49 protein-coding genes and 1 riboswitch (1 of these 50 cut by a window edge) are annotated in these 57,671 nt (G+C 52.3%); of the genes, 15 read left to right on the plus strand and 34 right to left on the minus strand.

The window, feature by feature from the left end; genetic code table 11:
- Positions 1-256: 256 nt before the first annotated feature.
- Both SGBXF1_RS12540 and SGBXF1_RS12545 read left to right on the plus strand, forming a co-directional pair.
- Positions 257-901 (plus strand): TetR/AcrR family transcriptional regulator, encoded by a 645-nt coding sequence (locus SGBXF1_RS12540; RefSeq protein ID WP_037415971.1) that lies wholly within the window; start codon positions 257-259, stop codon positions 899-901.
- Between the two features lie 22 nt (positions 902-923).
- A complete protein-coding gene (locus SGBXF1_RS12545) occupies positions 924-1,757 on the plus strand; it encodes an IclR family transcriptional regulator domain-containing protein (RefSeq protein ID WP_186426915.1) in 834 nt (277 codons plus the stop codon).
- Here the strand turns inward: SGBXF1_RS12545 and SGBXF1_RS12550 are convergent.
- The 5 genes from SGBXF1_RS12550 to SGBXF1_RS12570 form a co-directional block, all read right to left on the minus strand.
- Entirely contained in the window at positions 1,754-3,091 is a 1,338-nt protein-coding gene (locus SGBXF1_RS12550) for a D-serine ammonia-lyase (RefSeq protein ID WP_186426916.1), read from the minus strand. The genes SGBXF1_RS12545 and SGBXF1_RS12550 overlap by 4 nt on opposite strands.
- 210 nt (positions 3,092-3,301) lie before the next feature.
- Complete coding sequence (locus SGBXF1_RS12555) at positions 3,302-3,772, minus strand: VOC family protein (protein WP_037415421.1); 471 nt, start codon at positions 3,770-3,772, stop codon at positions 3,302-3,304.
- A 13-nt stretch (positions 3,773-3,785) separates the two neighbouring features.
- A complete protein-coding gene (locus SGBXF1_RS12560; RefSeq protein ID WP_037415424.1) occupies positions 3,786-4,139 on the minus strand; it encodes a DUF1428 domain-containing protein in 354 nt (117 codons plus the stop codon).
- A 115-nt stretch (positions 4,140-4,254) separates the two neighbouring features.
- Positions 4,255-5,697, minus strand: coding sequence for a GGDEF domain-containing protein (locus SGBXF1_RS12565; protein WP_186426917.1), 1,443 nt, complete (start codon positions 5,695-5,697; stop codon positions 4,255-4,257).
- Between the two features lie 299 nt (positions 5,698-5,996).
- Positions 5,997-6,458, minus strand: a complete 462-nt coding sequence (locus tag SGBXF1_RS12570) for a GNAT family N-acetyltransferase (protein ID WP_186426918.1) — start codon at positions 6,456-6,458, stop codon at positions 5,997-5,999.
- A 203-nt stretch (positions 6,459-6,661) separates the two neighbouring features.
- On the opposite strand from SGBXF1_RS12570, the gene SGBXF1_RS12575 reads away from it, so the two are divergent.
- A complete protein-coding gene (locus SGBXF1_RS12575) occupies positions 6,662-8,794 on the plus strand; it encodes a TonB-dependent siderophore receptor (protein WP_186426919.1) in 2,133 nt (710 codons plus the stop codon).
- A 106-nt stretch (positions 8,795-8,900) separates the two neighbouring features.
- Here the strand turns inward: SGBXF1_RS12575 and SGBXF1_RS12580 are convergent, their stop codons facing one another.
- The 9 genes from SGBXF1_RS12580 to SGBXF1_RS12615 form a co-directional block, all read right to left on the minus strand.
- Complete coding sequence (locus SGBXF1_RS12580) at positions 8,901-9,779, minus strand: ATP-grasp fold amidoligase family protein (protein WP_186426920.1); 879 nt, start codon at positions 9,777-9,779, stop codon at positions 8,901-8,903.
- Between the two features lie 21 nt (positions 9,780-9,800).
- On the minus strand, positions 9,801-9,860 hold the full coding sequence (locus tag SGBXF1_RS24045; protein ID WP_370452812.1) for a hypothetical protein: 60 nt from the start codon (positions 9,858-9,860) through the stop codon (positions 9,801-9,803).
- Positions 9,857-11,134: a lysine N(6)-hydroxylase/L-ornithine N(5)-oxygenase family protein gene (locus SGBXF1_RS12585; RefSeq protein ID WP_186426921.1), complete on the minus strand. Its 1,278-nt coding sequence runs from the start codon at positions 11,132-11,134 to the stop codon at positions 9,857-9,859. Before SGBXF1_RS12585 ends, SGBXF1_RS24045 begins: the two co-directional genes overlap by 4 nt.
- Before the next feature lie 1,130 nt (positions 11,135-12,264).
- A complete protein-coding gene (locus SGBXF1_RS12590; RefSeq protein ID WP_186426922.1) occupies positions 12,265-13,959 on the minus strand; it encodes a glycoside hydrolase family 13 protein in 1,695 nt (564 codons plus the stop codon).
- A 19-nt stretch (positions 13,960-13,978) separates the two neighbouring features.
- Positions 13,979-15,094: an ABC transporter ATP-binding protein gene (locus SGBXF1_RS12595; protein ID WP_186426923.1), complete on the minus strand. Its 1,116-nt coding sequence runs from the start codon at positions 15,092-15,094 to the stop codon at positions 13,979-13,981.
- A gap of 64 nt (positions 15,095-15,158) precedes the next feature.
- A complete protein-coding gene (locus SGBXF1_RS12600; RefSeq protein ID WP_186426924.1) occupies positions 15,159-16,520 on the minus strand; it encodes a family 4 glycosyl hydrolase in 1,362 nt (453 codons plus the stop codon).
- A gap of 32 nt (positions 16,521-16,552) precedes the next feature.
- Positions 16,553-17,398 (minus strand): carbohydrate ABC transporter permease, encoded by an 846-nt coding sequence (locus SGBXF1_RS12605; protein WP_037415445.1) that lies wholly within the window; start codon positions 17,396-17,398, stop codon positions 16,553-16,555.
- Entirely contained in the window at positions 17,395-18,387 is a 993-nt protein-coding gene (locus SGBXF1_RS12610) for a carbohydrate ABC transporter permease (protein WP_186426925.1), read from the minus strand. Before SGBXF1_RS12610 ends, SGBXF1_RS12605 begins: the two co-directional genes overlap by 4 nt.
- 39 nt (positions 18,388-18,426) lie before the next feature.
- Complete coding sequence (locus SGBXF1_RS12615) at positions 18,427-19,692, minus strand: ABC transporter substrate-binding protein (protein WP_186426926.1); 1,266 nt, start codon at positions 19,690-19,692, stop codon at positions 18,427-18,429.
- A gap of 123 nt (positions 19,693-19,815) precedes the next feature.
- Here SGBXF1_RS12615 and SGBXF1_RS12620 point away from each other — a divergent pair, with 123 nt between their 5' ends.
- Positions 19,816-20,751: a LysR family transcriptional regulator gene (locus SGBXF1_RS12620; RefSeq protein WP_186426927.1), complete on the plus strand. Its 936-nt coding sequence runs from the start codon at positions 19,816-19,818 to the stop codon at positions 20,749-20,751.
- Here SGBXF1_RS12620 and SGBXF1_RS12625 read toward each other — a convergent pair whose 3' ends face one another.
- Positions 20,752-21,021 (minus strand): PTS sugar transporter subunit IIB, encoded by a 270-nt coding sequence (locus SGBXF1_RS12625; protein ID WP_186426928.1) that lies wholly within the window; start codon positions 21,019-21,021, stop codon positions 20,752-20,754.
- Positions 21,022-21,195: 174 nt separating this feature from the next.
- Between SGBXF1_RS12625 and SGBXF1_RS12630 the strand changes: the two genes are divergently transcribed.
- The gene (locus SGBXF1_RS12630) at positions 21,196-21,369 is read left to right on the plus strand and encodes a hypothetical protein (protein WP_165392866.1); all 174 of its coding nucleotides are present in this window, start codon (positions 21,196-21,198) and stop codon (positions 21,367-21,369) included.
- A gap of 47 nt (positions 21,370-21,416) precedes the next feature.
- Here the strand turns inward: SGBXF1_RS12630 and SGBXF1_RS12635 are convergent, their stop codons facing one another.
- On the minus strand, positions 21,417-23,843 hold the full coding sequence (locus SGBXF1_RS12635) for a DUF3772 domain-containing protein (RefSeq protein ID WP_172479783.1): 2,427 nt from the start codon (positions 23,841-23,843) through the stop codon (positions 21,417-21,419).
- A 500-nt stretch (positions 23,844-24,343) separates the two neighbouring features.
- On the opposite strand from SGBXF1_RS12635, the gene SGBXF1_RS12640 reads away from it, so the two are divergent.
- Together SGBXF1_RS12640 and SGBXF1_RS12645 are read left to right on the plus strand one after the other, a co-directional pair.
- Complete coding sequence (locus tag SGBXF1_RS12640; RefSeq protein WP_186426929.1) at positions 24,344-26,071, plus strand: ABC-F family ATP-binding cassette domain-containing protein; 1,728 nt, start codon at positions 24,344-24,346, stop codon at positions 26,069-26,071.
- Between the two features lie 46 nt (positions 26,072-26,117).
- Positions 26,118-26,570 carry a GNAT family N-acetyltransferase gene (locus SGBXF1_RS12645; RefSeq protein WP_186426930.1) on the plus strand — a complete coding sequence of 151 codons (453 nt, stop codon included), beginning with the start codon at positions 26,118-26,120 and terminating at the stop codon, positions 26,568-26,570.
- On the opposite strand, the gene SGBXF1_RS12650 is transcribed toward SGBXF1_RS12645, so the two are convergent.
- The 11 genes from SGBXF1_RS12650 to SGBXF1_RS12700 form a co-directional block, all read right to left on the minus strand.
- A complete protein-coding gene (locus SGBXF1_RS12650) occupies positions 26,531-27,178 on the minus strand; it encodes a TetR/AcrR family transcriptional regulator (RefSeq protein WP_037415468.1) in 648 nt (215 codons plus the stop codon). The genes SGBXF1_RS12645 and SGBXF1_RS12650 overlap by 40 nt on opposite strands.
- 40 nt (positions 27,179-27,218) lie before the next feature.
- A complete protein-coding gene (locus SGBXF1_RS12655; RefSeq protein ID WP_186426931.1) occupies positions 27,219-30,323 on the minus strand; it encodes an efflux RND transporter permease subunit in 3,105 nt (1,034 codons plus the stop codon).
- Between the two features lie 307 nt (positions 30,324-30,630).
- Positions 30,631-32,013 (minus strand): cation diffusion facilitator family transporter, encoded by a 1,383-nt coding sequence (locus SGBXF1_RS12660; protein WP_037415473.1) that lies wholly within the window; start codon positions 32,011-32,013, stop codon positions 30,631-30,633.
- Positions 32,014-32,039: 26 nt separating this feature from the next.
- Positions 32,040-32,219: a hypothetical protein gene (locus SGBXF1_RS12665; protein ID WP_037415475.1), complete on the minus strand. Its 180-nt coding sequence runs from the start codon at positions 32,217-32,219 to the stop codon at positions 32,040-32,042.
- A gap of 110 nt (positions 32,220-32,329) precedes the next feature.
- Positions 32,330-32,422: a protein MgtS gene (gene mgtS / locus SGBXF1_RS12670; protein ID WP_147284273.1), complete on the minus strand. Its 93-nt coding sequence runs from the start codon at positions 32,420-32,422 to the stop codon at positions 32,330-32,332.
- Between the two features lie 142 nt (positions 32,423-32,564).
- Complete coding sequence (mgtE, locus tag SGBXF1_RS12675) at positions 32,565-33,629, minus strand: magnesium transporter (protein ID WP_186426932.1); 1,065 nt, start codon at positions 33,627-33,629, stop codon at positions 32,565-32,567.
- Between the two features lie 30 nt (positions 33,630-33,659).
- Positions 33,660-33,833, minus strand: a riboswitch (M-box (ykoK) riboswitch).
- Between the two features lie 147 nt (positions 33,834-33,980).
- Positions 33,981-35,603, minus strand: a complete 1,623-nt coding sequence (locus tag SGBXF1_RS12680) for an ABC transporter substrate-binding protein (RefSeq protein WP_238320965.1) — start codon at positions 35,601-35,603, stop codon at positions 33,981-33,983.
- 161 nt (positions 35,604-35,764) lie between these two features.
- Entirely contained in the window at positions 35,765-36,160 is a 396-nt protein-coding gene (locus SGBXF1_RS12685) for a VOC family protein (RefSeq protein WP_186426933.1), read from the minus strand.
- 190 nt (positions 36,161-36,350) lie between these two features.
- Positions 36,351-37,676: an ATP-binding protein gene (locus SGBXF1_RS12690; protein ID WP_186426934.1), complete on the minus strand. Its 1,326-nt coding sequence runs from the start codon at positions 37,674-37,676 to the stop codon at positions 36,351-36,353.
- Positions 37,652-38,320, minus strand: coding sequence for a response regulator (locus tag SGBXF1_RS12695; RefSeq protein WP_037415483.1), 669 nt, complete (start codon positions 38,318-38,320; stop codon positions 37,652-37,654). Before SGBXF1_RS12695 ends, SGBXF1_RS12690 begins: the two co-directional genes overlap by 25 nt.
- 22 nt (positions 38,321-38,342) lie before the next feature.
- Positions 38,343-39,113, minus strand: coding sequence for a COG4705 family protein (locus SGBXF1_RS12700; RefSeq protein WP_051922519.1), 771 nt, complete (start codon positions 39,111-39,113; stop codon positions 38,343-38,345).
- Positions 39,114-39,475: 362 nt separating this feature from the next.
- On the opposite strand from SGBXF1_RS12700, the gene SGBXF1_RS12705 reads away from it, so the two are divergent.
- The 4 genes from SGBXF1_RS12705 (at position 39,476) to fusA (ending at position 45,474) form a co-directional block, all read left to right on the plus strand.
- A complete protein-coding gene (locus tag SGBXF1_RS12705; RefSeq protein WP_037415484.1) occupies positions 39,476-40,492 on the plus strand; it encodes an iron ABC transporter substrate-binding protein in 1,017 nt (338 codons plus the stop codon).
- A 33-nt stretch (positions 40,493-40,525) separates the two neighbouring features.
- A complete protein-coding gene (locus SGBXF1_RS12710) occupies positions 40,526-42,109 on the plus strand; it encodes an ABC transporter permease (protein WP_186426935.1) in 1,584 nt (527 codons plus the stop codon).
- Complete coding sequence (locus tag SGBXF1_RS12715; RefSeq protein ID WP_037415488.1) at positions 42,106-43,143, plus strand: ABC transporter ATP-binding protein; 1,038 nt, start codon at positions 42,106-42,108, stop codon at positions 43,141-43,143. The genes SGBXF1_RS12710 and SGBXF1_RS12715 overlap by 4 nt, the downstream gene beginning before the upstream one ends.
- 225 nt (positions 43,144-43,368) lie before the next feature.
- A complete protein-coding gene (gene fusA / locus SGBXF1_RS12720; protein WP_186426936.1) occupies positions 43,369-45,474 on the plus strand; it encodes an elongation factor G in 2,106 nt (701 codons plus the stop codon).
- Positions 45,475-45,506: 32 nt separating this feature from the next.
- Here the strand turns inward: fusA and SGBXF1_RS12725 are convergent, their stop codons facing one another.
- Together SGBXF1_RS12725 and SGBXF1_RS12730 are read right to left on the minus strand one after the other, a co-directional pair.
- Positions 45,507-46,472 carry a DMT family transporter gene (locus tag SGBXF1_RS12725; protein ID WP_186426937.1) on the minus strand — a complete coding sequence of 322 codons (966 nt, stop codon included), beginning with the start codon at positions 46,470-46,472 and terminating at the stop codon, positions 45,507-45,509.
- A 102-nt stretch (positions 46,473-46,574) separates the two neighbouring features.
- The gene (locus tag SGBXF1_RS12730; protein ID WP_061806314.1) at positions 46,575-47,402 is read right to left on the minus strand and encodes an AraC family transcriptional regulator; all 828 of its coding nucleotides are present in this window, start codon (positions 47,400-47,402) and stop codon (positions 46,575-46,577) included.
- 213 nt (positions 47,403-47,615) lie between these two features.
- Between SGBXF1_RS12730 and SGBXF1_RS12735 the strand changes: the two genes are divergently transcribed.
- Positions 47,616-49,049 carry an NAD-dependent succinate-semialdehyde dehydrogenase gene (locus SGBXF1_RS12735; protein WP_186426938.1) on the plus strand — a complete coding sequence of 478 codons (1,434 nt, stop codon included), beginning with the start codon at positions 47,616-47,618 and terminating at the stop codon, positions 49,047-49,049.
- Between the two features lie 47 nt (positions 49,050-49,096).
- Here SGBXF1_RS12735 and SGBXF1_RS12740 read toward each other — a convergent pair whose 3' ends face one another.
- From SGBXF1_RS12740 to SGBXF1_RS12750, 3 genes are read right to left on the minus strand one after another with little or no spacing between them, the layout of a single operon-like run.
- A complete protein-coding gene (locus SGBXF1_RS12740) occupies positions 49,097-50,005 on the minus strand; it encodes an alpha/beta hydrolase (protein WP_061806316.1) in 909 nt (302 codons plus the stop codon).
- Complete coding sequence (locus SGBXF1_RS12745; protein ID WP_061806317.1) at positions 49,995-50,891, minus strand: alpha/beta fold hydrolase; 897 nt, start codon at positions 50,889-50,891, stop codon at positions 49,995-49,997. Before SGBXF1_RS12745 ends, SGBXF1_RS12740 begins: the two co-directional genes overlap by 11 nt.
- Positions 50,892-50,920: 29 nt before the next feature.
- A complete protein-coding gene (locus tag SGBXF1_RS12750) occupies positions 50,921-51,976 on the minus strand; it encodes a sugar phosphate isomerase/epimerase family protein (protein WP_037415504.1) in 1,056 nt (351 codons plus the stop codon).
- A 141-nt stretch (positions 51,977-52,117) separates the two neighbouring features.
- On the opposite strand from SGBXF1_RS12750, the gene SGBXF1_RS12755 reads away from it, so the two are divergent.
- Complete coding sequence (locus SGBXF1_RS12755; protein ID WP_037415507.1) at positions 52,118-52,711, plus strand: TetR/AcrR family transcriptional regulator; 594 nt, start codon at positions 52,118-52,120, stop codon at positions 52,709-52,711.
- Here SGBXF1_RS12755 and SGBXF1_RS12760 read toward each other — a convergent pair whose 3' ends face one another.
- Together SGBXF1_RS12760 and SGBXF1_RS12765 are read right to left on the minus strand one after the other, a co-directional pair.
- Positions 52,712-53,014 (minus strand): cupin domain-containing protein, encoded by a 303-nt coding sequence (locus SGBXF1_RS12760; RefSeq protein ID WP_186426939.1) that lies wholly within the window; start codon positions 53,012-53,014, stop codon positions 52,712-52,714.
- 101 nt (positions 53,015-53,115) lie between these two features.
- Positions 53,116-54,996 (minus strand): potassium transporter Kup, encoded by a 1,881-nt coding sequence (locus tag SGBXF1_RS12765; protein WP_186426940.1) that lies wholly within the window; start codon positions 54,994-54,996, stop codon positions 53,116-53,118.
- Positions 54,997-55,250: 254 nt separating this feature from the next.
- On the opposite strand from SGBXF1_RS12765, the gene SGBXF1_RS12770 reads away from it, so the two are divergent.
- Positions 55,251-56,990 carry an ABC transporter permease gene (locus SGBXF1_RS12770; protein WP_186426941.1) on the plus strand — a complete coding sequence of 580 codons (1,740 nt, stop codon included), beginning with the start codon at positions 55,251-55,253 and terminating at the stop codon, positions 56,988-56,990.
- Between the two features lie 12 nt (positions 56,991-57,002).
- Positions 57,003-57,671: the 5' portion of an ABC transporter ATP-binding protein gene (locus SGBXF1_RS12775; protein WP_186426942.1), read on the plus strand. Its footprint extends 648 nt past the window's final position; 669 of the gene's 1,317 nt are visible here — the first part of the coding sequence; it begins with the start codon at positions 57,003-57,005; the stop codon falls past the right edge of the window.

The raw sequence follows: 57,671 nt of genomic DNA on the forward strand, positions 1-57,671 counted from the left end.
ATGTCACCCCATCACCACCAGTCAGGACATTACGCTGCAAGCTTATCCCTTACCTGGTCTTACCCTCCGCAAAACTTGCAGTTATAAGGCGAAAAATAATCTTGTTTAATGGCTTTAACGACGACTATTATTGCCACGAAATTTACATTCTCGTAACATGATGCCGTTCACAAAAGCGCAAATGCGGCGGATTGTATTGCCGGGTCACCCCGGTTACTCTTAACCGGTGTCCCCACAAAGATAAGTGACTGATGTTTTGAAGAATGATGAGATCCCCGCAACCAAGCGCAAAAACGACCCCGTCGGCCTGAAGCAACGCATTTTCACTGCGGCACTGACTGAGTTTGCCGAAGCGGGCCTAAAAGGTGCTCGCATGGAAAACATTGCCGAGCATGCTGCGACCACCAAACGTATGGTGGTTTATCACTTCAAAAACAAAGAATCGCTCTACCTGGAGGTACTTGAACACGTATATCAGCATATACGTGCACACGAAACGGGGTTGGATCTACAGGCACTGCCCCCCGTAGAGGCCATGACCCGACTGGTAGAAGAAAGCTTTAATTACCATGCAGAGCACCCTGATTTCATCCGCGTAATCTGCATGGAAAACATGATGCGCGGCCAGTATATCCGTCAGTCACCGCGGATTAAGGCCTTGAACCAGAGTGCATTGACACTGCTGGAGGAGATATTGCAGCGCGGCAAGCAAGACAGGCAGTTTACTCCAGACGCCAGCGCCGCAGACGTGCATCGATTAATCAGTAGTCTGTGTTTCCACTATGTCGCCAACCAGTATACTTTTAATACATTGTTTGAAAGCCATGAACCGCCTGAAGATCAGGTGATCCATAACCGTCAGTTAGCGGTTGTGGCAACCCTGCGCTATCTGGCGTTGTAGGCACTGTCCCTGGGAGACTGTGATGACCAAGATCTCTGCTGGTGAAGAGATTGCCGCGCCTGATAGTTCACTATCCGCCTCCCGTGGCGATCCCTTCCGGGGTGACCCCAATTTTATGGCGTCACTGGCGCGGGGCCTTGAGGTTATCCAGGCTTTTACTCCGCAGCGCCGTCTGATGTCCATTTCACAAATCAGCCAGAAAACAGGCATTCCGCGTGCTGCGGTACGCCGTTGCCTGTATACGCTGAACAAGTTGGGGTTCGTTTACGCACAGGACGGAAAAAATTTTGAGCTGCGTCCACGTATTCTGGCATTGTCTCATGCTTATCTCGGTGCCACACCACTGGCTACAGCCACCCAGCCAGTGCTCAAGCACATCAGCCAATTGCTGAATGAATCTTGCTCTATCGCCACGCTGGACGGTGACAACATTCTGTATATCGCGCGTGCTTCTGCCGAACGCATTATGACTATCGACTTGAACATTGGCAGTCGTCTGCCCGCGTTCGCCACCTCGATGGGACGTGTGTTACTGAGCCATCTCCCGGCAGACAAGTGCGAGGATTATCTGCAACGCATTACTCTTATGCGCTATACGCAATACACCATTGGCACGATCGATAAACTGCGCGACGAACTGGATAAAGTTCGTGCGCAGGGTTATGCAATTAACGATCAGGAACTGGAAATCGGCCTGCGCTCCATCGCAGTGCCGATTATGTCGATCAACGGCGGTGTTACCGCCGCGCTAAACGTGGGAGTGCAGGCTGGTCATGTACCCTTGGAAGCACTGACCGAACGTATCCTGCCGATCCTGGTGGAGGGGGCACAAGAGCTTTCGCTGCTGTCACACTAAACAACCTGTTGTGCGTTAGCCAAATACTTGGCCATTTCCACTTCGGGCACCATACCGCCGCCTGTGGCCCATACCAGATGGGTTGCATTCTTCATCTGTTCTTCATTCAGTCCCTGACTTGCCAGCCACTCGGTATCTGCCGTGACGCACCATGGCCCAGGCATGCCGGCCAGGGCTGAAGGCTCAAGCTGAATGTGCTCATGACGATCCAACAGTCCCAGGAGTGCAAACATCTCGTCATCGCTGAGCGTGTAAAAACCGGAAAGCAGACGCTCCATCGCACGACCAACAAAACCGGATGCTCGCCCAACCGCCAGTCCGTCTGCCGCGGTGTGGTTATCAATGCCCAAATCCTGTACGGCAATGCCATCGTGCAGTCCGGTATGTACACCAAGCAGCATACAAGGTGAGTGTGTCGGCTCGGCAAAAATGCAGTGCACATGGTCACCAAAGGCCAGTTTCAATCCAAAAGCGACCCCGCCTGGGCCACCACCGACACCACACGGCAAATAAACGAACAGCGGATGTTGGGCATCAACCTGAATACCACTTTCGGCAAACTGACGCTTCAAGCGCCCGCCGGCAACGGAATACCCCAGGAACAGCGTCTGTGAGTTTTCATCATCAATAAAGAAGCAGTGTGGATCCTTCGCGGCCTGCAAACGCCCCTGTTCCACAGCAACGCCATAATCTTGCGCGTACTCAACCACGTTGACGCCATTATCACGCAGCTTCTGCTTTTTCCATTCACGGGCATCCGCCGACATGTGCACACTGACGCTGAAACCCAGTCTGGCACTGATAATGCCGATCGACATACCCAGGTTACCCGTCGAACCCACAGCAATGCGGTAGTTGCTGAAAAATTCGCGGAACTCCGCTGAGAACAACGTGGCGTAGTCGTCCGTCAATTGCAGTCGCCCTGCTTCCAGAGCCAGTTTTTCTGCATGTGCCAGCACCTCGTAAATCCCCCCGCGGGCTTTGATCGACCCGGAGATTGGCAAGTGACTGTCTTTTTTAAGCAATAAACGCCCACCCAGCGGCTGGCCATAGCGCTGATCGAGCGCCGTTTGCATCGCAGGAATAGCCACGACATCAGATTCAATCACCCCGTTGGTGATGCGTGTTTCGGGGAAAGCAGCGCTCAGATAAGGGGCAAAACGCATTAACCGTTGCTCCGCATCAGTCACGTCGGCAACACCGAGGCCGACAAACGGCAGTCCAGCCTTCAACGTGGTTGCTCGTGGGTTGAACCAGGTCACCGGTTTAAGGTCGATCAGTGCCTGCACCAGCGGGAATTGGGTAACCAATTGCTGAATCTGTGTCTTTTCCATTTTTGTTCTCTACGCTGCATAAAGGTTAGCTCTAGGGTGCAGCGATTCGTCGACGCTGACAAATGATAAAAATTCAGCCCTGCATGAGCAGGCTTGATGCAAAAAGGTGATTTGCGTCAATTTACAACCCACAATGACGCCTTGCATTACATTGAATCACCTAAATACCCCGCAACCGACATGGCTGCGGGGCTTCATGCGGTGTGATTGTTACCCACGAGCCGCCGCTTCTAACGCCGCAACATCCAGTTTAACCATCTGTAACATCGCCTCGGTTACCCTTCTCACCTTCATGGCGTCAGGGTCGCTCATAAGTTCTGTCAGTCGCTTGGGAACAATCTGCCAACTCAACCCCCAGCGATCGCGCAGCCAACCGCATTGCTCAACACGACCACCGTCACTCAGCGCATCCCACAGGCGATCAACCTCCGCCTGATCTGCGCATTCGACCATAATGGAAAAACTGTGGTTGAACGGATCCAACGGGCCGGCCTCTATCGCCGCATACCGCTGATCACCCAGCGTAAAAGCCGCCAGCTTTACGCTGCCTGCAGGGCCACTGGGAGTATCGGCGGGCAATGTGGAGTGCCAGGTCAGGGAAGAACCGGGGATAAGATCAATGTAACAACGTAGCGCTGCTTCCATGTCTTTCTCAAACCACAAGTGTTGGGTTATTTTCACAATATCCCCTCCGCTACTGGTCCAGGATAGATTCGAAGCCGCCGAAGATCATTCGCTTACCGTCAAACGGCATTTTATCGCCAAATGCCTTCATCCGCGGATCGGTCATCATCTTCTGATTCGCCTCATCACGTACGGCCTTAGACGGGTATTCGATCCAACTGAACACCACGACCTCGTCAGCTTCAGCCTTAACCGCACCGCGAAAATCAGTGAGTTTGCCATCGGGGACATCATTACCCCAACATTCGACGATCCGCGTAGCACCGAACTCTTTAAACAGGGGTGCCGTTGCGGCGGCCAGTTTTTGGTACGCCTCCTTATTGGCGGCTGGCACCGCCACCACAAAGCCTTCAACATATTTCATCGGAGATTCCTCTTGTCTGTTCGACAGTCGGTGTGGCGCAGGCGGAGTTGCCCACGCCCTCTTCCATTTTAGACGCCATTGGCGGGAGCAACCATTGACACCGTCGGGAGAAGACTCAGAGGTCGGGGGAGTTTCGAGGGAGTAACTCTGGCGTAGCGACCCGGTTTCGGCCACTGTTTTTGGCTTTGTATACCGCTAAATCTGCGATTTTCAGCAGGTTGTCCAGATTCTGTTCGGAACCGCCAATACAGGTGACCATGCCGATACTGACCGTGATTTGCAAATGGTTACCGGCTGGCATGGTAATAGCTTCAATTTCAATTCGTCGGCGCAAGCGTTCAGCCAGCGACATCGCATCCTGCGGTTGTTCGATCGGTGCGACGATCGCGAACTCCTCCCCGCCCATGCGGCCAAACAGATCCTGATCGCGCAGATCGCCCATAATGGCGCGGGTAAAGGACAATAACGCCACATCGCCGCCAGCATGACCAAAACGGTCATTGATCGATTTAAAATAGTCGATATCCAGCATCATAATGCAAACCCGTTCCCCTTTTTGACTGACCAGGCGAGTGCCTCGCTGCATAAAGGCGCTACGGGTTAATACGTGGGTCAGTGCATCGTGGTTCGCCACGTGCTCTAATCTGCGTAACAGGGCATTTCTGGCAAAGTTCATGCTGGCGACAGCGATTGGCCCCAGCGCCAAGAGCGCCACACCCAACCGCATCGACACCGTGTTTTGCAATAACGTCATGTCGAGATTAATCGTGATCAGGCCCAGATCAATCGCCAAATGGCACCACAGCACATAAGCCAACACGGCAATCATCGTACTGAACAGTGAGAACGTCATCGCCAGCCACAACAGGATTGGCATAGGGAAAATCACTGCACCTGGCCCCCCGATCAAGATGCTACAGATGCAGGCCAACGTCAGCAGGATTAACACTGCCACTTTTGTACAGGTGTTGTACCACTGACTGCGCAAGGTCACTGCCTGCGTAATGCCGCGTAAGTACCCTTTCCAGTCCACCGGGAAAGCCAGAATAAACGGCATCAAAGTGATGTAATTGGTGAACTCAGAAGACAACCACAACGCCAGTGAAGGCAGATATTGACGACCAAACAGCAACACTGAAGCGCCTGCCCCCAGCAACCCTGTAGCGGTCGCGCTCGCCAGGCAGATAGCGAACAGGTAAATGCTGGATGAGGTACGTTCCAGGGCTCGTATTTGCGGCGACAAACGCATAAACAGATAAAATCCGACCGCCACACCCGCAATATTGGCGCCATTGAGCAATATGGCTTTGCCCAGCGTACTGCCGGTGATCAGATCCGCTGCCAAATAACCCAGTATCGCCATCAACCAACCCACAGGGCTGGCGAGTTTAGGGTAACGCACCAGAACGGCCAGCAACACGGCATTGGTCGGCCAGAATGTCGCCAAAAGGCCGGTAGGCCGGCTTTCAATGCCAAAGATACAGGTAGCGAACACCAGCAAAAAAACGATCACTGCATGCTGCAATTTTGTCGCGCCAGATAACTCGGTGGTGTGCATCTTGCTTCCAGAAGCTTGCGAAGAGTACGGATAAAATCCTGCCTGCACAATGGCAGCGGATAGCCCGTCCATCATGCCCGGCGGTGCACGTAAAGTGAGCAGCCAGACTCACATTATTGCCACTTTTAGCGGACTGAGCACCCGTTAATTGACGGTTTCAAAATACTATTATGTATCAATCTGTAGCGTCATGGCGTGGCCTGATTCGTACACCCTTCGTCTGAAGATAGTAGAACCCAACGGAATGAAGATATTGCCAGATTGCGCTCCGCCGTGGCGCAATCTGTCTGAGCCAGACATCAAAACATTTTGCGATAGACGACAAAGCCCGATTTCTCCGCCAGCTTGTCATACAGCTTCATGGCGGTCAGATTGGTTTCATGCGTGTTCCAGTAAACACGCGGTAACCCAAGACTTTTCGCTCTTTCATAAACTGCCGTGATCAATGCTCTCGCCACTCCTTTTCCCCTCAGAGCTTCGACGGTGAACAAATCTTGCAGATAGCAATTGGGCTGGAGCTGGATGGTGCTGCGGTGCAAGATGAAATGAGTTAGTCCAACCAAATCGCCCTGATATTCCGCCACCAATCCCTGCATGGGTTCATAGGCATCAAAAAAACGCGCCCAGGTTGTTTGTGTGATCTCATCCGGCAATGCCGTATGACCTTTACGGCCATAAAATGCGTTATAGCCCTGCCACAATCGATTCCATGCGTCAAAATCTCGTCGCTCCAGTGCCCTGACCTTAATCGCTTCGCTCATGATTTTTCTCTGTTTATTGATGTTCAATGTTCAGAATAGACTACCAAGAGTAAAAGAGCGGCGCGGTGCAAAAAGGTTTTGTGTTCGACGTCGCCTGACTGTCCTCACCACAATCAGACAAACATTCACTATCCAAATGGTGCATACGCAAATTATAATAATAATGATAATCGTTTCTATTTATTAATTTGATATGGAATTGTATGCACCAGGTAGAAAGTCATCGTCTGAATAAAACAAAAAAGCGTCAGGCTCTTCGTTCACTCCCCTTCCTTGTCAGCGTCTTACCGGCACTGCCTTTTACCGCAGCCCTGGCAGAGGAGGATTCACTCACCGTCACAACCAACGCATTACCCGCAGAAGGCTACAGCACGGATACTGCCTCCACAGCCAGTAAAACCAACACACCACTCAGCGAAGTGCCGCAATCGGTCAGTGTTGTCACACCCGAGATCATTAACGATTTCCAGGTCAAAAGTGTCAACGATGCCATGAAATTCGTCAGTGGCGTGACACAGGGCAACACGCTGGGCGGCACTGAAGACGGGTTCGTCAAACGTGGTTTTGGTGTCAACTCGGACGGTTCAGTATTCATCGACGGTGTGCGTAGTAATCAGGGCTTGAGCATGGATGCCACCACTGACCGTGTTGAGGTGCTCAAAGGATCAGCTTCGCTGCTGTATGGTATTCTCAGCCCGGGCGGCATCATCAACCTCATCAGCAAAAAACCGCAATATGACTGGAACACCCGCATTAGCGGTGCCACTAACAGTTTTGGCGGCGGCAGCGGGACTGTCGACGTCACCGGGCCACTCGGCAATGGTTTTGCTTTTCGTTTTATTGCCGAACGTCAACACGAAGATTACTGGCGCAATTTTGGCACCGATGAGCACACGTTGATTGCGCCCTCGCTCAGTTGGTTTGGCGATAAAGCGTCATTCAACATTGCCTACAGCGAATACAAGTACGACATCCCATATGACCGTGGCACGGCCTTTATCAATGGCAAGCCTGTCGATATTCCTTATAACCGTCGGCTGGACGATTACGCCAACCATGCGTGGGGCAAGAACAAACGCCTCAACGCACATTATGACTACGCACTCGATAGCACCTGGACCACCCGTTTCAACTATGCCTGGATGCAACGTCGCTACGACAGTAATGAGGTGCGTGCCACTGCGATCGACACCGCAACAGGCATTGTTTCGCGCCGTGCAGATGCTAATCGCGGCTTCAACCACCAGACCGACTATTACTCCTGGGATGTGATCGGGTCACCGACCGCACTTGGCATGCAACATGACCTGTTGGTAGGCGTAGACTATGAGAAAAATGAAACCTACAAGGCCTACTCCTACCGCGGTAAGGTGTCAAAAACCTTTAATATGTACAACCCGGTCTACGGTGAAACACCTGTGACCAACAGCAGTACTTACAATGATGCCCTGAGTAATCTACGCAGCACCTTGTACAGTCGTTCGGTCTACGCCAAAGACAGTATTCATTTAACGGACCAGTGGATTGCCGTCCTCGGGGCCCGTTACCAGTCTTACTACCAAAACAACAGTAACGGCTTCCAGAATCCAAAAAACACGCTGAATGATAAGGATAATAAATTCCTGCCACAGGCCGGTGTGGTGTATAAGCTGACGCCTGCTGTTTCTCTGTATGCCAACTACAGTCGTTCTTTCACCCCGTCTACGGCCGTGGATGACAACGGGAATGTTGCTACACCTGAAACCGGCACTACCTACGAGGTCGGCGGTAAATGGCAAGTGACTCCGGTGGTAGATGCTACGCTGGCGCTGTACCGCATAGACGAAAACAACATGTCGATCTTTATCAACGGCGTAACTCGCAGCATTCCAAAAGCGCGTTCTACCGGCGTTGAACTGGAGCTGAACGGAGAAGTCGCACGCAATTGGGATTTGACCGCCAACTACAGTTACGACAAAACCGAGATCGTCGAAGATAACCTCAACCCGGATAACGTCGGTAACCGCCTGGTTAATGCGCCCACCAACATGGGTAGCCTGTATCTCAGCCATCGCATGACGCTACCGTTGGTGCCTGGTGATGTACGACTGGGTGGCGGTGGCCGCTATGTGGGCCGCCGCGCAGGCGATCCGGAAAACAGCTTTACCATGCCGGCCTACACCGTGGCAGATGCCTTTATCGCTTGGGACAGTAAGCTGGTTGGTAAACACACCCAGATCAAGCTGAACGTCAAAAATCTCTTCAACCGCGAATATTATGAGTCCAGTGCGGGTAATCTGCGTGTGATTGAAGGTGAACCGCGCAGCCTGAGTCTACAGGCAACGGTAGATTTCTGATCGTTATCCCCCGGACGCTGTCCGGGGAATCTTTTTCTGTCAGCAGAGCCTAAAGAAACACCCTGTGGGTACACAGGGTGACAAAATATCATCCGTGGGTACGGTGTTATTTCAGATTAAGCATTTTCCCGAGCAAAACATCTGTTGATTCGAGCATGTCCGTATCAATACCTGCGGAAGGTGTGAAGGTCAGCTCGCCAAAAATAGCTTTGCCGTTGGAGATATAGAAATCAACGCGTACAAACTCAAAGGGTTCAGATAATTTTCTCGCGTACTCAAAGAGCTCGTCATAACCATCAGGTTTCACAAACGCGTCAATTTCTTCCTGGCTGAGCGCCAGACAGTCTTGGCTATAACACAAAAATTTAAAGTCTTTATCAAAGAAGTAATATTTCGGCATGCCGGAATCCCTGTCCACACACAGCAGTGTGCAGTATGGAACACCATGGAAACAGTATATTTTATAGTCATCAGGACCCTGACCACTCGATGACTCGATGAATTTTTCGCCTATGATTTTTTTATTGATATTCTTATAGTTTAACTCTGCATAGACTTTCCAATAGTCACTTTCCATCCAGTTTTCAATGGTTTTAGAGGCTTGCACAATGTCTAGTGAGCGCTTGTCCTGGCAAATCAAATTGTAACCGGAACCGTGATTGCCCTTAATCACGAATTTTTCAGGCAACGAATCCCAAGGAATTTCATGAACCGAATCGCAGGCGAAATAGAGTTCATTAAGAATTTCCTCGCACCCTTTCTCTTTTATATATTCCCTAACCGCATATTTATCTGCACATTGCGTGATCAGTGCATTGTTGCTGTAATCGTTCAGCTTCAGGTAGTTTATCTTTTCGTTCCATGTGGCCGGAGGGTTTAAATTTAACGATTTCCCGAAGGCCTTTTTGTATATGTATTTCGCTTTAAAGGTCGGCGAGAATGTTGCCAGTTGATTCATGATAAATTTATTAATGTGTTTTCTCATACAACCTGTCTCATCATTTGATCAAAATATTAAAACGGCTCCCGACAGGAGCCCAATAATGTCAAAACGATTAACCGTTATGACTCACTGCGCCATTGAATAATCGCCGGGGCCGTACTCAAATCAAATTGGTCTTGACCGATAACCCGGTTAAGAATGCGGGCAGCTCGCCAGGCCATCAGGCTGAGTTGAGGATCGGCAATACCGTGGTGGTGCATGCTCGCATTGACGGCAAACAAACAGTTCTCATGCGCCCCTTCTCGCTCAAGGGTAAAATCAGAGGCAATACGGTACTGCCCATCATCCGTAGTTGAAAAACGTTCAGATAAGGCGTCAAGAAACTCTGGGCGGGCCTGTTCATAGCCAGTGGCAAAGATCACCACGTCCACATCAAAAGCCTCTCGTCCCTGATCAAGATGATGTTCCGTCTCTAACTGATAAAAATTATCTTTGGTGTTTAGGGACGTCACTGAACGACTGGGAAGCAGGCGTACCCATCGTTTATTTTGAAGGACATCAAAATGGTGGTACATGGCACGATAAATGGCTAAAAGCGACTCACTGGTGATCCCATCAGACGTCATTTTTTGTTCACGCAGCATGTGTTGTTTGGCTGAGCTGCCGAGGGTGTAAAAATTCTCGACATAATCAGGCGTAAAGTACTCGTTAGCAAATGCAGCTTCATCAAGCGCGTTGTAGTTGTTACGCCGGGATATCCAATTCAGTTGTTCTGGCTGACCCCATTCCCCCTGAAAAATATTGAGAAACAGATCGGCACCGCTTTGTCCTCCGCCTACAATTGCCACGCGCTTCCCACTCAGATTGGGTTTGCGGAACATCATTTCGCTGGCGTGAAAACACTGATCATTTTGCTGGGTCACACAGTCTGGCAATTTGATTTTTTTGCCAATACCTACACAGACATGCTTCGCGTAAAACACATCGTTCTGGGTGGTAACAACAAACTGCCGCTGATTTTCATCAAAGTTCACTGCGTGGACGTTCTGATTGAACGCTAACGAATCCAAGCCCGTTGCAGCCCAACTGAGATAATCGGCAAACTCTTCACGCGACACCGTATGTTGTTCTGTATTGAGGAAGCGGTAGAATTTCTTTCTTTTCACCAGATAGTTGAGAAAACTATAAGGGTTGGTTGGGGAAACGGCCGTCACCAAATCTTTCAAAAAGTTGGTCTGCATACTGCAGTCCGCCAGGATCATGCCTGGATGCCAAGAAAAATGCGGTTTACGCTCGAGGAATTTGCAATTAAACCCTGCGATTTCGCTTCCAAGTGCCGCAATACTGAGGTTGGACGGACCGATGCCAATACCGATAAAGTCCAAACACTGGTTCATTGTGTGTGCTCCTGAGTGAATACTTAGATTTATAGCGCTCTATTTTTAGTCTTGAAAATAACGGAACTGCAATCATTCATGACATTAGGATAATTACCCATCGAAACTAAATGCCCAATTAAAATCGACACCATTACCCTTCAACCCAGACGTCACACCATGACGGTCATAGGACAGGATTATTATAATGGTTACAGTATTCCGTCATCTCTCGCTCATAAAAGAGCCAACATATCTTACTTTTGATAACTCATTTTCATTTTAAATAGACGTTGCAGAGTCATAAAAAAAGAATGCTTAGGAAAAGAATCTCGAGGAAATAAAACAAATAGGTTAACAAAGGAGTTCATAACATGTCCCTATGTTAATCTCCATATTCCACATAGCATCATCCTTAATGAGACATTGCCTGACCAGACTAGCGCTAAAGCGGCTTTCTGGCATGTGAAAAAAGATAATATCAAAGCACGTACGAGCGTTGTTAATGTAAAACTAAAAGTGAAATCGTAAAAAAATCATAAAACTTCACTTTCGTTTAAGCTCCATTGCAGCTAGGCCCCATCGATGGAATACATCACAATGAAAATATAATCATTTACTATCAATGACATAAAAAACCAAACACATAACCAATGGAACCCGCATCCCGCGACTTCACGAGATCTGTATAGATTCTGCTCACTGACGTCATCGTCTTCAACATTTTGCAAGATTTGATATTCAACATAGCACTCACTGGCCCAGTTCACCTTTTCGTGAGCACATTATCCAAAATTTTCTCGTGGCAGGAAGCAATATGCGCCGTGAACACGTACTTAATTGACAACAATAAAACGAGCACAACCTGTTCCGATAAAAAAGAGGAATAATGACAAGTTCAAAAAGGCGCTTTTCGTGCGGTTTTTGATCAGACACTTGGGGTTAGGATTTTTAATTTTCGTCGTTTTTGTCAAAGGAGTTTTGAACTTGCTGGGTAGTCAGCCTGTATTTTAATTTTTAGTGTAAGACGTTGGCTGGGTGAACGGCTCTCTGATGTGGTACCTATTGCAGAGTTGTGATGAATTATAGGTAAATTTCTGAAGGTTATTCCCCGAACACAATCACTGTATCCGGGGAAGATTTTTAATGATTCAATCAATACTGAGATTCTCTGGCCATTGGTATATCCTGGCTTCATAAGGGCGAAGGAATTGTTGCTCCTCATCATGACAATAATTGCCCAATAACCGTTGCCCCTTTTCCAAAGCCAACACGTGTGGCGCTATTTGCAGTAATTCACTACTCAAATTGCACAAGACCAATACCTGCCGTTCGTCCAGGGTGCGGGTATAGGCGTATATTTGCGGGTGCGTCGCCAACTGTAATTGGTAACGGCCATAGACCCATACGGGATCCTGTTTACGTAGTCGAATTAATGCCCGATAAAAATTAAGCACAGAATCCGATTCTTCTCGCTGACGGGCCACGTTGATTTGTGCATAGTTCGCATTTACCGCAAACCACGGTTCGGCACAGCTGAAACCGGCGTTTGGTCCGTCGTCCCATTGCATCGGCGTTCGAGAGTTGTCACGCCCACTGCGCCCCAAAAACGCCAGGATTTGCGCCTCATCCATCCCCTGCTCACGTAACATGGCAAAGCGATTTCTGGCAGCAATATCGTTAAAATCGCTCAGGCTGTCGAAGCGAGTGTTGGTCATCCCCAGCTCCTGTCCCTGATAGATAAATGGCGTTCCCTGCATCAAAAAATACATCGTTGCGATGGCGGTGGCACTTTCACGCCAATAGTGCTTATCGTCGCCCCATTTCGATACCACGCGGGGAATATCGTGATTTTCGACATACAGCGCATTCCATCCTTTGCCTTCCAATAATGTCTGCCAGCGGGTAAAAATGCTTTTTAACCCCATAACGTCCATCCCGGCATCCTGCGTCTGCTGATGCCGGGTTTCCCACAATTTGACGTGCTCAAACTGGAAGATCATGTTCAACCGGTGATGTTGTTCGCCCACCCAATCTTCACCCTGTTCCGCCGAAGCACCGTTCATTTCCCCCACGGTCATGATGTCATAGCGGTTAAACACCTGTTCACACAGGTCATCGACATAATCCAGCAGGCCGTCGTAATTAAGGTGTCGTTCGAACGACGGAACGTAACGTAGGCCCTGTGGGTTGGGCATGTCGGTCAGCCCCGGCTGTTTTTTCATATGGCAGATGGCGTCGATGCGGAAACCATCAATACCCTTATCCAGCCACCAGCGCATCATGTCATACAGTGCCGCACGCACCTGTGGGTTCTCCCAATTCAGGTCCGGCTGACGTTCTGAGAACAGGTGCAAAAAGTATTGCTCGCTGCCGGGATCATACTTCCAGGCAGAACCGTTAAAAATGCTTTCCCAGTTGTTGGGTTCTGCACCCTTTTTACCGTCGCGCCAGATATACCAGTCACGTTTAGCGCTGGATTGGGATGATCGGGACTCAATAAACCACGGATGCTCGTCCGAGGTATGGTTCACCACCAAATCAAGTATGAGCCGCATGCCCCGCGCATGCACTTCCGCCAGCAGGCGGTCAAAATCCGCCATGGTGCCAAATTCCGTCATTATGGCCTGATAATCACTGATATCGTAGCCATTATCGTCGTTTGGCGAGCGGTACATCGGACAGATCCAAATCACGTCGATGCCCAGCCATTGCAAATAATCCAGCTTGGTCGTAATGCCATTCAGATCGCCAATACCGTCCCCGTTGGAATCCATAAAGCTGCGTGGATAGATTTGATAAACCACCGCCTGTTTCCACCACCGTACCGTTTGTCCGCCGCCCATACCCATTTCCTTTAATCAATTAATGCGTCTGTTCTGACGCCAGAATGCGCTGAAATGCCCGCCCCTGGCGATCGAACAGATAACAACACTCCACCGGCAGGCGAACGCCCACGGTATCACCGGCCTGAATGGTCGAACGTTCAGGATTACGCAATACCCAGGGTTCGCTGGCATTGCCGTTATCCAGATAGAGATAGGTTTCATTGCCCATATGCTCAACAAACATCACTTCCCCCTGAAACTCGCACTGTGCCTGCTCTCCGCCGCGAATATGCTCCGGTCGGATACCAACGTTGACACTTTGCCCCTCGGCCTCAGTGGGTGTCGCGATCGGCAATATCAATACCTTACCGTTGTCCAGTTCCACCACACTTTGACGCTCACCGGCGCGGCGCAGAATTGCCGGAATCAGGTTCATCTTGGGCGAACCAATAAACTGGGCGACAAATTCATTGGCTGGCTGATCGTACAGTTCCAGCGGCGTTCCTACCTGTTCAACATGCCCCTGATTCAGCACCACAATACGATCCGCTAACGTCATGGCTTCGACCTGATCGTGAGTGACATAAATAATGGTCGATCTTAACCGCTTGTGCAGCGACGCCACTTCCATGCGCATCTGTACCCGCAAGGAAGCATCAAGGTTGGATAGCGGTTCATCGAATAAAAACAGTTTGGGCTCACGCACGATGGCGCGGCCAATCGCGACCCGCTGCCGTTGTCCACCTGAAAGGTCTTTTGGCCGGCGTTCCAACAGCGGTTCAAGTTGCAAAATACGGGCGCTTTCACGCACTCGTCGGTCGATCTCTTTTGCCGAATGGCCCGCTAATTCCAGTGCAAACGCCATGTTCTTATAGACACTCATGTGCGGATAAAGCGCGTAAGACTGAAACACCATGCCAATGCCGCGTTCTGCCGGTGTATCGTCGTTGACGTAGTTACCATCGATATACATGCCACCGCTACTGATCTCCTCCAGCCCCGCTATCATCCGTAACAAGGTGGATTTTCCACAGCCGGATGGGCCCACAATCACCACAAACTCCCCGCTGTTGATATGCAGATCCAATGACTTGATAACCTCTGCATTAGCACCATAGCGTTTTTGCAGTTTTTCTAGCGTTAGTTGCGCCATACCCCTCCCGTTCGCACCACAATAGGCATCTCACGGGGCGCAAGTTCACGCCCCGTTATCCGGCTTATTTCAAGTAATCAAGCCACGGCCCCTGACGTGAAATCATCACGTCGACCAGTTCGGGGATTGCGCGGCATTTGTCGTTGACCGAATCCACCAGTAACGCCTGGATCACCAGATCGCGCGAGCCTTCAATCACCGCATCGGCGGTCAGATCGTGGATAGCAATCTGATTACTGAGCAAACCACCAATGCCTGCTGGCATATTCACTTTTATGCCATGCACGCCTTTGCGATCGATAATGGCTGGCACCTCGACGGCAATAAATTCCGGCAACTGTTTAATAAATCCAAGGTTGGGGATATTAACCGCCGACTCTTCATAGCCGGCATCGGTCAGGATCCCTTCCATGATCGGCACCACGCGCTCTTTCAGTTTCAGTTCGATTTTCGGCTGCACATGCCCCAGGTAATTGCGATAGAAGGTGTAGAAATCGAGAATGCCGCGATGATCACTGACTTCACTTGCCCAACGAATGTACTCACCAAAGTGGCTATCACTGGTGATCGGCAAGTGATGAAACTTCTCCAGGATCTCTTTAAACAGTGTACGGTCAGCCCAAGGATAGGCACTGTCTTTGCCACCCAGCGCATCACGCTCGGTACTGCCTTCTGTTTGCACCAATTTGCCGTGAGTACGGGTGTAGGCCAGAATGTCGCTGTAACCCGGCAAACGGGAAAAATAATCCGGTGCCTTGGCACGCACGTCGCCATACGCATCTTTACCGCTGTCTTTGTAGCTGGCCTCTAACAAGACACTAAAGTGGTTTAACCCGGCAGCACGCAGTGACAGATTTTCGAACGTGGTGCCGAGCATTTCCGGTAAATAACGTTCCAGTGAAGCTATTTCGTGACACATGCCGACAAAATTAAGCTGCGGGAAGCGACGATGTACGGTAGTACAAATGCGGCTCATCGGGTTGGAGTAGTTAAATACCCAGGCATTTGGGCAAATATCGGCAACGTCAGAACAGATATCGAGGATCGGTGGAATAATTCGCAGTGAATGGAACAGGCCGCCAGGACCGCCATTTTCACCGTACACTTGCTGAATGCCATATTGCTGCGGGATTTGCCAGTCGAGATCCCACAGCGCAAAGCGATCGCCCACCTCGATGGAGATAATCACAAACTCCGCACCACTCAGTGCGGTTTTACGATCGGTCGTGGCGCTGACTGTAAAGGGCAGATCCTCCACTGCCAAAAAGTCTCGGGCGGTTTTCTCGGTCACCGCCAGTGCCGCAGGGTTGATGTCATGCAGCACAATCTCACTGCCGTACAGCGTCTTGCTCTGGAAGATATCCCCCAGTGTGCCGTAGCCGAATTGCGCGCTGCCTGCCCCCACTAAAACGATTTTTGTAGCCATTGCTTTTCTCCTGCTTCAGGGTTAATCGAAAATCAGCCTTTTACTGCGCCGTTGGTTAATCCGCTGACGATTCGGCGCTGGAAAATCAGAACCAGTGCGATGATCGGCAGTGTGACGATGACCGAGGCCGCCATGATGGTGCCCCAGGGAAGTTCGAACTGAGAGGCGCCCTGCAACATGCCGATTGCCACAGGAACAGTGCGCTTGCCGCTGGAGATGACAAACGTCAGGGCAAACATGAACTCATTCCAGGCACCGATAAATGCCAGTAACCCGGTGGTCACCAGCGACGGTCCCATAATTGGTGCAAAGATACGGGTGATAATGATCCAGGTGCTTGCACCGTCGACGATTGCCGCCTCTTCCAATTCTGCCGGGATCGCTTTCATAAAGGTGGTCAACACCCAAACGGTAAACGGCAATGAGAAGGTGGTATAGGACAATACCAACGCCCCGAGTGAGTCATACAGCCCCATAAAACGTACCAACTCGAACATGCCGGACAGTACTGCCACCTGCGGGAACATCGAGACGCACAAAATGGTGAACAGCAGGTATTTGCGACCGCGAAAACGAATGCGCGCCAGGGCAAAAGCGGCGGTAATAGAGACCAACAAACAAATGCCCACCGTCAACGTTGCCACGGCGATGGAATTGAGCAGGCTGCGGGCAATACCGTTATCCATCAACGCTGTCACGTAATTGCCCCAATGCAGGTTGCTTGGCAGATAAGCAACCTGGAACAGATCCTGCCCCGAGCGCAGTGAAGTGATCAGCGCGTAGTAGAACGGGAACAGGCAGATGACGCTGGCCAATGTGGCGCTGGCAAATATCAGCATTTTATGACCGTAGTGTTGCTGTTGGCGGTTCAGTTTCATGCCTGTTTCCCCTTGTCATTCAGGCGCCCCAACGTGAGGAAACACGCAGCGATACCCGCGACCATCATAAATACCAGCACGGAGGCAGCCGAACCGGATCCCATCTCCTGATAGCTGACCATGCGATCGCGAGCATAGCCGGACACGGACACCGTCGCCTCGCTGTTGGAGGTCAGCACATAGATCAGATCAAACACCCGCAATGCGTCCATCACCCGAAAAATCAGTGCGACAATCATCGCCGGCATAATCAGGGGCAACGTGATACGGCGAAACCGCTGCCAGGCATTGGCACCATCGACTCGCGCAGCTTCATATAAATCACCTGGAATGAGTTGCAGCGCTGCCAGCAGCATCAAGGCCATAAAGGGCGTGGTTTTCCAGACATCGGCAATTACCACCGCCCACATTGATAACCCCGGCTCGGCCACCCAGGCCAATGGGGTCGCGATGATCCCGGTCTTGAGTAACAGGTCATTCACCACACCGTACTGATCATGGAACATCCACCCCCACATTTTGGCGGACACAATGGTCGGGATGGCCCAAGGCACCAGGATGGCGGTACGTACCAGCCCTTGCCCAGGAAACTTTTGATGCATCAGCAACGCCAACAACATGCCAAATACCAGCTCCAATGAAACAGACAGCAAGCTAAACCGCAGCGTATTACCCACGGCCAACCACCACAGTGGATCCGCCAGCACGCCGTAATGGTGCCCCCCTTCGGCCAGGTCCAGATAATTGGCGAAACCGACAAAGCGGTACTCATCTGGCGCATCCAGCATGGCGTCGGTAAAACTGTAAAACAGTGTGCGCAGTAGCGGCCAGCCTGCGACTGCGGCCAACAACAACATTGCCGGGGCCACCAATAACCAGGCGATGCGACTACGCCGTTGCTGGTGGTTCAGCTTGCTGCGTCTGGCGGAACGTACCACTTTTGGTGCTGGGGTGGCCGTTAGGGATAAAGCGTGCGTATCGCGTTTCATGCATCAGACTCCAGCGGTTAATGGGTGATTGCACTGCCTTCAACGCCATCCTCTGGCTTTAATCCGTTCCAGTCGCTGCTGTAAATCCGCCATGGCCGTGACACCGTCACTATCTCCGCGTAATACGTTAAAAGTGGCGTTGTAGATCGCCCTCGATACCTGGGCGTACTGCCTTTTGGTTTGGGTCGCCGGACGTGGCATCGACTGCGCGAAGATACTTTTGAAATCGGCTAAATAAGGCGCCTGCGCCAAGACTTGCGGATCGTCATACAACGCGACCCGTGAAGGTGCCTGGCCCATTAATGCCAGCGCCCTCTTTTGCGATTCAGCATCACTGACAATTTTCAGCAGCGCGATCGCCGCCTGGGGATTCTTGGTATAACCGTTGATTGCCCACTGCCAGCCACCTAATGCACTGACGGATTCACCCTCTGCGCCTTTGGGTAGCGGCATTACACCGACTTTGCCACGTATGGCACTGCTGCTGTCCTGCGCCAATACGTAGGCGTAGGGCCAATTACGCATAAACAGCGCATCCCCATTTTGAAACACTGCCCGGGACTCTTCTTCCATATAACCGAGCGCGCCCTTTGGCGTAATTTTGCCTATCCATCCGGCCGCCATATTTAACGCCTGTGCCGCCTGCGGATTGTTAATGGTGATATTGCCTTGGGCATCAATAAAACTGCCGCCGTTTTGCGAGGCCACCCATTCGAGCGCGTTACACGTCAGTCCCTCATAGGATTTCCCCTGGAACACGAATCCCCAAAAGTTTTTATGACCGGCGGCACGCTCCCCTTGTTGAATGCGCGTTGCTATACGGGTCAAGTCATCCCAGGTCACCGGTGGCTGCTCGTCGTATTTTTCCAATAAGTCTTTGCGATAATAGAGTGCGCCACTGTCCAGATAAGCGGGTACCGCTTTAACCCGGCCATTAACCACATTGTTTTGCCAGGCAGCAGGAAAGAAATCCTGTTTGATGTCACTCACGCTGTCGGTCAGATCCAGCAGATGTTTGTTCAGTACGCCGATCCACACGGTATCAGCCTGGAACAGATCAATTGCGCTGGCATCTTTGGTAGCAAACAGTTGCTGAAATAACGACAGTTTTTCATCAGAGGCCGGGGGAAGATCGATAAATTCCAGGGTATGGCCGGTCTGAGCCTCAAAACGCTGCTTGATCTCATTGCAATATTGGCGCCCTTCTTTGCTGGGCGCACATTGCATCCGCAACGTATCGGCGTGCGTCTGACCGGACATCAGCGCCAATGTGGCGGCAACCATACTCGGAATCAGTCTTCTCATTGCGTCCTCTCTGGTGGCGGCTGGGAATACCGGCATAGGAGCAAGCTATCGAAGGCGGGTCATTGGCGGAAATCGTTTTTCATCGCTACGATATAGAAACTTTCTATACCACCAGTGGAAAATATGATCGTGGACAAAATTCTGCGGCAGTTTATCGAAGTGGCAATGTTCAAAAATGTGAGTCATGCAGCAAACAAACTTTGTTTAAGCCAGCCAACATTGACCCACAACATGAAGAAGCTGGAAGAGAATCTGGGAGTCCAACTGCTGGAGCGCACCTCTACAGGCGTGAAAACTACAGAATACGGTGATTTGCTGCTGGAACAGGCGCAAATGATGCAACGTATTTATGATAATACGTTGATTAAAATGGCGTTTATTAAAACACGCCAAGAGCAAAGTCTGCGAATGGGCACGGGCCATGCGTGGTGGTACATGTTCGTGCGCGACAGCTTCAATGCCTACCGTAAGTTGCACCCAATGGTGAATATTCATGTCGATCTGGGCAATCATCTGCGTTTGATGGATCTGCTGTTGGGAGGCGATATCGACTTGTTTATCGGCCATGAAATTCAGGGATTGAACCCCAAGGCCGGCATCAGTTTTTTGCCGCTATTCAGTACCACTGACAGTATGTTTGTCCGGCGTGGGCACCCGCTGCTGGGCAAACCGGTAGGCCCGGATGCACTGCTGGATTACCCCTGTGTTGAGCTGACGCCGGATGAAAGCCGCTATCATCATATCGTGGAGGATATGCAGCCGAAAAAGCTGGCACGGAACCGTCTGCATCTGGCGGAACGGGTGATTTGCTCAACCAACTCAATGATGTCGGCTGTAGATATGATTAATGACTCTGATGCAATTTTGTTGGCGTATCCCTCCTGTATGGCGGGCTACTTTGCCGATTACGGCATTGAACCGCTGCAATTGACGCAGAATAGCCACCGCTGCACCGTCGGTATTTACCTGATGCGCGAAAAAGCGGATGCCCCCCACCTGATGCAGATGCAGGCATTAATGCAGCAGCACCTGGAGCAGATCCGCCCTCTGTTGGTGTAATTATTTTTCGCCGCTCAATGCGACCAGTGCCTGGTATAACGGCCGGGCATTCCCCGGACCTACCACCAACTGATACTCGGTGGTCTGTTGCGGCGTTTCCACCTCCAGCAATGCTTTAACGCCTGGCAGTTGCGTCATGCTTTGCCGTTTCAACCCTGTGCGATCACGCAGTTCTGCTCTGATACGACTGGCACAGTAACGCAGTTTGGTCAGGTTTTCAGCGCCGCCAAACGCGGCGAGTACTGATGCTGCCAACGGATGTTTTTCCATGATGCCTCCTCAAAAAATAGCCCTATGCCACCGCAGCATAGGGCCGCTGAGCGGCCAAAGTGAAATTGGTTTATCCCGGGGTGATATAGATACGTTCTATAACGCATGATTGGACGCTCTCAGCGCCTTACAGTGCATATACTTAAGAGAGTGTTCAGATCGGAGGTAAGTGAGATGAAGGCAATGATCCCCCTGTTTTTGATGCTGATGCTTTCTGGCTGCATCGGTAAAGGTGGCCCACAAGACGTGCCACCACCACCGGTGCATAATGATCCACAGACCTGCAATAATACTGACGCCAGCGCCAACAGCGATTGCTCCCAATCTGTAGTACCAGCCATGCATTGAATGACATCGGCCCACCGTACATGGTGGGCCTTTGTGCCACCCACCGATTACGACGACTGTTCTTCGTCGTTGGCCATATTTTTCGCCTGTTGCTTCATAAACACCACTTCCTGCGGGCTGGACATATTGACCCGTTGCGCGCGCAGCAGTTTGAGAATATTAAACAACAGCTCACTTTTGGTTGCCCCCACCATGCGCGGACTGGCCACATAGCCGGTCACACTGAGGATAATGCCGTCCGGACCGAGCTGGCTGAAACGCACATACGGCGCAGGCGCCTCCAGGATAGCGTCATACTCCTGGTAGGCACTCAGCAAAATATTGCGTACCTGTTCCGGATCGATATCCGTTGGGAAGGTCAGTGCAATCGTCACCACCCCTTGCGCATTCCCCATCGTCGCGTTACGGACGTTTTGTGAGATTAACTGGGAGTTAGGCACAATCATTGTCGAGCGGTCACTGAGTTGGATCTCGGTGGCACGCACGTTAATACGACGCACATCCCCCTCCACACCGCCAATACCGATCATATCGCCGACTTTCACTGGTCGTTCGGTCAGTAAGATCAAACCGGAAATAAAGTTCTTTACGATCTCCTGCAAACCAAAGCCGATACCGACCGACAACGCACTCACGATCCACGCCAGATTGTTCCACTGAATACCCAGGGCTGCCAGAGTGATCAGGATCAGTAACACATAACCAACGTTACTGAATAACGTGACCAACGAGGCGCGAATACCGATGTCTGAAATGGTTTTTGGCAGTAACTCCTGACTGAGCCAACGCTGCGTCACCCGCAGAATATAGATGCCAATAGCCAGGCAAATTACCGCGTTAATCAGATTACCCGGCACAATATTCAGCCGTTGCAGCCCTTCACCACTCAGGATGGCGATAATTTTATCGAGTAGCGAGTTGGGCGTGGTGGTACCGAAAGAACCGTTAAACAGCGAGACAATCATCAACAACAGCAGAGAACATTTGGCAATGGCGGTAAAGATGATTGCCATTTGTTCCAGATGACGATCTTTAAAGTTAAAGGACTTTTTGAGCATCTTGCCGCTGGCGGTCTGCGGCGAAAAAATTGCGCCACACAGATCGGTAGCGAACAGCAACAGAAAATAAAACGCCATTAATACCAGGGCTATCCAGATCACCTGATAGGTCAGGAAACGGGCGAAAGCGATATACCCCACTAACAATGAAAATAAGATCACTATCGAGCATACCAGGGTGCTCATGTGCAGCAATCCACTGATAGTAGAACGTTTCTCTACGTGTTCGCCCTGCTGTTCCAACTTACGGCGGATACGCTGAGAACGCAGCGGCATCGCCAGTAACACCATGCCGATTAAGCCAGCGACCAAACCATTACCGAAGATGGTGGTTGCCAGGCTGGCGCTAACCACATTGTTGATCAGCTCTACAGAACCAAACGCCAGAGCCAACCCGGCCAATAGTGGTGAGAAATAACGCAGCCCGGCGGCAACGGCATCATCCAGCGAAGCCAGACGCCATGAAGGACGGTTAAGTGACAACGACGCACGACCCAGTCCGGCAATCAGCGCACAAAAGATCCCTAAGCGGTAAAAACCTTCGGCGAAATCTTCCAGCATCACGGGCAGCGGCTCTACGCGGGTGAATGTGAGATACAGCAAATTCAACGCGATACTGGTGGTGATTACGGTGACGGTGACTGTCATCATCGCCATAAAACTGCGGCGCAAACGCCCGTCAGGCAGAAAACGAATGCTGGCCCAAGCCAGAAAACGCTCGGAGAAGTAACGCCCCCATGACCAGATAACCACGGCCAGCACCAGTAAACCGAGAGTGCCGTAACGCGAGTCCTCTTGCCAACTGGCATCCCAGGCCTGTTTCATTGCAGCATTAAACTCATCCAATCGCTGCATGTCACTGTCGGAAGGTTGCACCACAGGCGACCAAAACTTGGCGCCCAGCACACTCCCCGTGTTCAACGCCAACTGTGTTTTGAACGCCACACGGCGCAGATCGCTGATTTGTTGTCCCAGGTCGATCACGCTGGCTTTCATGGCCTGCGCCCGTTTTACAGCATCATCGAGTTGTTTTTTGCTGCTATTCAACGCATTACGTTGTTGCACCACGGCTGCGGTTTCAGCCAGCGCCCCAGCAGCAGGTTGCGGACCCAATACGTCCAATTGCCCCTGCAGCTTCTCCTGCGCCGGTTGCAGGTCGGTAGCCAGTTTCTCCAGGCCTGCCGCCAGATCGTCAGTCGCCAACTTCAACTTGCTGAGTTGGTTATCGTTACCCGCCTTCGAAACCTGCTGTTTAATGCTGTCTAACTGCTTCTGGAAGTTTTTCAGGGCAGCCGCGCTGTCCGGTGGGCTTTCGGCAACCGGAGTATCATCCTGTGCGGCAACACTGGTCAACGGCGCCCACTGCAAGCCAAGCAGTAGAAGCAGGAAAAACACAATTTGACGGGGCTTTAACATAAATTCGGTGCTCGACGTTTGCATGATAGACAGACGAAGCAGGCGGGTCGGTATTCACCGACCCGCCTGGCTAATCATAAACTGTAGTTATGATAACTGCTTAATCTCCGCTTAAATATCAGTATTACTCCCATTCAGCACGATTATTGATGCCGTCGAACCACGCGGCGTCCAACATGTTGAATTACAGCCCGCTTTTCCGCTTACTCTACTGATAATTCAAATGATTCACAGTGGCATAACCTACCAAAGCGTTTTATACTCAGCTCACTCATTAACCAACATTATAAAAGGAGGATTACTATGCCGATGTGTGAATTGTTTTTTTACTCACACTTCTATAGTAATTGCCGCCGCTCAAGCATTACCGGTATCGTGCTGCGATAACCCAGGCTTGAGCGAAGCTTACTAAAATTGAGTCCCTTCCCTCCGGCTTACCGGGTTGTCGTCAGCGATGTTTGACGATAGGCATTTGCATGCCTGTAACTCTTGAGTAAGCAATGAGCACATTATTATCTGCACAATCTGTCGGTTTCGACAACGCGTTCGGCCCTCTGTTGGTTGAGGTTTCTTTCAGCCTGAAAAAAGGCGATCGCATCGGTTTAATCGGCCACAACGGCTGTGGCAAAAGTACCCTGCTAAAGATCCTTAGTGGTGATCTGCCTGCCAGTACCGGCAGCGTGACGCCTGCCCACCAGTGTCTGATGGCACGGGTAGAACAACACCTGCCTGATGAACTGCACGGCTGCACACTGCTTGATGCAGTACTGGCGCGACTGCCAGAAAACCAACGCGTCAGCGAAAGTTGGCAGGGAGAAGTCCTGCTCACCAGCCTGGGATTTGCGCCACCGTCATGGACGCTAACCGCCGGCACCTTGAGCGGTGGTCAACATACTCGTCTGCTGCTTGCACGTGCGTTAATCCGCCAACCGGACCTGCTACTGCTGGATGAACCCAGCAACCATCTGGATCTTCCTACCTTGCTGTGGCTGGAGCGGTTCTTGCAAAGCTGGTCTGGCAGCTTTGTACTGGTATCTCACGATCGCTACCTGTTGGATCAGGTCACCAACTGCACCTGGATTTTGCGCGACAAAACGCTGCAATTCTTCCGCTTACCCTGCTCTGCAGCTCGCAAGGCGTTAGAGGAACAGGATGCCGCAGATGCGCATCGCCGTCAGGCGGAGCAGAAGGAGATCGACCGGGTAGCCAAAAGCGCCCATCGATTGGCCATTTGGGGCAAGGTTTACGATAACGAAGACCTGGCTCGCAAGGCTAAACAAATGGAAAAACGCGTTGATCGGATGAAAGAAGAGCAAACTACGTTGACTGCGGGCAGCCAATGGCGGCTTAGGCTTAAAGGTGAGGCACTCGATGCCGATCGCCTGCTGGCCTTGCCGCAGTTGGACGTCCGTCCGGCTGCTCATGCACCGGTGCTGTTCCGTCTGGAGCAGTTGCGGGTCAAAAGCGGTGATCGTATTGCCATCGTCGGACGTAACGGTTGTGGCAAGTCTTCACTGCTGCATCATTTGTGGCGGGAATACCAAGGTGCGACCCGCCGGGACGCGGTTTTCCATCCTCGGGTGCGCCTCGGTTATTACGATCAAAGCCTGCAACAACTGAGCGATAACGACACGCTGAGCGAAGCATTAACCCATTTCGCGCCACTGACCGAAGAACAGCGGAAAATGGCCCTGATTGGTGCCGGCTTCCCTTACCTGCGTCATCAACAACGTATCAATACGCTGAGCGGCGGTGAGCGTTCGCGCCTGCTGTTTGTCGGACTGACACTGGCTAACCATTCGTTATTGTTACTCGACGAACCGACCAACCATTTGGATATGGAAGGTAAGGAAGAACTGGCCGATACCCTGCGACAGTTTGAAGGCGCCGTGATGTTGGTCACTCACGACCGGATGTTGATCGAGAGCAGTTGTAACCGTTTCTGGCTGATTGATAACCAGCAATTGGAAGAATGGCACGAGCTGGAACCGGTCTACTCCCGAATGGCTGAAACACCTGAGGTAGTGGCAATGACAACGCCGGACAAGGCTCTCGCTACCAGTGAGTTACACCATGATGACGAAGAAATGCTTCTTGCCGCGCTGTTTGAACTGGAAAGCAAACTACAAGAGGATCTGGCCCGTAAGCCTAAGCATCAAAAAATGCACTTGCAGCAACAGTGGCGCGGGGAAATCGCAACCCTCACCGCCCGATTGAATCTGGACTAACCTTCACAGGCCGCCTATAGGCGGCCTATTCCTTTTAGGAGGTGATATGAATCTTAATCTCAGGCTGGCAACCCGTGAGGAACAGCCACTGCTGGCGGCCATGCTGCCCGACTACCTGCAAGAATTAGGCGCAGATGTCGACTACCCGCATTTGTCACATTATTGGCGCGAAAACGGCCGGTATCCCTATTTGATTTTAAATCAGGAACAGCCAGCAGGGTTTGCTTTGGTCCGCACGTTGGATCCCACCCCGACAATGGAAATGGCAGAGTTCTACATCACTAAACCCTGTCGCAAATACGGCATTGGTAAAAGTGCTGTGCGGGCATTGTTTAGGCTGCACCCGGGCCATTGGCAGTTGTCCGTGCTGGCAGATAATCCCGGTGGTCTCGCCTTTTGGCTGTCAGTGGTCCCCCCGACAGCGTACCGTTCGTGGATTGAGCAAGCGGGTAATCGGCCTCATTGGCGACTGACATTTTCGGTAGATATGACGTCCTGATAACCCCATGCACGCAAAAATAGCGCAATCGTAGTTGTCGCCAACCGGTGTAAATGGGCCTTATCCGGTATGTCGTCAGTCAACAACGCCGCAGGTAATGGGTACCCCATCACGGCCCCCAAAAACGCCTTGGCCTGAAGTTCAACGTCTTTGACGTCCAAAGCTCCTCGTTGTTGTGCCTGTTGTAATAACGAGACCAATCCTTGCAATACACGCCCAGAATCGCGTTGTTGCAACGTAGCGTATAACTCCGGCCGCTGCTGTAACAGTTGGATCAATAATCGCTGAAAATGGAGATTTTTGGTTTGGAAAAAATGATCCTGCACCACGGTCGCAAAACGCATCAGGACCAAAGAAATGTCCTGCGTATCACCCGCCAGAATCGCGTTGATCGGGGGCTGCATCATGTCCTTCATGTAATTGAAGGTCTCCAGCACCAGTGCATCTTTCCCGGGGAAATGGTTATACAGCGTTTGCCGCGTTGTGCCGGCCTCGGTGGCAATCACATCCAACGAAATATCCAACCCTTGAGTCAAAAACAACTCGCTGGCAGCGGCTAATATACGCGGTTTAGCCTTCATCGGGCGCCCTGGTTGGCGGTTGTTCATGGTGAATTTACTCCTGCCCCGCAGATATCATTACAAAGGATTATTTTTTACTTTTTATGCGTGCTAGCCCTTGTTTCACCAGCACAAAAAACAACGGCACAAATAACAACGCCAACAGTGTGCCAGAAATCATGCCACCGATCACCGCAATACCTATTTCACGACGGCTTGATGCACCGGCCCCGACCGACAACGCCAACGGGATGACCCCAGCGACAAATGCCAGTGACGTCATAACGATAGGACGTAAGCGCAGACGCGCCCCCTCCAGCGTTGCCGCCATCAGAGCCTGCCCCGATTTCATCTGCGCTTCAGCAAATTCAATAATCAGGATCGCATTCTTCGCGGACAGCCCGATAGTCGTCAGCATACCCACCTGAAAATAGATGTCATTTTCATAGCCGGCCAGTCGTGTTGCGAGCACGGCACCGACAATTCCCAAGGGGATAATCAGCATCACGGCAATCGGTATCGACCAGCTTTCATACAGCGCAGCCAGACACAAAAAGATGAACAGCACAGACGCCAGGTAAATCCACAGCGTTTGGCCCGCAGCTACCTGTTCTTGATAGGACAATCCACTCCACTCAAGCCCAAACCCCGTTACATTGGCAATAATGCCCTGCATCTGAGCCATGGCCGTGCCTGAGCTTTCCCCTAATACGGAGGAGCCTTGAAGCTGGGTCGCTGATAGCCCATTGAAACGTTGCAGCATTTGCGGACCAGAAAGCCAGCGCGTGTTAGCAAAGCTGGCAAATGACGCCATACTGCCGCTACTGCCGCGCACGAACCACTGATTGATGTCATCAGGTGCAGATCGCGAACTGGCCTCACCCTGCATATAGACGCGCTTCACCCGTCCACGATCGATAAAATCATTGATATAGGCACCGCCCCAGGCAGCAGACAAGGTGTTGTTAATATCCGCCTGCTGCAACCCTTGTGCACTGGCCTTCTGCTGATCAACATCCACCTGGAGCTGCGCTTTATCTTCCAGGCCATTCACGCGCACTGCGGTCAATAATGGATTCGCACTGGCAGCGGTAATCACCTGCTGCTGGGCTAATTGCAGCTCATCATGACCGGCATTGCTTTGATCCTGTAGCCATAGCTCAAAGCCGCTGGATTGCCCCAAGCCGCGCACCGCAGGAGGAGACAAGACATTAACCTGCACATCCCGGGCACCTTTAAAATACTGGTTGGCACGCGCAATGATCGCCTGAGCGGTGTTCTCGCTACCATTACGCAAATCCCAATTTTTCAACTCCGCAAACGCCATGCCGACATTCTGGCCACTCCCCGCATTGTTACGTCCGACCACCATAAAAATAACGCTCAGATTATCTTTTTCTTCGGTCATAAAATAGTTGGCAATGTTATCTGCGGCTTGTTGTGTTCGCGCCATTGGCGTACTAGGCGGTAACGTAAATTGCACCATAACAGAACCCTGATCCTCGACCGGCAGGAATCCCGTCGGCATACGGAAGTATTGCCATATCATGACACCGGTAATCAGTAGCGCCACCAGACTGTAAAGCCCTTTGTGCGCCAAAATATGCGTTAACCCGCGGCCATATCCCTGCTGGCTGCGATCGACGACGCGATTAAAACGAATGAAAAACCAACCGCGCTTGCCATGGGATGCTGGACGCAGTAAACCGGCGCACAATGCGGGCGTTAGCGTCAACGCGACTAAAACGGATAGCACCATGGATGAAACGATGGTAATCGAAAACTGACGGTAAATAATCCCGGTTGATCCGCCCAGAAATGCCATAGGAATAAACACCGCAGACAGGACCAGTGCGATGCCGATCAACGCACTGTTGATCTCGCTCATCGATCGCAGCGTTGCCTGTTGCGGGGGCAATGCTTCCTCTTCCATCACCCGCTCGACGTTCTCAACTACCACGATGGCATCATCAACCAACAGGCCGATCGCCAATACCATGGCAAACAACGTCAGGGTATTAATGCTGTAACCCAGCAGCGCCAGAATGCCAAACGTCCCTAGCAAGACGACTGGCACGGTGATCGCCGGAATCAGCGTGGCGCGCCAGTTCTGTAGAAACAGGTACATCACTACTACAACCAGGATAATGGCCTCGATCAACGTCTGCACCACACCTTCGATCGAAACGGTGACAAAAGGCGTACTGTCACGAGGGTAAGCCACGTTTAACCCGGCAGGAAACTGCGGAGCCATACGTTCAACTTCGGCGCGCACGCTTTCCGCGACGGCCAACGCATTAGCGCCAGATGCCAACTGAATGGAAATACCCGCGGCCGGATAGCCGTTCAGGCGGGTTTGGTTCTGATAATTCTCTGCACCTATTTCAACCCGGGCAACGTCCCGCAGATAAACCGCCGAACCGTCAGTGTTGGTACGCAAAATAATGTTGCTGAACTGCTCTGGCGTTTGCAGCCTGGATTGTGCCGTAACGGTGGCATTCATTGCCTGGCCCGGTTGCGTAGGCAGCGATCCCAGTTCACCACTGGTGACCTGCGCATTCTGCGCCTCTACTGCCGTTTGCACTTCTGAAGGCATCAGTCCGTAACTGGTTAAACGGAGCGGGTCCAACCAAATGCGCATGGCATATTGCGCCCCGAACACCGTCGTCTCGCCAACCCCGTCCACCCGACTCAGTGGGTCCTGCAAGGCACTGACGAGATAATCATTGATGTCGACGTTATCCATTTGTCCACTGGTGTCGTACAACGCCACCACCATCAAACTGTCGCCCTGTGACTTAGTGACGGTGATCCCCTGTTGTTGCACTTCCTGGGGTAAACGCGAATTGGCTTGGTTCACCGCATTCTGAACCTGAACCTGTGCGATATCCGGATTGGTTTGCTGATCAAAGCTCAGGCTAATGCGCGCCTGCCCGGCGGAACTGCTGGTCGAGGAAAAGTACAGCAGTCCATCAATCCCCTTGATTTGCTGCTCAATTACCTGGGTCACACTGTCTTCCACCGTTTTGGCCGCCGCCCCAGGATAGTTAGCCGTGACGGTAACACCAGGGGGTGCGATATCCGGATATTGTTCCACCGGCAGTGTCAGCAATGCCAGAATGCCCGCCGCCATAATGCAAATAGCCAAAACGGCGGCAAATACCGGGCGAAAAACAAAGAAATGCGCCAGCATGGCTCAATCTCCTCTCTGAATGAAAGGAGTAAACGGCAAATGACGCCGTTTCAGGAGGCAGTACTGTACGGACAACTGAGAAGGGATATTCATCGCATGTATCACCGGCTTATCCAATTTATTTACTTTACAGTAAAGTAAATAAATTGGATAAACAAGAGACCGAAAAACATCATCGGCGGTAAACACGCTAGACTTCCCAGAAGACTTTAAGTGACGCTGTCACACAATTAATGACGCAACAGGCTGCTGCCGGGTACACACCAGGCAACAGCCCACATCAGATATACGCAAGGAGCCGTCAGATTCAAATACCGGGCTTAGGCTTAATGGGTTCCACATGCCCCACTGCCCGCGAAATCGTCGGATAGCGTGCGCGCAGTTGACGTTCGATGCTGTCTACCGCAGCGTGAGCTGACACAATGGAGGCCGCCGGGGATACCCGACAATGGAAGTTGACGATGATACCGCCGGTAGTTTTACGTGCGCGAATGTTATGCACGTCCTGCACCATGTCGCCACTTTCCACTACCGTTTGCAGTATCTGACGAATATTGGCTAATTCATCCGGTGCAACATCCTCGCTGGCAATCCAGTGATGTGTTTGAGGCTCCAGATGAGTCTCGATCTCTGTGTCTTCACCAATCGCCTGTCGTAACAACGTTTCAATTTCGCTGGCGATGTCGTGTGCCTGCGCCACACTGGCGCTGGCCGGGACCGCGAGATCCATACTGATCGACATCCGTTCAGGCAATTGTTGTAGCGCCAGATTTTGCACTACGGCGCCATGGTTGGCAGCAATCACCCGGATGCGAGTCGCCATATCTTCGTCACTTCGAGTTTGTGGGTTGGCAATCACCGTGGCTTCGGCATGTGCGTACTGCTGTTCCAGGCGTTCAGCAATAGACTGTTTTAACGCATTAATGCGTTCTAAAGGTAAAGTACGACAGACGGCGACAGTCACTTCAATGAACAGGCTGGCCCCAGCGTTACGAATACGAATACTCTCGGTCGCCAATATCGCTGGGAAGGTGTCGAGCAATGCACTGATTTCTTCCTTGGCGCCGGCGGGTGCCGTGTCCATTAAAGAATCGAAAGAACGCTTGCCCAGTTTTAGCGCCGCGACCACGATAAAACAGGCCACGATCAACGCCGCAATGGCATCTGCACGGTTGAAACCCAACAGAACAAAGACCATCCCCAGCAGCACAACGGCAGAGGCCAGCATATCGGAGAAAAAGTGCAGCGCATCGGCTTCCAATGCCGCACTGTCTGTCGCCTTTGCGACACGGTTCAACGCCTTGACGCGGAAAAAATCGATCACGATCGAGATCAACAGCACAGCGATCACCACTGGCGCGGCGACTATTTCATGGGCTTCACCCAGTAGGCTTTTACCCGCCTCATAAACAATCCAGCCTGCCGCCCCCAGCAACAGCAACACCTCAAACAATGCCGCCAGGTTTTCGACCTTGCCGTGGCCAAAATGGTGGTCATCATCGGCAGGTTTATCGCTGATACGTACCGCCAGCCAGGTAATGCTGGTGGCAACAAAATCGGTAAGAGAGTGGATCCCTTCTGAAATAAGACCAATACTCCCGGTAAAAATGCCGGCAGTAAATTTACCGACTGCCAATAGCCCGCTTGCTATCATGGAATTTCTGGCAACGGATTGCTTTTCATTTTGCATATTACGACTCACATTCAAAGGGTAATTCATTTTTTTATTTTAGTAGACCATTGCCAGACAAAAGCAACCAGCAGCATAGTACCCGAGAATGTCAGCATTAAACTAGAAAGGAATTCTGATTTTCCGGTTGAATAAAAATAAATCTCATTCACACCGACAGAGATCATCAAAATGGCATAAAGTAAGCCAAGAATAGAAATAATCATTATCATTATACTCCGAAACCCGCATCCAGCGGTCAGTATTTAAGCGCATCCTCCCCGTAGTAAATACAACACGTCGTGGAGGATGCATCCAGGCGGATCTTTAGCGTTCATTAATCATCCCATTTCGTGCTCATATAGGCAGCTAACAAGCCCAGTGAGCTGATAACACTCAGGAATCCTACAAAAATTGTCATATTTCCCATTACTTCGCCCTCGGTTAATTATTATCGATAAAAGCCTCTTTAATTAAAAAGCGGATTAGGTCATTGCTCATGGATATTTACGCGCCTCCTGTTTTGTCAGATAAAATGCCCGCTCCGGCAGTGACACGGAGCGGATAGGTATTTAAATCTCCAGAATGTACTGGGCGATTTTGAAATAAATAATCAGACCGGTGCCATCAATAAAGGTGGCAATAAACGGCGCCGAGACCACTGCGGGGTCGATGCCCAGGCGTTTGAGCAGCATGGGTATAATCGAGGAAACAATGGCACTCCAGACGGTAATCGCCACTAATGACAGGCTGACGACCAGCGTCACGTCCATCCCCACGCCCATAATCCAGGCCCGCACCCAGGCTGCAACACCAATGGTGATGGCTATCAGTAATGAGGTGGACACTTCCTTGCGAATCACTGCCCCCAGGTTGCGCAGACTCACCTCGCCCAACGCCATGGCACGTACCAATGTAGACGTGATTTGAGTCCCGCTGTTACCGCCAGTCCCGATCAGTAACGGGATGAAAAACGCCAATGCGATCGCGGCTTCCAACTGCTCTTCAAACGCCTTTAATACATTGCCGGTATAGGCTTCTGCGACAAATAGCATCAGCAACCATACCGAACGCTTGCGCCATAACGCCCAAGGGCTGGTCTCCAGATAAGGTTTATCCAGTGGAAGACTGGCCCCCTGACGCTGTGCATCTTCAGTGTTCTCATCTTCAATCAGCCGGGCAATTTCTCGTTCACCCAGCACGCCCACCAACGTATTGTTCACGACCACCGGTACCACATCCAACCCGCCCTTAGCCAGTAAATGGGCGACATCATTGCGATCGTCATCGGGGGATACCTGGAAATAACTGTGATTGATCATCACCCCAACGGCTTTATCATGATCTTCACACTGCAATAACTTTTTAACCGACAGTGTGCCACGCAAATGATAATCGTCGGCGGTAACAAACAGCTGCGTCGGAATTTCTTCGGTTTTCAGTTGCGAAAGAAAATGTTCTTTTGCTTTATTAACCGTCATATTTCCTGGAATAGTAATAAAATCGGCATTCATATAACCTGCAACCGAAGACTCATCAAGAGTTTCAGCAGAGGTTAGCGCCTGAGATGGGTGATTTTGATGTAACTTCATTATGTTAGTCCCTATTTCTGTTTGAACTTCAACAGCGAATCGCATAGGGGCGTTAACCACAGAGGGAGTGCAGACAGCCTATCTCCGCGTCCAGGTTTTAGCACTATACAACGTATCTGATGTATTCATCAGAAGTTACCTTGGGCTGAACCTTAATCCGATAAAGCCTGTCTTAACCTTGGGCATCTCTCGATGTCGTCAGATCAGTAACCTGTGTTTGTATAGGAGCCTCGCCAAACGAGATACTGCATATAAACTACGGGGGCAGTATAGGCGCGGTTTTTTATCACTGAGGAGAAAGTTGGCTAACCGTTTATGAAACATTTAGAAAAAAGTTTCGCGGCGGAATAATAAAGTGCGGGCCAGCACCCTCCCGACCCACGCTTTATTCTGACGTTAATGAGCAAGAATATACGCATTCTTGTCGTACAGCGGCCCCTGTCGGGTAAAGTCGATGCCTTTCACGTAGGGCTTGACCAGTGTGGCGTTTGCTTCGTAGTAAACCGGTGCCACCGGAGTGTCTACCGCCAGCACGTCTTCAGCCTGTTGGAAGTATTGTTGTACCTGCTGTGGCGTCTGCGCCGCGGTCGCCTGGTGCAACAAGCGATCGTAATTTTCGTTGGCGTATTTGGCTGAGTTTTCACTGCTGGTCGATCGGAACACGTTCAGGAACGTGGACGGATCATTGTAGTCCGCCAACCAACGGCTGAAAGCCACGCTGTACTGTCCGTTGTTGATATTGTCCAGCACTACCTTTCGCTCCTGATTCTGCAAGGTGACGTCCACGCCCAGGTTCTTTTTCCACATCGCACTACTGGCGATCACTATTTTCTTGATGGTGGCGTCGTTGCTGTACAGCAGTGTGAAACGCAACGGATGCTCCGCATTAAAGCCCGCTTCCGCCAATAATTTTTTTGCTTGTGCGATACGTTGCTCGCGTGACCACCCCGCCTCTTGACCCGCTTGCAGTGTAAAGCCGCCAGCACCGGTTGGCGTAAAAGTCCAGGCTGGCTGCTGACCATAACCCAGCACTTTGGTGGCTATGATCTCTTTATCCAATGCCAGATTTAATGCCTGACGCACCCGAATATCATTGAAGGGAGCCTGTCGGTTGTTAAAGGCAAAGTAGCTGGTCGACAGCAGTGGATAGGTGATCAGCTGCTTATCACCCAGGCTGCTTTTTAACTGTTGGTACAATTCCGGCGGCGCACTGTAGCCCAATTCAATTTCACCGGCCCGGAAACGGGCCACTTCAGGGAACCCCTGTAACGGCAGGAACGTCACTTTATTGAGCACCGTGTGGGCGTTATCCCAATACTGGCTATTACGTTCCACCACCACTTTCTCATTCACCACCCACTGCGTCAGCTTGAACGCCCCGTTGCCAACAAAATTCTGCGGTTGAGTCCAGTTTTTACCGTATTTCTCCACCACTTTTTGGTTTACCGGCAGCACAGGAAAATGCACTAACTGCTTAAGCAAATAGGAGTTCGGTTCAGCCAGTGTGACTTGTAGTGTGTTGGCATCCAACGCTTTTACACCCAGCTCGGTTGGCGGTTTACTACCGGCGTTAATCTCTGACGCGTTTAACACATAAGCCGAAGCCAAATAACTCCCGTAGGGGGACGCTGTTTTGGGATCAGTGAGGCGCCGCCAGCTATAGACGAAATCATCAGCAGTCACCGGATCGCCATTTGACCATTTGGCCTCCGGCCGCAGATGGAAGATCCAGACATTGCCTTGCTGCGTCCATGTTGTCGCCAGCGCGGGGATCACCTCACCGTTTTTACCCACCCGCAGTAACCCTTCAAATACGTCATTGAAGATATAAAACTCCACGTTGCTTTCTGCCAGATTCGGATCAAGCGTTGCCGGCTCATAACCATTGGCCCGAACCAGTTCCTGGACAGTAGCCAGTTGAGCCCCAGTAGGTACGTCAGCAGCGTTAACCGACACTACTGCCTGTAAAGAGAAGATGATTAGACCGGCCAATCCATTAAGTTTGAATGAATACTTCACGTCGATATCCCTTATTGGTGTTTTGTCGACGTATATATACAGCGAAGCAGTTGAATAAATTAAATGATTAAAAGCTATGACTCATAACCAAAAAAGCACAAACCAAACAACATGAATTTCTTTCATAATCAAATAAATACCCGCCATCTCGGCGGGCTTTTTTACAATGACTGAAACAGCGTCAACTGTAACCCGGCCGGGGCTTCCAGTCGGTTATTGATTGAGTTAAACGGCGTGACTCGGGGATCAGACAAAACCAGCGCCCCACCTTGAGCCAAACTGGCCGTGGTAGCCGCAATATCTGTCACCTCAAACGCCACCCGCACCCAGCCGGAGACACGTTTCCCCACTTCAATACTGTCGATATAAGCCGCTGTCGTCGGCTCTACCAGCTCCAGCGTGGCCTTGCCCGCTTCCAGGATAGCTACTCTGCCGTTGTCCGGAGGAACAGCGTCAACCTGAGTCAGCCCTAACCGATCGCGATAGAAAGACAAGGCGTTATCAAAATCGTCGGTGGTGATCACCAGACGAAGCTGTTTTACCGATGATGTAGACATAGTTATCTCCCGGGCACCTGGCTGAATAATGTTCATTTTTTAAGCTCAAGAAAGAAGATATCGCGCCGCCATGCCTTTTTTCAAAGTCATAGTTTTCAGCTAAGGGTGAAAAGAATTCATCAATGCCACTGCCGCCGATAGACGTCATGGCTGTCGGTACGGATGGAAATCAGCGAAGCAGAACCCGCTGTCAACGATGTGGCAGGATAATGATTGCCCGTAATCCATGGGCATGGCGGCGGCTGTCCGCCAAGGTGAGATTCCCATCCAGATGGCTCAGTGTGGCTGCGACGATGGAAAGCCCCAGGCCCGAGCCGTGCTGCCCGCTCCCTTCAATTCGATAAAACGCATCCAACACCCGTTGGCGATTTTCAACGGCAATACCCGGCCCGTTGTCCTCGACCGTCACAATGGCCTTGTTGCCCACTACCCGGACCTGTAAATCAACGATGCCACCATGCGGGGCGTAACGTAGCGCATTTTCAACCAGGTTCCTCAGCAGGGTAAACATGTCAGCTTCGTTCAGGGTTAAATGAACCTCGGTCGGCTGCCAGACCCCGAGATCAATCCCCTTGGCCTCTGCCAGCGGCAACAAATCTTCGATCACACTACGGAATACGGACTGCACCGACACCGGCGTCATCGGACGTGGCACATTTTGCTGCACCCGTGCCAACGACAGTAATTGTTCCAGCAGGTGTCTGGTGCGTTTTATGCCGTGTTGCATCCGCCCAAGGCGCTGCTGAGCAACTTCCGGCATCTCTGCTGTACTCAAGCGCTCAGCCTGCAAGGACAGTGCCGTCAACGGAGATCGCAGTTCATGAGCCGCATCGGCGACAAATCGGCGCTGGGTTTCAACACCGCCGGTAACTTTGCCAAATAAACGATTTATGGCTGCAATAAAGGGCGCAATCTCTCGAGGAAGTTCATTGACTGGCAACGGCGTTAAATCTTGTTCGCCACGTTGTTCCAGCGCATGGGCAAGGCGGTGAATGGGTTGCATGCTTTTTTTAATCAAGTCAGCCACGACCAGCAACAGTATCGGAATTAAAACCAGCAAAGGAATCAGCGTTCGCCAGGCACTTTCCATCGCAATCTCGTCACGCTCAGATGTACGCTGTGCCACCGCAACCCGTGTTTCAGGCGAGAGGGTGCGTACCAGTACGCGAAAAGAAACACCGTCAACCGACAGCGTCTGGAAACCTTCGTTTAACGGTACGTTTGGTAGAAAATGTGCCGTTGTCACTCCTGTCGAAGGGAGTAACTGCACGATGACCGCAGCGTCATCCTCCTGACGCGCAGTCGCATCAGGTTGCCGCAGGCCAGAAAGCGTATCGCTGCGGACCAACCTGGCAATCTGTGCCAGCGTAGTGTCTTGCAGCTCGTGGGCTTCCTCAAACGAGGCATAAAAAGAAAAGATCCCTGCCGCCAGAGCGACCACAACAATCGCGCTGCTCAGACCCAAAGAAAGCTTGAGTTGCAGGGAATCCATTACGCGTTTTTTGCAACCATCCATCCTACGCCCCTGATGTTTTTTATCGCTTCTCCGCCCAGTTTTTTGCGCAGTGCGTGAATGAGGTATTCCACAGCGTTGCTTTCCACCTCTTCCCCCCAACCATAAATCCGCTCTTCAAGCTCGCTGCGTGAAAGTATGCTGCCAGGGCGCAGCATCAGCGCGTATAACAGGGCAAACTCACGGCTCGACAAGCGACAGCGCAGGTCATCGTTGATCAGACAAGCTTCATGTGACGCGGGATCCAGCCAAAGCAGGCCATTAGTGAGCACTGGCGCGGCATTACCGCCCTTGCGACGTAAAACGGCACGCATACGCGCCAGGAGTTCTGAAATATCGAAAGGTTTGAGTAAATAGTCGTCAGCGCCGCTGTCCAGCCCTTTTAACCGTTCATCCAGTGCATCTCTGGCGGTAATGATCAGCACCGGTAATGTGTCACCTTTAGCACGCAACGCGGTCAACACGCTGAAGCCGTCTTTATCCGGCAGACCGAGATCCAGCAGTAACGCGTCGTAATGCTGGCAAGCCAACGACGTGAGTGCGGTCTGTGCATCATTGACCCAATCCACGGCATAAGCGGCATCCTTCAACGCGTCTTGAATGGCTTCGCCGATCATGCCGTCGTCCTCAACCAGTAACACCCTCATGCAGGCTCCCGCGCTTTCCGTATTAGTACTGTAATCGCTTTTGCATCAGCGTCAGGTAAGTGACGAGGCTGATAATGATCGCCAAAAACAGGCCACTGGTACCGGCTGCACCCAGCCCCAGACCGCCATTACCAGCGGGCTGCGATAACAAATCACCGCAAGAGGCGCCCAGTGGCCGCGTCAAGATATAGGCGATCCAGAAACACAGCACACTGTTGGCGTTAAACAGATAATGTGCCGCTGCTGTGATACCAATCAATACACCAAACAACAGTGTTGAATAGCCGTATCCCAGTTGTAACCCTTCAGCAACCCAGTCACCGGCGGCAGTACCAAGGGCAAAGGTAAACAGGATTGCCGCCCAGTAAAACAGCTCCCGTTTCGGTGTATCGATGGCGTGAATCGACAGCGTACGTTCGACGTTGTACCAAACCATAAAGGTAGCGACCAACATCACGCTGAACAAGGCGGTGGAAAATGCCAACGAAATACCGAAGTGATCGGTAAGGTTATCGGTAATCAACGTACCAAATACGCTGATAAGCACCACGGCGATCCAGTACAACACGGGAACATAGCGTCTGGCGCGAATTTGGAAAAACAGTGCCACCAATAACAACCCACCCGTTATCAGTGAAGTATTGGTCAAACCAAAGTTGAGATCCATGTTGAGGTAATCCGCCGCAGTTTCCCCCACGGTGGTGGACATCATTTTGATCAGCCAGAAAAACAAGGTGACTTCTGGAACTTTATTCAGCCAATTAATGGCAGGTTTTTCAGTGATTAAGGACATATCCAACTCCTGTGAATGAAAAATACAGGAGCCAGTATCGCAACCCACACTTAGCGCTGACTTAGGGCGCAAGTTTTGTGGCAGCGTGCTTTCTTAGCCCACGAATACCTTGTGCATGAATTGGCGCCTGGTGCTTAAACATAATAAATACTGATGAAAATCAGGCATCAGGGCAGATTATTCAGGCTGAAACTTAATTTTTCCTTAGGGTGAGATAATTAGTGAGCAAAATATAAAAATAAATTAATACGAATCGTTTTCACTATCATTATTAATGTTCTTATATACAATCAGGGCAGCCCAACGCCCGTTAGGCATATTTCGCTTTTATTCTCTGCACTCTCTAAACAAAGGATGACTGTATGAAGCTGCGTTTCTCTTCTCTCGGCCCGATTGCCTTGTTGGCATCGTCCATGATGCTGGCATTTTCGGCCAATGCAGCATCCCAGGATGAAGGCATCGTTATTTATAACGCGCAACACGAAAATCTGGTGAAATCCTGGGTTGACGGTTTTACCAAAGATACCGGCATAAAAGTGACCTTGCGGAACGGCGGCGACAGCGAATTAGGCAACCAACTGGTGCAAGAAGGCACGGCATCTCCAGCCGATGTTTTTCTGACAGAAAACTCCCCTGCGATGGTGCTGGTAGATAACGCCAAGCTGTTCGCCCCTCTGGATGCTGCGACACTGGCACAGGTTGAACCGCAATACCGTCCACAGCACGGCCGTTGGATTGGTATTGCTGCCCGCTCAACGGTGTTCGTCTACAATCCGGCGAAACTGACTGAGGCACAGTTACCTAAGTCACTGTTGGATCTGGCCAAGCCAGAATGGAAAGGTCGTTGGGCCGCGTCACCTTCAGGTGCAGACTTCCAGGCAATCGTCAGCGCATTGCTGGAGCTGAAAGGCGAAAAAGCCACATTGGAATGGCTGAAAGCGATGAAAACTAACGCCACCGCCTATAAAGGTAACAGTACCGTGATGAAAGCGGTCAATGCCGGTCAAATCGACAGCGGCGTTATCTATCACTATTATCCGTTCGTCGATGGTGCAAAAACGGGCGAAAACAGCAAGAACATCAAGCTTTATTACTTCAAACACCAGGATCCAGGCGCGTTCGTCAGCATCTCAGGTGGCGGTGTTCTGGCATCCAGCAAGCACCAAAAACAAGCACAAGAGTTCGTTAAGTGGATCACCGGTAAAAACGGCCAAGAGATTCTGCGCACCAACAACGCCTTCGAATATGCCGTCGGTGTGAATGCTGCCTCCAATCCAAAACTGGTCCCCCTGAAAGAACTGGACGCACCAAAAGTTGACGCTTCATCGCTGAATGGCAAGAAAGTGGTCGAGTTGATGACCGAAGCCGGGCTGCTGTAAGCCGGTTTATCAGTACAGAGAGCTTTTAACCCTATGTCGAATATAGGTTTCAATGCCGCGGGCTCAGCCCCGCGGTACGCTTCGACCCGGCGCCATCATCGGCCGGGACTGTTTATCGTGGCAACGGCCATTTTACTTTCCCTGTTGGCGCTATTGCCGCTGGGGTTTGTCATCAGCGTGGCATTTGAAACCGGTTGGCAAACGGTTAAAACTCTGGTATTTCGCCCCCGCGTGGGCGAATTGCTGTTGAATACTCTGCTGTTAGTGGTTTTCACATTACCCATCTGCGCCCTGCTTGGCGTGACGCTGGCCTGGCTGACTGAACGTACGACGTTGCCGGGGCGCCGCATCTGGTCTTTATTGGCAACAGCACCGCTGGCAGTTCCCGCGTTCGTGCAAAGTTACGCCTGGATCAGTTTGGTGCCCTCAATGCACGGACTGGGCGCGGGTGTCTTTATTTCAGTGATTGCCTACTTCCCGTTTATTTATCTGCCGGCTGCCGCGGTATTGCGCCGCTTGGATCCCGGTATTGAAGACGTCGCCACCTCGTTGGGTAGCCGACCGTTGGCGGTCTTTTTCCGTGTGGTGTTACCACAGCTAAAACTGGCCATTTGGGGCGGTTCACTGCTGATCGCACTGCATTTACTGGCGGAATACGGTCTGTACGCCATGATCCGTTTTGATACTTTTACCACCGCCATTTTCGATCAATTCCAGTCAACCTTTAACGGCCCAGCCGCCAACATGTTGGCCGGCGTGCTGGTACTGTGCTGTCTGGGGTTGTTGATGCTGGAGGCTGCCAGCCGCGGTCGGGCGCGTTATGCCCGTGTCGGCTCTGGCAGCGCTCGCAGTCAGACCGCGTATCGGCTTGGGAGGGTGACCACCCTATTCGGCTTGCTACTGCCACTGTGTCTCACGGCGCTGGCGCTGGGTGTGCCCTTTATTACACTGGCCCGATGGCTGGCTCTCGGTGGGCTTGAGGTATGGCGTAACACCGAGTTATTGCCTGCCTTGCTGCAAACATTGTCACTGGCCGCCAGCGGCGCGTTACTGATCACCCTGTGTGCCATTCCAATGGCCTGGCTGTCGGTACGCTACCCGGCAAGGTTGTATCGGGTGCTGGAAGGCTGTAACTATGTTACCAGTTCACTGCCCGGCATTGTGGTGGCGTTGGCGTTGGTGACCATCACCATTCACAGCTTCCGCCCCATTTACCAAACTGAAATTACCTTGCTGCTGGCCTATTTGTTGATGTTTATGCCACGGGCCTTGATCAACCTGCGCGCCGGTATTGCTCAGGCACCGGTTGAGCTGGAAAACGTGGCTCGCAGCCTCGGACGTTCACCGGCACAAGCGCTATGGAGTACCACGCTGCGTTTGGCTGCCCCGGGTGCAGCTGCCGGTGCGGCACTGGTGTTTCTGGCCATCTCAAATGAACTGACCGCCACACTGCTGCTGGCACCAAACGGGACGCGCACGTTGGCTACCGGTTTCTGGGCATTGACCAGCGAGATCGACTATGTCGCAGCGGCCCCTTACGCTTTGATTATGGTGGTGCTGTCTCTGCCATTGACCTGGCTTCTTTATTCTCAATCCAAACGCACGGCGGGATTATGAGTACGCTTGAACTACACGGCATCAGTAAGTCCTATAACGCAGTTAAGGTACTGGAGCATATTGATTTACAGGTCGAACAAGGCAGCCGTACCGCGATTGTCGGCCCTTCCGGCTCTGGCAAAACCACCTTGCTGCGCATCATCGCGGGTTTTGAAATACCGGACAGCGGCCAAGTTATGTTGCAGGGCCAGGCGATGGCCAACGGTAACGGTTGGGTACCGGCACACCTGCGTGGCATTGGATTTGTGCCACAGGACGGCGCGTTATTCCCGCACTTTACCGTGGCCGGCAATATTGGTTTCGGTCTCAAGGGAAGCAAACGTGACAAGCAACTGCGCATCGATGCATTGATGGATATGGTGGCGCTGGATCGCCGTCTGGGAGCACTGTGGCCGCATGAGCTATCCGGCGGGCAGCAGCAGCGGGTGGCATTGGCGCGTGCCTTGTCACAGCAGCCCAAGCTGATGCTGTTGGATGAGCCCTTTTCCGCGCTCGATACCGGCCTGCGTGCCGCGACCCGCAAAGCCGTGGCAGAATTGCTGGCGGAAGCTAAAGTTGCGTCAATTCTGGTGACCCACGATCAGACCGAAGCACTGTCGTTTGCCGATCAGGTCGCGGTGATGCGTAATGGTCGTTTGGCGCAGGTCGGCCCGCCGCAAGACCTCTATCTGCGGCCAGTGGATGAACCGACCGCCACCTTTTTAGGGGAAACGCTGGTGCTGTCCGCTGAGCTTGAACAAGGCTGGGCCGATTGTGCACTGGGGCGAATTGCCGTTGATGACCGTCAGCGCCGTGGCCCGGCTCGCATCATGCTCCGTCCTGAGCAGATCCAGATTAACCAGTCCGAGGCACAACAGCAGAGTCAGGCGGTGGTGACCGGTATTGATTTCGCTGGCTTCGTCTCGACCTTAAACCTGCACATGACCGGCAGTAATATGGCGATAGAGATTAAAACCATCAGCCGCGAAGGTCTCCGTACCGGTTCTCACGTTAATCTGAACATCATCGGCCAGGCGCATATCTTTGCCGAGTAGACCCTCAAGGGGGCTTACCGCCCCTTTATTCCTTAATCTTGTGCCGACTCGCCCGAACGATAAAACCTATCGCAGCCATCGTTGAGTAAAAACCCTTTCATCAACTACGATTAATCTGTGACCGGTGCAAGCATTCACCCGTCCGGAGATAACCCACAGAGGATTATCATAATTATTCATGTTGTTTGAGTCGCTTCTCTTTAACGCGACTAAGAAAGGTTAATTATGGCACGTACTACCCCCCTCGAACGCTACCGCAATATCGGCATCTCGGCGCACATTGATGCCGGCAAAACCACCACCACCGAGCGGATTCTATTTTACACCGGGGTCAGTCACAAGCTGGGCGAGGTGCACGACGGCGCAGCCACCATGGACTGGATGGCACAGGAACAGGAACGCGGTATTACCATTACCTCGGCGGCAACAACCTGCTTCTGGAACGGCATGCAGCATAATTACCCGCAACATCGTATCAATATTATCGACACCCCAGGCCATGTGGACTTTACCATTGAGGTCGAACGTTCCATGCGCGTATTGGACGGCGCGGTCATGGTGTATGACTCAGTGGGCGGCGTGCAACCGCAGTCAGAGACCGTCTGGCGCCAAGCCAATAAATACAAAGTGCCACGTCTGGCGTTCGTCAACAAAATGGACCGCGTCGGTGCTGACTTTTTCCGCGTACGTAAAATGATGATCGAGCGCCTGAAGGCGAACCCCGTTCCGATCGTCATCCCCATTGGCGCCGAAGATCACTTCACCGGCGTGGTGGATTTAGTCCGAATGAAGGCCATTTTGTGGGACGAGGCAACGCAAGGCATGAGCTTCAGCTTTGAAGAGATCCCCGCTGAACTGCGCGACATGGCCCAAGAGTGGCGAGATAAAATGATCGAGGCCGCTGCCGAAGGTTCGGAAGAACTGATGGATAAATACCTCAATCAGGTGCCGTTGAGCGAAGAAGAGATCGTTCACGGCCTGCGCCTGCGCACCGTCGCGGGCGAAATCCAGCCCATGTTGTGCGGTTCTGCATTCCGCAATAAGGGTGTGCAGCGCATGCTCGATGCGGTGATCGAACTGATGCCCTCACCGCTCGACGTTCCCCCAATGGAAGGTCATGACGAGCACGACAATATTGTTATCCGCCGGGCGTCTGACGACGAAAAATTTTCTGCGTTGGCGTTTAAACTGATGACCGACCCTTTTGTCGGTCAACTGGCCTTTGTGCGCGTCTACTCCGGCGTGCTCACCAAAGGCAGCAGTGTCTACAACCCGATCAAAAGTAAAAAAGAGCGTATTGGCCGCATTGTGCAAATGCACGCCAACGATCGCAAAGATGTCGAAGAACTGCACGCCGGTGATATCGCCGCCTGTGTGGGGCTCAAAGACGTCACGACCGGTGATACCCTGTGCGATCCTAATGCCATCATCACGCTGGAAAAAATGGTGTTTCCAGAACCGGTTATCGCACAAGCCATTGAGCCGAAAACCAAGGCCGATCAAGAGCGAATGGGGATTGCGCTGCAACGACTCTCCTCCGAGGATCCTTCTTTCCGCGTGCGCACAGATGAAGACTCCGGCCAGACCATTATTTACGGCATGGGAGAATTACACCTGGAAATCATCGTTGACCGCATGCGGCGCGAATTTGGTGTAGCAACCACCACCGGTAAACCACAGGTATCTTACCGTGAGACCCTACGTAAACGCGTGACCGACGTAGAAGGTAAATTCGTGCGTCAGTCTGGCGGTAAAGGCCAGTACGGTCACGTGGTGTTTACAGTAGAACCCAATGAACCGGGCAAAGGCTTCGAGTTTATCGATGAAATAAAAGGCGGTGTGATCCCGGGGGAATTTATTCCGGCGGTAAAAAAAGGCGTACTGGAAGCACTGAACAATGGCGTATTGGCCGGTTATCAGGTGGTGGATGTTAAAGTGCACCTGACTTTCGGCTCATACCACGACGTTGACTCTTCAGAGCAAGCTTTCCGCATGGCGGCGATCTTTGGCTTCAAAGAAGCCTGCCGTCAGGCTGACCCGGTCATCCTCGAGCCGATCATGTCGGTAGAAGTAGAAACGCCTGAGGACTACGCTGGTAGCGTGATGGGTGATCTGTCGTCTCGGCGCGGTATGGTGCAAGGTATGGAGGATCTCCCGGGCGGCGGTGGCAAGGAAATTCACGCCAAGGTGCCGCTGTCCGAGATGTTCGGCTATTCAACCACCCTGCGATCGATGTCGCAGGGCCGCGCAACCTACACGATGGAGTTCAGCCATTACGCTGAAGCCCCCCGGAATGTGGCCGAAGAGATCATCCACCACAGTAAACGTTAAGATCAGTGCCTGCCGTGGTACCACGGCAGGTGCTACTCCTTAGCAGCCAGTGACACCACCACCGGCTGTGGCTTAATCCGCATCGCGTACACCACGCCAATGATCAGGCAGGCAATGCCACCCACGGTCAACAACGGTGGCCACGCCTGACGCAGCATAAAGGTATAGGCTAGCCCTGCCAGAATTTCGAATACGATCAACGGCCCTACCAACACTGTTGGCAAACGCTGGCTCGCTTCATTCCAGCACAGTGCACCAATCCACGAGCACAGCATGCCAATAGCAATCATCAAAGGAATAAACACATCCGGTCTTGGACCAAACGGCAATGCAAATGCTGGCTGGGTCATCGCCAACTGCCCACAAACCAACAGATAGCCCACCAGCGCCAGCGGCAACGTCACCACCCCCTGCGCCGTCGCCCAGGTTGCAGGTCTTTGATTTGGGTTTTCCCGCAACCAGCGGGCATTGCGCAGCGGGAACCAGGTCCAACACGCCACTGCCACTAACGCCAGTCCCAGGCCACTGCTATAGCGCCAAACGTCGATCGGCGTCGTATTGCCTTGCAGTTCGGCAACATTAACCAGCGCCAATCCACAGGCGATCAACACCAAGGCTGGTGTCAGTTTGCGCCAGGAAAGTCGGCCATCGTGCCGGCTGTAAAACAGATTCGCAGTTACCGAAATCACCACCGGCAATGTGCCGATAATCATGGTGGAAACCGGTGCGCCAGTACGTTGTATTGCACTAGCCAGACACAGGTAATACAACAAGTTACCGATAGCGGTCAGTTTTAACGCTTCCAACCAATCGTTACGTCGTAACTTTTTTAACCGATGGCGATCCAACCACGCCAGGGGTAACGCGATTAGGCCAAAAGCCAGGTAACGCCCGGTAGACTGCAACGCCGCAGGATACTCAGGGATCAATACTGGGCCGACAAAGATCAACCCCCACATCAGCCCAGCCGATAAGGCAAATAACACGCCAACAAACATAGTGACTCCATCAACAACCGGGCGAATCAGTCTGAGCCCGTGAAAAAACCTGGGGTCAGCCTAGCCCACTGATGCGAGGAAATATTGTATCAGGTTGCTGTTTTAGCGGGTCGTAACCTGTTTTTGATAACGCACAGGTGTGACACCGTAACGATTAGCAAAGGCGCGCGTTAAATGTGCCTGATCGGTTAACCCTGTCGCTGCGGCGACCTGTGCCGCAGGCATACCGCGTCCCAGCATCTGTTTGGCCTGTGACAAACGAATTGCCATCAGCATCTGCTGGGGCGACACATGGTATTCAGCTTTGAATTTACGCAGAAAATGATAGGGACTGAGGGAGACCAACGATGCCAATTGGTCCAAGGTAATAACAGCGGAGAAGTTGTCGTGCAGGTAACTTTTGACGATCTCAAAACGGTGCGCCGGCTCCGCCTTCAATGATTTGGCTACCTGGATATGAGGGCGAAAAATAGCGATAACCTGCAATAATAGACTGTCAATCGTAAGCGGATCATGAGTTTGCCACAGTGCTGCCAGCGTGGCGGACAATTGCCGTGCCGCCTGAGGGTCCTGACGCACCGCATCGGTGAACCAAAACCCCTGCTCACCGGACAACAGCTCCAGCGTCGCCGGTTCCAAATAGAGCATGCGGTAATTCCAACCGCCAACGGTTTCCGCCTCGCCGGTATGCAGTTCATCCGGGTTCATCAACACCAGCGACCCCGGCGCTGCCAGATGTTGCGCCCCACGGTAGCGGAAACGCTCGGCACCAAAATCGACGGTCCCGATGGCAAAAGCGTCATGTGTATGTGGTTCAAAAGCATAGCGCTCAATATGCGCGTGATAAAGCTCTACGCCCGGCACCTGAGACAACTGTCGGAACTGTGCGTTATCTTTTTCGAAAGGAAATTGCTGAGGAACACCCTGCACCGTACCGCCCCGTCTGTATGCCACTTGTGGTTGTATGATAGTCAAAGTGACGCAGTTTGAGTAGTGTACCGCCCGGTACTCTGGACGCTGCGGCGCATTCAGCGTAGGGTATTTTACCCAGTGTCTGGTACCTGCAATTGAGTACCGGCCTATCGATTATCCCGCCGAAGAGTGGGAACACAGTCTTTAACCCCCTGAAAGTAAGAGGCAACAATGTATCCAGATACTCAACTCTATATTGATGGACAATGGCGCAACGCAGTTGCTGGCAAAACCACACCCGTCACTAATCCCGCTACCGATGAGGTTATTGGCAGTGTGGCACACGCCACAGCAGCCGATCTCGATCTGGCGCTGACCGCAACCGAGCGCGGCTTCAAGATTTGGCGTGAAACCTCTGCCTATCAGCGGGCAAACCTGATGCGTAAAGCCGCAGCATTATTGCGTGAACGTGCAGAGAAAATTGCCGTGATCATGAGTCAGGAACAAGGCAAGCCGGTGGCACAAGCCAAGGTTGAGATCCTTAACTCGGCGGACGTAATTGACTGGTTTGCCGGCGAGGCCAGCCGCACCTATGGCCAGATTATCCCATCTCGTAGCCAGGACGTTCAGCAGCAAACGCTGAAACTGCCGGTAGGACCGGTTGCCGCATTCACGCCGTGGAACTTCCCGATTAACCAGATTGTACGCAAACTGTCCGCCGCGCTGGCAGCCGGGTGTTCAATCATTATTAAAGGTCCGGAAGAAACCCCAGCCTCACCGGCTGAGCTGATTCGCGCCTTTGCCGATGCGGACATTCCTGCTGGCGTGATCGCGTTGGTATACGGCACCCCAGCAGAAATCTCCGAATACCTGATCCCACACCCAACCATTCGCAAGATCTCGTTCACCGGTTCCACCCGCGTGGGCAAACATCTGGCGGCGCTGGCCGGTCAGCATATGAAAAAAGCCACCATGGAGCTGGGCGGTCATGCCCCGGTGCTGATTTTTGACGATGCCGATCTCGATGCCGCCGCTAAAGAGCTGGCACTGGCCAAGTTCCGCAATGCCGGACAGGTCTGTATTGCCCCGACCCGCTTCCTGATCCAACAAGGCGTTTATGAAGCCTTTGTCGAGAAATTCACAGCAGCAGTACGCGACATCAAGCTGGGCAACGGTCAGCAAGAAGGTGTGACCATGGGGCCAATGGTGCTGCAACGCAGCGTAGATGCCATTGAAGCCTTCGTGAAAGATGCCATCTCCGAGGGGGCCAAAGCCACCACCGGCGGCAAACGTGTAACGGGTCCCGGCAATTTCTTTGAACCGACAGTGTTGCGCGATGTCCCCTTGAGTGCTCGTGCGATGTCCGAAGAGCCGTTTGGCCCGGTCGCCCTGCTGCGGTCATTTGCGACCTATGAGGAAGCTATCGCGGAGGCCAATCGCCTGCCTTACGGTTTGGCGGCCTATGCATACAGCCGCAGCATTGCGACCGTGAACGCGCTGGGACGCGATGTGGAAAGCGGCATGCTCAGCATCAATCACATTGGTTTTGGCCTGCCTGAAACACCGTTTGGCGGGGTCAAAGACTCCGGTCACGGCACCGAAGGCGGCAGCGAGGCGATCGAGTCCTATCTGGAAACCCGCTTTGTCACCGTGGCTGGCCGTTAATTAATGTAAGCGACAAAAAAATGCCCCGTTCTTACGGGGCATTTTTATCATCGGGCTTTATCGAACAGTTCTCGTGCCGCCGGGGTTAAACCCAGCATATGAATGCAGGCATGTACCATGCCCGGCAGCCGTTCACAGCGAACCGCGACCCCGTCCTCCTGCAAACGCCTGGCATAATGCTCCGCCTCATCGCGCAGCGGGTCATACTCGCAACTCAAAATGGTTGCCGGTGGCAATCGGCTTAACGTTGCTGCATGCAAGGGTTCTGCGTAAGGATCGCAATTATTGTGCTCTTCAGGCAGATACTGACTCCAGCAAAATGCCATCACTTCCCGTGTCAGGAAATAGCCTTGTGCGTAATCGGCATAGCTGGTCGTATCCATAGCCCGGCTCAGTGCCGGGTACAGCAATAACTGATGATCAATCTGCGGGCCATCCCGGTCACGGGCCAATAACGCAACGGCCGCAGCCAAGTTGCCACCCGCACTGTCACCACCAACCGCGATACGTGTGGCATCGAACCCCCACTCATCCGCCTGTTCAATCACACCGCACAACGCCTGATACACGTCATCTAACGGCCGTGGGTAGGGGTATTCCGGCGCCAGACGATAATCAACCGACAGGATCATTCGGCCAGTAGCATTGGCCAGCGCCTGGCAAGGCCGGTCATACAACGCCAGTGAGCCCAGACACCAGCCGCCACCGTGGGCGTACAACATTGCCGGTATGGACTCACCGGTGTCCACTCCCAGCGGCGTGTAAGCACGAATGGCAATATCGTGACCGTCGTTGGCAGTGACCCATCCATTTTTAATCCCCCCACTGGCTTCCGCCTCGCCTTGCAAGTGTAACAGCCCGCTTTCTGCCGCAGCACGCATCTCAGACAGAGACTCCGGTGCAGCTGCCTGCGCCGCGACGGACAAGAAGTGGGCAATCTGCGGATTAAGCGGCATCAGCGTTACCCTCCAGCAAGAAAGGTACCACCAACGCAATAAACGCCTCATGAGACTCTTCGGTAATGAAATGTCCACACCCAGCGACCGTTTCACCACGCAGGTTAGTCGCGTTATCGCGCAACGTTAAAAAAGGCGCATCAGCGGTAGCATGCTCAGCTCCTATGGTCATTACCGGCATGGTAAGTTGAGATTCTGCGCGGCGTAGATTTTGCCGAATGGTCTCCGGAATGGCGCGGTAGTAATCAAAACCGGCTCGTAAGCTACCCGGTGCCGAATAGGCTGTGATATAGGTTTCCGCCGCGACCCGATCACGGCGATAAGACCAACGATTAAAGATATAGCTGAGGTACTCTCGCTCACGGCCCAACGTCAATGCCTCCGGCAGATCCGTCAGTTGGTTGAACATGAAATGCCACAGAAAAATGTTTTGTTCCGCGGGCACAAAAATCGGCGGTGCGGGCGCCAGCCCAGGGATCACCGCCTCCGTCAATACCAGCCCCGTAACCGCCTGTGGGAAGTCACTTGCCATCGCGTAGCCGATCCACATCCCTATATCATGTCCGACCAATTGATAACGCGCATGCCCCAATTGCAACATGGTTTGGTGCAACGTGGCTGCGACGCTGCCGGTGTCATAGCCGCCACGAGGCTTGTCTGAATCCCCGATACCCGGGGGATCCACCGCGATGGCCTTAAAACCGGCCGCCGCCAGTGCCTGCATGACATAACGCCAGGTGTACCAGGTTTGTGGCCAGCCGGGAATCAACAGCACCGGTTGACCTTCGCCGAGCGTGACACAGTGAATACGGTTGCCATTTACTCGCACATAGACGTGTTCGTGTTCAGGTCCATGTTGCATGGACCCGTTATTTTGCAGTGTCATTGGTGTTCTCCGTGAAGGAATATTGTGGCTCAGCGCAGGCCAAGCAACGTATTGATTTGCTGTTGGTCAACCGGCGCACCGGCAAAATCATCGAACACCTTGTCGGTAACATTGATGATATGGTCATGTATAAAGGCCGCCCCTTCTCGCGCCCCATCCAGCGGGTGTTTCAGGCAGCATTCCCACTCCAACGTTGCCCACCCTTGGTAACCATGCTGTGTCAGTCGCGAAAATATACCCTTGAAATCCACCTGTCCGTCGCCCAACGAACGGAAACGCCCCGCGCGTTCAGTCCACGACTGATAACCACCGTAAATACCCTGTCGCCCGGTCGGGTTAAACTCCGCGTCCTTAACGTGAAACATACGAATGAAATCCTTATAAATATCTATGTAGTCCAGATAGTTAAGCTGTTGCAGCACAAAGTGGCTTGGATCGAACAGTATCTGGCAACGCGGATGACCGCCAACGCGTTGATGGAACATTTCGAAGGTCACACCGTCGTGCAGGTCTTCGCTGGGATGGATTTCATAACATAAGTTAACCCCTTGCTCATCACAGGCATTGAGCACCGGCAACCAGCGTTTGGCTAACTCATCGAAAGCCGTTTCAATCAACCCCGCCGGCCGCTGTGGGAACGGGAATAAATAGGGCCAGGCCAGTGAGCCTGAAAACGTGCCCATCTCGCTCAGCCCCAGTCGTGCAGAGGCTTTAGCCGCCAACAGCAACTGCTGGTGCGCCCACTCACCGCGTGCCTTTGGATTGCCGTGCAAAGCCGGTGGCGCAAAACTGTCACATAGCGCATCGTAGGCCGGATGTACCGCCATCAACTGACCAAAAATGTGGGTGGTCAGTTCGCTGACCTCAAGTCCGTGTTCTGCCAACATACCGACCAGATCGTCGCAATATGTCTGGCTTTCCGCGGCAGTAGCCAAATCAAACAGGCGGCTATCCCACGCAGGGATCTGTAGGGCTTTAAAACCGGTTTTTGCGGCCCAGTCGGCAATTGCCGGCAGGCTGTTAAAAGGTGCAGCATCGTCACTAAATTGTGCGAGGTGCAGGCTTGGACCTTTCAGGGTTTTCATCGTAAACTCCTATTGTTTGTCGATTAACAAACAATAGGCTCAAATGAATTCTTCAGCAAGCGAATTTTAAAAAATCGTTGGTGTTACAGTGGATTTAAGCGATCCTATTTCACTGAAAGTTCGATAAACAAGGGCAGATGAATGGCAGGCAGACCACGTGAGTTCGACCGCGAACAGGCATTAGTGAAAGCACGCGACCTCTTTTGGCGACAGGGATATGAAGGCACATCGATGTCGGATTTAGTGGCCGAGCTGGGCATTGCCTCCGCACGTATTTACAAAGCGTTTGGCTCGAAAGAGCTGTTGTTCCGTGAAGCAATCGCCTGTTACGAAAGCCATGAAGGCGGGTTTGCCGATCGTGCATTCAGTGAGGAAAGCCGTGTACATACGGCAATAAAACGCATGTTATACGACGCGGTGGCGCTCTACAGTCGTGCTGATTTGCCACAAGGCTGTATGGTGGTTTCTTCTGCGGCCAGTGTCAGCGACGAAAACGCCGATATCAAAACCTGGTTGGCAGAACACCGCCGGCTACGCACTCAGGGCATTATTGAACGCCTACAGACTGCGGTAACCGCGGGCGAACTGCCAGCCGACACCGATGTCGAAAGCCTCGGTGATTATTTTGCCGTCTTCCTGCACGGCTTGTCGGTACAAGCTCGTGATGGTGTCAGTCGGGCCAGATTAGACGCCGCGGTGAAAATTGCGCTATCGCCATTGGAAAGCAGCCGTTAATCACTCCGGCATATCAAAAATCACCAGGGTGCCGTGGCTGCCCGCCAGCACCCGGTGAGGTACACCAGCGGCTGCCTGATACAATTGGCCGGCGTTGACCGTAATAGCCTCGCCCTGCACTTCAAGCCGCAACTGCCCAGCGATCACCAACAATCCTTCATGATAATCATGAACTTCATCGGCAATTGCCTGCTGATCCATCCGTAACACTTTGATGTTGGCCGAACCGACGCGTCCCAATATGCGGGAACGCCATGCCTGCGGTAAATCGGCCGCCAACGCGGTAAGATCGAACAATGACATAAATTATTCACTCGCAAGCAGCGCCCATCGCGCTACCGCAATTTACGCCCTCACGCGCAAACAGTTAAATAACCAATACTTTTAACCTATAGCCAAGCGGCTCAAACTGGCACTCTGCGGCTGATTTCAACAACCTGATCGCTGGGCAGATAGTAATAATCGGTCACGTGCATACCATTACGCACCATCAACGCAAAAATGTTGCGCTGCCACGCCGGTAATCGGTCATTGGCTTCGCGGCGTACCACGGTTTCATGCCCCAGGTAATAGGTCGCGTCATCAAAATTCAGCCCGGTTTTCTGCGCCTCCACATGGCGTAATAAGCGGGGAATATGAGGCCGCTCCATAAAACCGTAGCTGGCGATACCACACCAGAAACCCGGCGACTGTTGTCGGATGACCAGCCGTTCAGCATTTGCCACACGGGGTTCGTTGACGATCATGATATTCAATGTCAACACGGTGGCGTGCAGCGAACCATTACGCTTAACGTGCCATTTCATCACCGGCGGTGTGCCGTTTAGCGTACGAGTAAGAAATATTGCCGTGCCCGGCACTCGAGGGATTTTTTGCTCTTCAAGGTGTGCCAGAAAATCCGTCAGCGGCACGCTCTTTTCTCCCAATGTACGAGAAGCCGCGAGCACCCCGCGATGCCAGATTAGCATCACGCCGTACACCAGGGTGGCCAACAGCAATGGGACATAACCGCCCTGCATCACCTTGCTAAGGTTGGCCAACAGGAAGCTGAGATCAACGATAAAGAAGCCGCCTGCCACCAGCAAACTGGTGACCACTCCCCATCGCCATACCTCACGCATCGCCACAAACAGCAGCCCAGTGGTCATGATCATGGTAAGTGACACAGCGATACCGTAAGCGGCAGCCAAATTATCGGACGACTTGAAGAACACCGTCAGGAACACCGTTACCGCCATCAGCAACCAGTTGATGGCACCAATATAAATTTGTCCGTAACTTTCCTCTGTGGTCTGTTTCACCTGCAAGCGTGGCAGCCAGCCAAGCTGGATCGCCTGACGGGTCATTGAAAAAGCCCCGCTGATAATAGCCTGGCTTGCGATGATGGTGGCCAAGGTCGCCAGAATAACCAGAGGGATTTGCAGTAACGGCGGACACAAGCGGAAGAAGATATTTTGAGTCACGTCAGCGCCCGACAGGATTAGTGCAGCCTGCCCGGCATAGTTCAGCAAGAGGCTGGGGAAAACAATGCCAAACCACGCGAGCCATATCGGCTTTTTGCCAAAATGCCCCATGTCGGCGTACAGCGCTTCTGCACCGGTGACGCAGAGGAAAACGCCGCCCAGCACCAGAAAACTGGTCACCCCATTAGAGAACAGGAAGTTAATGCCGTACAAAGGATTCAACGCCATCAGCACCGCAGGATGCTGGATAATCCCCCAAATGCCCAAGGCCGCGATGGAAAAAAACCACAGTGTCATAATCGGCCCAAACACCCTGCCGATAAGTGCAGTGCCCAGCGGTTGAATAGCGAACAGGCTGACCAGAATCACCACCGCTGCGGGTAAAATATAGGGCTGCGATTCGGGCAGAACAATATTTAACCCTTCCAACGCCGACAGCACCGAGATCGCCGGGGTGATCGCCCCATCGCCGTAGATCAACGCCGCACCAAACAAGCCGGCAAACAGCACCATTGGGCGGGTGCTTGTCTTACTGACCAACAGCGACATCAAGGCCATGATGCCGCCTTCGCCGCGGTTATCAATACGCATAGCGAACATCGCGTACTTTAGCGACGTGACAATCACCAGTGTCCAGAAGATCAGCGATAACAAACCGAGAATCACGGGTACGGAGGGTGCATCACCAGAGAGAAATAGCACCGTTTTGAAGGTATACAACGGGCTGGTACCAATGTCGCCAAACACCACACCCAGTGCGCCGCCTGCCAACAGAGTTAAACTCGATTTGTTGGGTTGTTCCGTGTCACTGCCGGCAGACATAACGTAATCCTCTTTGAAAATCGAACGGCCATCCAGTCTTAGTCTATGAATTATTATCGCTTCCCCCCAGCAAAGCTACTGCACGGGCCACGATAATCAGAATTGTCATCTGTCACCGGCACAGTGTGGCATGACAGCAACAGAAACGACGTCTGCTGAGTAACGGTTTAAAAATGCCGGCGGATAATGGGCTATAGTCGTTGTGCTGCCATTACTCTCAAAACTCTCCCCATTCTGGTTTAAAGAGAGGTTAGATGAACGTCAGGCTCAATACGCACGTCTCCGCCCGGCGTTTGCTGCCCAACGGGTGGGATGTTATCGCCTTCCCGATGATTATCGGCACTATCGCGATGATGGCTGTTGGCCTGCATCAAACGATGCAGCCTATCATGACGCTAAAAACCCAGGCCATCTCCCTTGATCCCGCTAATCTACCGGAATATGCCCTGCGCACCACCTTGCGCATGCTTATCGCTATGGTTGCCGCGCTGGTGTTCTCCTTGGTTTACGGCACACTGGCAGCCAAGAGCCGTCGTGCGGAAAAAGTGCTGGTACCTATTCTCGATATCCTTCAGTCGGTGCCGGTACTCGGTTACATCTCTTTTACCGTGACCTTCTTTATTGCTCTGTTTCCCGGCCGGGTGTTAGGCGTCGAACTTGCCGCCATCTTCGCGATTTTTACCAGCCAAGCCTGGAATATGACCTTCAGTTTTTATCAATCACTGCGTACCGTGCCACGTGATTTGCTGGAGGTGTCGCGCGGCTTTCATTTGAGCCCCTGGCAGCGTTTTTGGAAGCTGGATGTACCGTTCTCAATGCCGGGTCTGATTTGGAACATGATGATGTCAATGTCTGGCGGCTGGTTCTTTATTGTGGCGTCCGAAGCCATTACTGTCGGTAATAACACCTTTACGCTACCCGGTATTGGCGCCTATCTCGCTCAGGCAATATTGAGCAAGGATTTGCACGCGGTAGGTTGGGTGCTGGTCACCATGACCGTGGTGATTTTGGCTTATGACCAGTTGTTGTTCCGCCCATTGGTGGCCTGGGCAGACAAATTCCGCATGGAAACCACCCGTTCAGCCAATGCGCCAAACTCCTGGGTATTGAACCTGATGCGCCGCACACGGCTCATTCACCTGCTGCTGACACCGTTGGGTGCACTCCTGGCCAAGACTGCACGCCTGCGGCTAAATCTGCCCGCAATAAGACGCCGCCGTGTCAGCAACGCACAACGGCAAAAACGTTCACGCCTTATCGATCTTTGCTGGAACAGCCTGGTGATCCTGCTGACGATCGCCATTGCTTATCATGTGATTCTTTATGTGCAGACTGGGGTGACGCTGGCGGACGTCGGTCATGTGTTGATGCTGGGGCTCATTACGCTGCTGCGCGTCACCGTATTGATTGCGATCTCATCACTGATCTGGGTTCCGCTAGGGGTACTGATTGGTCTGCGCCCCGCGCTGGCCGGTAAAATTCAGCCTGTTGCCCAATTTCTGGCCGCCTTCCCAGCCAACCTGTTGTTCCCAGTGTTCGTCATCACCATTGTGCACTTCCACCTTAACCCGGATATTTGGCTGTCCCCGCTGATCGTGCTCGGTACCCAATGGTACATCCTGTTCAACGTGGTCGCGGGAACCAGTGCCTTTCCCAACGACTACCGCGAAGCCGCTGCCAACTTCCATATTCGTGGTTGGCAATGGTGGCGTCAGGTCATGTTGCCGGGCATTTTTCCTTATTACATCACCGGGGCCATTACCGCCTCAGGTGGCGCATGGAACGCCAGTATCGTGGCAGAATTTGTGCAATGGGGCAGCACACAGGTAACAGCACATGGGCTCGGTGCCTACATCGCACAAACCACCACCGCGGGCGACTTCCCTAAAATCATTTTGGGCATCGCCGTGATGTCGTTATTTGTCACCCTGTTCAATCGCCTGCTGTGGCGTCCGCTGTATGCCTACGCCGAATCCCGATTCCGCATCGATTAAGGAAGCGTTCAGATGTCAGATCCAAAAAACAGGGTTGCGCCAGTCGCCGGCACGGAAATCTTAGCAGTAAAAAACATCAACCACGGTTTTAACAAGGCACACAGCGAACAGCTGATCCTCAATGACGTTAATCTGTCTTTGCAGGCCGGGGAGATTGTCGGCTTGCTGGGGCGGTCTGGCTCCGGTAAGTCAACGTTGCTGCGTATTATTGCCGGGTTGATCGAGCCTACATCAGGCGCGGTAGACTATCTTGGCAAACCGTTAAATGGCCCGGCCAAAGGCATTGCCATGGTGTTTCAGACCTTTGCCCTTTTCCCTTGGCTCACCGTATTGCAAAACGTGGAGGCCGGGCTGGAGGCCCTGGGCGTTGCAGCCAATCAACGACGTGAACGCGCGCTGGCCGCTATTGACCTGATCGGTCTGGACGGTTTTGAAAACGCCTACCCCCGTGAACTGTCAGGCGGCATGCGTCAACGGGTAGGCTTTGCCCGGGCGTTGGTGGTGGATCCAACGCTGCTGCTTATGGATGAACCCTTCTCCGCGTTGGATGTGCTGACGGCGGAAACACTGCGTACCGACCTGCTCGATTTATGGAATCAAGGCCGTATGCCGATTAAGTCCGTGTTGATCGTGACGCATAACATTGAAGAAGCGGTGTTTATGTGTGACCGGATCCTGGTG

Origin of the sequence: Serratia grimesii (assembly GCF_900186025.1) — a bacterium.
Lineage (GTDB): Bacteria > Pseudomonadota > Gammaproteobacteria > Enterobacterales > Enterobacteriaceae > Serratia > Serratia grimesii.

Excerpts from the sequence above, each read along its gene's own strand:
- SGBXF1_RS12625 (WP_186426928.1), bottom strand. The coding sequence starts at position 21,021 with ATGGAAAAACATCCGTTGGCAGCATCAGTACTCGCCGCGTTTGGCGGC.
- SGBXF1_RS12770 (WP_186426941.1), top strand. The coding sequence starts at position 55,251 with ATGAACGTCAGGCTCAATACGCACGTCTCCGCCCGGCGTTTGCTGCCC.
- SGBXF1_RS12585 (WP_186426921.1), bottom strand. The coding sequence starts at position 11,134 with ATGAACCAGTGTTTGGACTTTATCGGTATTGGCATCGGTCCGTCCAAC.
- SGBXF1_RS12605 (WP_037415445.1), bottom strand. The coding sequence starts at position 17,398 with ATGAAACTGAACCGCCAACAGCAACACTACGGTCATAAAATGCTGATA.
- SGBXF1_RS12545 (WP_186426915.1), top strand. The coding sequence starts at position 924 with ATGACCAAGATCTCTGCTGGTGAAGAGATTGCCGCGCCTGATAGTTCA.
- SGBXF1_RS12710 (WP_186426935.1), top strand. The coding sequence starts at position 40,526 with ATGTCGAATATAGGTTTCAATGCCGCGGGCTCAGCCCCGCGGTACGCT.
- SGBXF1_RS12630 (WP_165392866.1), top strand. The coding sequence starts at position 21,196 with ATGAAGGCAATGATCCCCCTGTTTTTGATGCTGATGCTTTCTGGCTGC.
- SGBXF1_RS12550 (WP_186426916.1), bottom strand. The coding sequence starts at position 3,091 with ATGGAAAAGACACAGATTCAGCAATTGGTTACCCAATTCCCGCTGGTG.
- SGBXF1_RS12655 (WP_186426931.1), bottom strand. The coding sequence starts at position 30,323 with ATGCTGGCGCATTTCTTTGTTTTTCGCCCGGTATTTGCCGCCGTTTTG.
- SGBXF1_RS12725 (WP_186426937.1), bottom strand. The coding sequence starts at position 46,472 with ATGTTTGTTGGCGTGTTATTTGCCTTATCGGCTGGGCTGATGTGGGGG.
- SGBXF1_RS12635 (WP_172479783.1), bottom strand. The coding sequence starts at position 23,843 with ATGTTAAAGCCCCGTCAAATTGTGTTTTTCCTGCTTCTACTGCTTGGC.
- mgtE (WP_186426932.1), bottom strand. The coding sequence starts at position 33,629 with ATGCGATTCGCTGTTGAAGTTCAAACAGAAATAGGGACTAACATAATG.
- SGBXF1_RS12590 (WP_186426922.1), bottom strand. The coding sequence starts at position 13,959 with ATGGGCGGCGGACAAACGGTACGGTGGTGGAAACAGGCGGTGGTTTAT.
- SGBXF1_RS12645 (WP_186426930.1), top strand. The coding sequence starts at position 26,118 with ATGAATCTTAATCTCAGGCTGGCAACCCGTGAGGAACAGCCACTGCTG.
- SGBXF1_RS12610 (WP_186426925.1), bottom strand. The coding sequence starts at position 18,387 with ATGAAACGCGATACGCACGCTTTATCCCTAACGGCCACCCCAGCACCA.
- SGBXF1_RS12565 (WP_186426917.1), bottom strand. The coding sequence starts at position 5,697 with ATGCACACCACCGAGTTATCTGGCGCGACAAAATTGCAGCATGCAGTG.
- SGBXF1_RS12740 (WP_061806316.1), bottom strand. The coding sequence starts at position 50,005 with ATGCCGCTTAATCCGCAGATTGCCCACTTCTTGTCCGTCGCGGCGCAG.
- SGBXF1_RS12735 (WP_186426938.1), top strand. The coding sequence starts at position 47,616 with ATGTATCCAGATACTCAACTCTATATTGATGGACAATGGCGCAACGCA.
- SGBXF1_RS12560 (WP_037415424.1), bottom strand. The coding sequence starts at position 4,139 with ATGAAATATGTTGAAGGCTTTGTGGTGGCGGTGCCAGCCGCCAATAAG.
- SGBXF1_RS12715 (WP_037415488.1), top strand. The coding sequence starts at position 42,106 with ATGAGTACGCTTGAACTACACGGCATCAGTAAGTCCTATAACGCAGTT.
- SGBXF1_RS12575 (WP_186426919.1), top strand. The coding sequence starts at position 6,662 with ATGCACCAGGTAGAAAGTCATCGTCTGAATAAAACAAAAAAGCGTCAG.
- SGBXF1_RS12580 (WP_186426920.1), bottom strand. The coding sequence starts at position 9,779 with ATGAGAAAACACATTAATAAATTTATCATGAATCAACTGGCAACATTC.
- SGBXF1_RS12760 (WP_186426939.1), bottom strand. The coding sequence starts at position 53,014 with ATGTCATTGTTCGATCTTACCGCGTTGGCGGCCGATTTACCGCAGGCA.
- SGBXF1_RS12700 (WP_051922519.1), bottom strand. The coding sequence starts at position 39,113 with ATGTCCTTAATCACTGAAAAACCTGCCATTAATTGGCTGAATAAAGTT.
- SGBXF1_RS12600 (WP_186426924.1), bottom strand. The coding sequence starts at position 16,520 with ATGGCTACAAAAATCGTTTTAGTGGGGGCAGGCAGCGCGCAATTCGGC.
- SGBXF1_RS12685 (WP_186426933.1), bottom strand. The coding sequence starts at position 36,160 with ATGTCTACATCATCGGTAAAACAGCTTCGTCTGGTGATCACCACCGAC.
- SGBXF1_RS12615 (WP_186426926.1), bottom strand. The coding sequence starts at position 19,692 with ATGAGAAGACTGATTCCGAGTATGGTTGCCGCCACATTGGCGCTGATG.
- SGBXF1_RS12640 (WP_186426929.1), top strand. The coding sequence starts at position 24,344 with ATGAGCACATTATTATCTGCACAATCTGTCGGTTTCGACAACGCGTTC.
- fusA (WP_186426936.1), top strand. The coding sequence starts at position 43,369 with ATGGCACGTACTACCCCCCTCGAACGCTACCGCAATATCGGCATCTCG.
- SGBXF1_RS12765 (WP_186426940.1), bottom strand. The coding sequence starts at position 54,996 with ATGTCTGCCGGCAGTGACACGGAACAACCCAACAAATCGAGTTTAACT.
- SGBXF1_RS12690 (WP_186426934.1), bottom strand. The coding sequence starts at position 37,676 with ATGGATGGTTGCAAAAAACGCGTAATGGATTCCCTGCAACTCAAGCTT.
- SGBXF1_RS12620 (WP_186426927.1), top strand. The coding sequence starts at position 19,816 with ATGATCGTGGACAAAATTCTGCGGCAGTTTATCGAAGTGGCAATGTTC.
- SGBXF1_RS12650 (WP_037415468.1), bottom strand. The coding sequence starts at position 27,178 with ATGAACAACCGCCAACCAGGGCGCCCGATGAAGGCTAAACCGCGTATA.
- SGBXF1_RS12665 (WP_037415475.1), bottom strand. The coding sequence starts at position 32,219 with ATGATTATTTCTATTCTTGGCTTACTTTATGCCATTTTGATGATCTCT.
- SGBXF1_RS12660 (WP_037415473.1), bottom strand. The coding sequence starts at position 32,013 with ATGCAAAATGAAAAGCAATCCGTTGCCAGAAATTCCATGATAGCAAGC.
- mgtS (WP_147284273.1), bottom strand. The coding sequence starts at position 32,422 with ATGGGAAATATGACAATTTTTGTAGGATTCCTGAGTGTTATCAGCTCA.
- SGBXF1_RS12695 (WP_037415483.1), bottom strand. The coding sequence starts at position 38,320 with ATGAGGGTGTTACTGGTTGAGGACGACGGCATGATCGGCGAAGCCATT.
- SGBXF1_RS12755 (WP_037415507.1), top strand. The coding sequence starts at position 52,118 with ATGGCAGGCAGACCACGTGAGTTCGACCGCGAACAGGCATTAGTGAAA.
- SGBXF1_RS12595 (WP_186426923.1), bottom strand. The coding sequence starts at position 15,094 with ATGGCGCAACTAACGCTAGAAAAACTGCAAAAACGCTATGGTGCTAAT.
- SGBXF1_RS12705 (WP_037415484.1), top strand. The coding sequence starts at position 39,476 with ATGAAGCTGCGTTTCTCTTCTCTCGGCCCGATTGCCTTGTTGGCATCG.
- SGBXF1_RS12750 (WP_037415504.1), bottom strand. The coding sequence starts at position 51,976 with ATGAAAACCCTGAAAGGTCCAAGCCTGCACCTCGCACAATTTAGTGAC.
- SGBXF1_RS12745 (WP_061806317.1), bottom strand. The coding sequence starts at position 50,891 with ATGACACTGCAAAATAACGGGTCCATGCAACATGGACCTGAACACGAA.
- SGBXF1_RS12570 (WP_186426918.1), bottom strand. The coding sequence starts at position 6,458 with ATGAGCGAAGCGATTAAGGTCAGGGCACTGGAGCGACGAGATTTTGAC.